The 57,671-nt window shown below is 36.0% G+C and carries 54 protein-coding genes and 1 tRNA gene (2 of these 55 cut by a window edge); 37 read left to right on the top strand and 18 right to left on the bottom strand.

What is annotated here, in order from left to right:
* The 7 genes from CLU97_RS21280 to CLU97_RS21250 form a co-directional block, all read right to left on the bottom strand.
* A protein-coding gene (locus CLU97_RS21280) for an APC family permease (protein ID WP_121489887.1) crosses the window boundary here: on the bottom strand, positions 1-1,318 show its 5' portion. Its footprint begins 374 nt before the window's first position; 1,318 of the gene's 1,692 nt are visible here — the first part of the coding sequence; it begins with the start codon at positions 1,316-1,318; its stop codon lies beyond the left edge, outside the window.
* Positions 1,308-3,686 (bottom strand): hypothetical protein, encoded by a 2,379-nt coding sequence (locus CLU97_RS21275; RefSeq protein ID WP_121489886.1) that lies wholly within the window; start codon positions 3,684-3,686, stop codon positions 1,308-1,310. Before CLU97_RS21275 ends, CLU97_RS21280 begins: the two co-directional genes overlap by 11 nt.
* On the bottom strand, positions 3,677-4,420 hold the full coding sequence (locus tag CLU97_RS21270) for a hypothetical protein (protein ID WP_121489885.1): 744 nt from the start codon (positions 4,418-4,420) through the stop codon (positions 3,677-3,679). Before CLU97_RS21270 ends, CLU97_RS21275 begins: the two co-directional genes overlap by 10 nt.
* Positions 4,393-5,526, bottom strand: a complete 1,134-nt coding sequence (locus CLU97_RS21265) for an AAA family ATPase (protein WP_121489884.1) — start codon at positions 5,524-5,526, stop codon at positions 4,393-4,395. Before CLU97_RS21265 ends, CLU97_RS21270 begins: the two co-directional genes overlap by 28 nt.
* A gap of 12 nt (positions 5,527-5,538) precedes the next feature.
* Positions 5,539-6,120: a DUF4919 domain-containing protein gene (locus CLU97_RS21260; RefSeq protein WP_121489883.1), complete on the bottom strand. Its 582-nt coding sequence runs from the start codon at positions 6,118-6,120 to the stop codon at positions 5,539-5,541.
* The gene (locus tag CLU97_RS21255; protein WP_183084654.1) at positions 6,107-6,763 is read right to left on the bottom strand and encodes a hypothetical protein; all 657 of its coding nucleotides are present in this window, start codon (positions 6,761-6,763) and stop codon (positions 6,107-6,109) included. Before CLU97_RS21255 ends, CLU97_RS21260 begins: the two co-directional genes overlap by 14 nt.
* Positions 6,764-6,998: 235 nt before the next feature.
* A complete protein-coding gene (locus CLU97_RS21250; protein WP_121489882.1) occupies positions 6,999-7,391 on the bottom strand; it encodes a VOC family protein in 393 nt (130 codons plus the stop codon).
* Between the two features lie 262 nt (positions 7,392-7,653).
* Here CLU97_RS21250 and deoD point away from each other — a divergent pair, with 262 nt between their 5' ends.
* Positions 7,654-8,364, top strand: a complete 711-nt coding sequence (deoD, locus tag CLU97_RS21245; RefSeq protein WP_121489881.1) for a purine-nucleoside phosphorylase — start codon at positions 7,654-7,656, stop codon at positions 8,362-8,364.
* Between the two features lie 52 nt (positions 8,365-8,416).
* Here deoD and CLU97_RS21240 read toward each other — a convergent pair whose 3' ends face one another.
* The 3 genes from CLU97_RS21240 to CLU97_RS21230 form a co-directional block, all read right to left on the bottom strand.
* Positions 8,417-9,202 carry a TatD family hydrolase gene (locus tag CLU97_RS21240; RefSeq protein ID WP_121489880.1) on the bottom strand — a complete coding sequence of 262 codons (786 nt, stop codon included), beginning with the start codon at positions 9,200-9,202 and terminating at the stop codon, positions 8,417-8,419.
* Between the two features lie 223 nt (positions 9,203-9,425).
* Positions 9,426-10,076: a hypothetical protein gene (locus tag CLU97_RS21235; protein ID WP_121489879.1), complete on the bottom strand. Its 651-nt coding sequence runs from the start codon at positions 10,074-10,076 to the stop codon at positions 9,426-9,428.
* Positions 10,077-10,079: 3 nt separating this feature from the next.
* Complete coding sequence (locus CLU97_RS21230; protein ID WP_183084653.1) at positions 10,080-10,793, bottom strand: DUF434 domain-containing protein; 714 nt, start codon at positions 10,791-10,793, stop codon at positions 10,080-10,082.
* A 268-nt stretch (positions 10,794-11,061) separates the two neighbouring features.
* On the opposite strand from CLU97_RS21230, the gene CLU97_RS24130 reads away from it, so the two are divergent.
* Positions 11,062-11,901: a DUF4822 domain-containing protein gene (locus tag CLU97_RS24130; protein ID WP_228437892.1), complete on the top strand. Its 840-nt coding sequence runs from the start codon at positions 11,062-11,064 to the stop codon at positions 11,899-11,901.
* A gap of 81 nt (positions 11,902-11,982) precedes the next feature.
* Here the strand turns inward: CLU97_RS24130 and CLU97_RS21220 are convergent, their stop codons facing one another.
* Both CLU97_RS21220 and CLU97_RS21215 read right to left on the bottom strand, forming a co-directional pair.
* Positions 11,983-13,032 carry an MBL fold metallo-hydrolase gene (locus CLU97_RS21220; RefSeq protein ID WP_121489877.1) on the bottom strand — a complete coding sequence of 350 codons (1,050 nt, stop codon included), beginning with the start codon at positions 13,030-13,032 and terminating at the stop codon, positions 11,983-11,985.
* A gap of 142 nt (positions 13,033-13,174) precedes the next feature.
* On the bottom strand, positions 13,175-13,870 hold the full coding sequence (locus CLU97_RS21215; RefSeq protein ID WP_147436535.1) for a hypothetical protein: 696 nt from the start codon (positions 13,868-13,870) through the stop codon (positions 13,175-13,177).
* 667 nt (positions 13,871-14,537) lie between these two features.
* Here CLU97_RS21215 and CLU97_RS21210 point away from each other — a divergent pair.
* The 6 genes from CLU97_RS21210 (at position 14,538) to CLU97_RS21190 (ending at position 21,897) form a co-directional block, all read left to right on the top strand.
* Positions 14,538-15,284 carry a hypothetical protein gene (locus CLU97_RS21210; RefSeq protein WP_121489875.1) on the top strand — a complete coding sequence of 249 codons (747 nt, stop codon included), beginning with the start codon at positions 14,538-14,540 and terminating at the stop codon, positions 15,282-15,284.
* 362 nt (positions 15,285-15,646) lie between these two features.
* On the top strand, positions 15,647-16,273 hold the full coding sequence (locus tag CLU97_RS21205; protein ID WP_121489874.1) for a helix-turn-helix domain-containing protein: 627 nt from the start codon (positions 15,647-15,649) through the stop codon (positions 16,271-16,273).
* Between the two features lie 134 nt (positions 16,274-16,407).
* Positions 16,408-16,581 carry a hypothetical protein gene (locus tag CLU97_RS23845; protein ID WP_183084652.1) on the top strand — a complete coding sequence of 58 codons (174 nt, stop codon included), beginning with the start codon at positions 16,408-16,410 and terminating at the stop codon, positions 16,579-16,581.
* A 56-nt stretch (positions 16,582-16,637) separates the two neighbouring features.
* Positions 16,638-18,863: a CocE/NonD family hydrolase gene (locus CLU97_RS21200; protein ID WP_121489873.1), complete on the top strand. Its 2,226-nt coding sequence runs from the start codon at positions 16,638-16,640 to the stop codon at positions 18,861-18,863.
* Complete coding sequence (locus tag CLU97_RS21195) at positions 18,863-21,040, top strand: lantibiotic dehydratase family protein (protein ID WP_121489872.1); 2,178 nt, start codon at positions 18,863-18,865, stop codon at positions 21,038-21,040. The genes CLU97_RS21200 and CLU97_RS21195 overlap by 1 nt, the downstream gene beginning before the upstream one ends.
* 5 nt (positions 21,041-21,045) lie before the next feature.
* Complete coding sequence (locus tag CLU97_RS21190; protein ID WP_121489871.1) at positions 21,046-21,897, top strand: thiopeptide-type bacteriocin biosynthesis protein; 852 nt, start codon at positions 21,046-21,048, stop codon at positions 21,895-21,897.
* Between the two features lie 62 nt (positions 21,898-21,959).
* On the opposite strand, the gene CLU97_RS21185 is transcribed toward CLU97_RS21190, so the two are convergent.
* Both CLU97_RS21185 and mce read right to left on the bottom strand, forming a co-directional pair.
* A tRNA-Ile gene (locus tag CLU97_RS21185) sits at positions 21,960-22,033 on the bottom strand.
* 62 nt (positions 22,034-22,095) lie between these two features.
* Positions 22,096-22,494: a methylmalonyl-CoA epimerase gene (gene mce, locus CLU97_RS21180; protein ID WP_121489870.1), complete on the bottom strand. Its 399-nt coding sequence runs from the start codon at positions 22,492-22,494 to the stop codon at positions 22,096-22,098.
* A 93-nt stretch (positions 22,495-22,587) separates the two neighbouring features.
* On the opposite strand from mce, the gene rbfA reads away from it, so the two are divergent.
* The 9 genes from rbfA to CLU97_RS21145 all read left to right on the top strand — a co-directional run bounded on the left by rbfA (position 22,588) and on the right by CLU97_RS21145 (position 30,957).
* The gene (gene rbfA / locus CLU97_RS21175; RefSeq protein WP_027373534.1) at positions 22,588-22,947 is read left to right on the top strand and encodes a 30S ribosome-binding factor RbfA; all 360 of its coding nucleotides are present in this window, start codon (positions 22,588-22,590) and stop codon (positions 22,945-22,947) included.
* A gap of 3 nt (positions 22,948-22,950) precedes the next feature.
* A complete protein-coding gene (locus tag CLU97_RS21170) occupies positions 22,951-24,156 on the top strand; it encodes an ABC transporter permease (protein WP_121489869.1) in 1,206 nt (401 codons plus the stop codon).
* Positions 24,157-24,231: 75 nt separating this feature from the next.
* Positions 24,232-26,031, top strand: coding sequence for an endonuclease (locus CLU97_RS21165; protein WP_121489868.1), 1,800 nt, complete (start codon positions 24,232-24,234; stop codon positions 26,029-26,031).
* Between the two features lie 62 nt (positions 26,032-26,093).
* The gene (locus CLU97_RS21160) at positions 26,094-26,831 is read left to right on the top strand and encodes a shikimate dehydrogenase family protein (RefSeq protein ID WP_121489867.1); all 738 of its coding nucleotides are present in this window, start codon (positions 26,094-26,096) and stop codon (positions 26,829-26,831) included.
* A gap of 74 nt (positions 26,832-26,905) precedes the next feature.
* Positions 26,906-28,708 carry a DUF349 domain-containing protein gene (locus tag CLU97_RS21155; RefSeq protein ID WP_121489866.1) on the top strand — a complete coding sequence of 601 codons (1,803 nt, stop codon included), beginning with the start codon at positions 26,906-26,908 and terminating at the stop codon, positions 28,706-28,708.
* Between the two features lie 64 nt (positions 28,709-28,772).
* Positions 28,773-29,798 carry a bifunctional diaminohydroxyphosphoribosylaminopyrimidine deaminase/5-amino-6-(5-phosphoribosylamino)uracil reductase RibD gene (gene ribD, locus CLU97_RS21150; RefSeq protein WP_121489865.1) on the top strand — a complete coding sequence of 342 codons (1,026 nt, stop codon included), beginning with the start codon at positions 28,773-28,775 and terminating at the stop codon, positions 29,796-29,798.
* Positions 29,799-29,860: 62 nt separating this feature from the next.
* On the top strand, positions 29,861-30,025 hold the full coding sequence (locus tag CLU97_RS23840; protein ID WP_183084651.1) for a bacteriocin-like protein: 165 nt from the start codon (positions 29,861-29,863) through the stop codon (positions 30,023-30,025).
* A gap of 27 nt (positions 30,026-30,052) precedes the next feature.
* On the top strand, positions 30,053-30,235 hold the full coding sequence (locus CLU97_RS23500) for a bacteriocin-like protein (RefSeq protein WP_147436534.1): 183 nt from the start codon (positions 30,053-30,055) through the stop codon (positions 30,233-30,235).
* Between the two features lie 116 nt (positions 30,236-30,351).
* Entirely contained in the window at positions 30,352-30,957 is a 606-nt protein-coding gene (locus tag CLU97_RS21145; RefSeq protein WP_121489864.1) for an IMPACT family protein, read from the top strand.
* On the opposite strand, the gene CLU97_RS21140 is transcribed toward CLU97_RS21145, so the two are convergent.
* Positions 30,954-31,664, bottom strand: a complete 711-nt coding sequence (locus CLU97_RS21140) for a zinc metallopeptidase (RefSeq protein ID WP_183084650.1) — start codon at positions 31,662-31,664, stop codon at positions 30,954-30,956. The two genes, CLU97_RS21145 and CLU97_RS21140, sit on opposite strands and share 4 nt — an antisense overlap.
* Positions 31,665-31,769: 105 nt before the next feature.
* Between CLU97_RS21140 and CLU97_RS21135 the strand changes: the two genes are divergently transcribed.
* From CLU97_RS21135 to CLU97_RS21055, 18 genes are all read left to right on the top strand, one after another.
* Positions 31,770-32,900 (top strand): GNAT family N-acetyltransferase, encoded by a 1,131-nt coding sequence (locus CLU97_RS21135; protein ID WP_121489863.1) that lies wholly within the window; start codon positions 31,770-31,772, stop codon positions 32,898-32,900.
* 58 nt (positions 32,901-32,958) lie between these two features.
* Positions 32,959-33,135 carry a hypothetical protein gene (locus tag CLU97_RS23835; RefSeq protein ID WP_183084649.1) on the top strand — a complete coding sequence of 59 codons (177 nt, stop codon included), beginning with the start codon at positions 32,959-32,961 and terminating at the stop codon, positions 33,133-33,135.
* Positions 33,136-33,407: 272 nt separating this feature from the next.
* Positions 33,408-33,779 carry an NADH-quinone oxidoreductase subunit A gene (locus CLU97_RS21130; RefSeq protein WP_002983537.1) on the top strand — a complete coding sequence of 124 codons (372 nt, stop codon included), beginning with the start codon at positions 33,408-33,410 and terminating at the stop codon, positions 33,777-33,779.
* A 93-nt stretch (positions 33,780-33,872) separates the two neighbouring features.
* Positions 33,873-34,433, top strand: a complete 561-nt coding sequence (locus CLU97_RS21125; RefSeq protein ID WP_002983540.1) for an NADH-quinone oxidoreductase subunit B — start codon at positions 33,873-33,875, stop codon at positions 34,431-34,433.
* A 6-nt stretch (positions 34,434-34,439) separates the two neighbouring features.
* Entirely contained in the window at positions 34,440-34,934 is a 495-nt protein-coding gene (locus tag CLU97_RS21120) for an NADH-quinone oxidoreductase subunit C (protein WP_121489862.1), read from the top strand.
* Positions 34,935-34,996: 62 nt separating this feature from the next.
* A complete protein-coding gene (gene nuoD / locus CLU97_RS21115) occupies positions 34,997-36,220 on the top strand; it encodes an NADH dehydrogenase (quinone) subunit D (protein ID WP_047096007.1) in 1,224 nt (407 codons plus the stop codon).
* Between the two features lie 105 nt (positions 36,221-36,325).
* Complete coding sequence (gene nuoE, locus CLU97_RS21110) at positions 36,326-36,835, top strand: complex I 24 kDa subunit family protein (RefSeq protein WP_034693429.1); 510 nt, start codon at positions 36,326-36,328, stop codon at positions 36,833-36,835.
* 76 nt (positions 36,836-36,911) lie between these two features.
* Positions 36,912-38,270: an NADH-quinone oxidoreductase subunit NuoF gene (nuoF, locus tag CLU97_RS21105; RefSeq protein ID WP_121489861.1), complete on the top strand. Its 1,359-nt coding sequence runs from the start codon at positions 36,912-36,914 to the stop codon at positions 38,268-38,270.
* 5 nt (positions 38,271-38,275) lie between these two features.
* The gene (locus CLU97_RS21100; protein ID WP_121489860.1) at positions 38,276-39,151 is read left to right on the top strand and encodes a hypothetical protein; all 876 of its coding nucleotides are present in this window, start codon (positions 38,276-38,278) and stop codon (positions 39,149-39,151) included.
* Between the two features lie 41 nt (positions 39,152-39,192).
* A complete protein-coding gene (locus CLU97_RS21095) occupies positions 39,193-40,191 on the top strand; it encodes a 2Fe-2S iron-sulfur cluster-binding protein (RefSeq protein ID WP_121489859.1) in 999 nt (332 codons plus the stop codon).
* A 92-nt stretch (positions 40,192-40,283) separates the two neighbouring features.
* Positions 40,284-41,348, top strand: a complete 1,065-nt coding sequence (gene nuoH, locus CLU97_RS21090; RefSeq protein ID WP_121489858.1) for an NADH-quinone oxidoreductase subunit NuoH — start codon at positions 40,284-40,286, stop codon at positions 41,346-41,348.
* Between the two features lie 152 nt (positions 41,349-41,500).
* The gene (locus tag CLU97_RS21085; protein ID WP_040996950.1) at positions 41,501-42,058 is read left to right on the top strand and encodes a NuoI/complex I 23 kDa subunit family protein; all 558 of its coding nucleotides are present in this window, start codon (positions 41,501-41,503) and stop codon (positions 42,056-42,058) included.
* Positions 42,058-42,555 (top strand): NADH-quinone oxidoreductase subunit J, encoded by a 498-nt coding sequence (locus CLU97_RS21080; RefSeq protein WP_105703833.1) that lies wholly within the window; start codon positions 42,058-42,060, stop codon positions 42,553-42,555. The genes CLU97_RS21085 and CLU97_RS21080 overlap by 1 nt, the downstream gene beginning before the upstream one ends.
* Before the next feature lie 4 nt (positions 42,556-42,559).
* Positions 42,560-42,889, top strand: coding sequence for an NADH-quinone oxidoreductase subunit NuoK (nuoK, locus tag CLU97_RS21075; RefSeq protein WP_089696983.1), 330 nt, complete (start codon positions 42,560-42,562; stop codon positions 42,887-42,889).
* A gap of 2 nt (positions 42,890-42,891) precedes the next feature.
* Entirely contained in the window at positions 42,892-44,805 is a 1,914-nt protein-coding gene (gene nuoL / locus CLU97_RS21070) for an NADH-quinone oxidoreductase subunit L (RefSeq protein ID WP_121489857.1), read from the top strand.
* Positions 44,806-44,807: 2 nt separating this feature from the next.
* Entirely contained in the window at positions 44,808-46,301 is a 1,494-nt protein-coding gene (locus CLU97_RS21065) for a NuoM family protein (RefSeq protein ID WP_121489856.1), read from the top strand.
* Between the two features lie 16 nt (positions 46,302-46,317).
* Entirely contained in the window at positions 46,318-47,697 is a 1,380-nt protein-coding gene (locus CLU97_RS21060) for an NADH-quinone oxidoreductase subunit N (protein WP_121489855.1), read from the top strand.
* A 241-nt stretch (positions 47,698-47,938) separates the two neighbouring features.
* Positions 47,939-50,251 carry a GAF domain-containing protein gene (locus tag CLU97_RS21055; protein ID WP_121489854.1) on the top strand — a complete coding sequence of 771 codons (2,313 nt, stop codon included), beginning with the start codon at positions 47,939-47,941 and terminating at the stop codon, positions 50,249-50,251.
* Between the two features lie 94 nt (positions 50,252-50,345).
* Here CLU97_RS21055 and CLU97_RS21050 read toward each other — a convergent pair whose 3' ends face one another.
* Positions 50,346-51,521 carry a Pycsar system effector family protein gene (locus CLU97_RS21050; protein ID WP_121489853.1) on the bottom strand — a complete coding sequence of 392 codons (1,176 nt, stop codon included), beginning with the start codon at positions 51,519-51,521 and terminating at the stop codon, positions 50,346-50,348.
* Positions 51,522-51,547: 26 nt separating this feature from the next.
* Here CLU97_RS21050 and CLU97_RS21045 point away from each other — a divergent pair, with 26 nt between their 5' ends.
* Positions 51,548-55,264 (top strand): metallophosphoesterase, encoded by a 3,717-nt coding sequence (locus tag CLU97_RS21045; protein ID WP_121489852.1) that lies wholly within the window; start codon positions 51,548-51,550, stop codon positions 55,262-55,264.
* 331 nt (positions 55,265-55,595) lie between these two features.
* Positions 55,596-56,294 (top strand): hypothetical protein, encoded by a 699-nt coding sequence (locus tag CLU97_RS21040; protein ID WP_147436533.1) that lies wholly within the window; start codon positions 55,596-55,598, stop codon positions 56,292-56,294.
* Positions 56,295-56,391: 97 nt separating this feature from the next.
* Here CLU97_RS21040 and CLU97_RS21035 read toward each other — a convergent pair whose 3' ends face one another.
* Entirely contained in the window at positions 56,392-57,264 is an 873-nt protein-coding gene (locus CLU97_RS21035; RefSeq protein WP_121489850.1) for a hypothetical protein, read from the bottom strand.
* 57 nt (positions 57,265-57,321) lie between these two features.
* A protein-coding gene (gene mazG, locus CLU97_RS21030; protein ID WP_121489849.1) for a nucleoside triphosphate pyrophosphohydrolase crosses the window boundary here: on the bottom strand, positions 57,322-57,671 show its 3' portion. 418 nt of this gene lie beyond the right edge of the window; only the last 350 of its 768 coding nucleotides appear in the window; the start codon falls outside the window, past its right edge; it ends in the stop codon at positions 57,322-57,324.

Below are 57,671 nucleotides of genomic sequence, written 5' to 3'. Positions count from 1 at the left end.
TATCCAGCGTCCCGTAAAGTTTTCCCAAGGAATCTGCCATTAAAGCTTTTCTTTTTTTCAGAAGATATTTTACGACATCTCCATTCACAGGTTTTCCTTGAGTGTATTGTTTCAGAGAATCTGAAATTTTACGCTGTAGCTTTTCGGTTTTTTCTTCTATGTGTTTTGTAATTTTTTTGGTGTAGATCGTTTTGAGAGAGTCTCTGCTTCGTTTTTCTTTATTCACAAGCTTTTCGATATCACTTCCTATTTCGCTTACCTCTCTTCCACCGCTTTTTTTATAATTCTCTTTGTCTTTGTCTGTTTTGGATTCTATGATTCCTGCGTGAATAAGTTCTTTGGATAATCCTTTTCTCTGCTGGTGATACATTGAATCTATTTTCAGATCAATTTCTGAAGTTCCGGACTGGAAAGCAATCATATCCGAAGGTGCCTTTACTTTATTACTTTCAATTTTTCCTGAAGAACCTATTTCTTCCTGCTCAGAATTATTTTTTGAAGGTAATGCAATCCTCAGCACAATAGCTGCAATAATAAGCGCCCAGAATACTCTGCGGAAATTCTTTGTTCCTGCACTTTCTGTTTTACCTGCAGAGCCTCCACCAAACAATCCTTCCAGCCAGGTAAACTGACCAAATCCATCTCCTCTGGAAGTTCCCATAACATCCAAAGAAACGCCTAATTCTACGGCTCGTTCAGGGTATTTTTCAATGTATTTTAAATATTTTTCTATTTCTTTTTTATTCCCGGCCATTACTTTTTTAAGGTCAAAAGGCAGGTTGTTCATCCATTCTTCTTCGGTTTGTTTTGGCTGTAATGCTTCCATTACTTTTTCGTCATCCATTTCCACTGTATAGCTTTCTATTTTTTGTGGAATTGAAACTCCGTTCAGTGGTCTTCTGATATTTTCTTTTATAGTTTCAGGCTGTTGAATTAGTGAAATCCAGTCGATTTCCTCAGACAGTTTTACCAATCCGAATTCTGGATGCATGATCAGAAAACGGGAGTCAAGCTGTGCCCAGTCTTCAGGATTTATTTTAGGATAAAAGATCGTATTTTCAGGAATAAAAAGCCTGTCATCTACACTTTGAAAGTAAGCGTTTCTGCCTGTTTCCTGTGGAGCATGATCATTAAAAATAAGAAAACATCCATACAGCACATTAGGACTATTTGCCGGAATAGCATAAGATCTAACCTGACTTAAATTAATCCCAAGGGTCTCCATTTCCTGAAGCCAAACAACAGGTGAGGAACCTTTGATCAAAAGTCCTTTTTTGGGGTAGTTATTTTTCGGGAAAGGTTTTATTCTAAGCTCCATACTCCAAAATCTGTTCTATAAATGGTTTTAAAAACCGTTCGCACATATCATCCATTGTTCTTACTTTCAACAATGCATGTTCCGGAAGATAATATTCTGATCCGCCAAATTCCGTATAGGTAGCTAACGAGAGAAAACCGCCCAGTGTAGACGGGATAAAAAATTCTTCGATGCTCTTGTTACTGCTTCGGAAGGTCAGCATTCCCCGTGAATCTGTAATGATTTCACTGCCGTCAGGGAATGTAAATTTATTTTTATTCTGTTCTGCAAAAATTCGGATATCATATTTATTTTTGGAAAAATTCAGCGTATTTTCTGAGGCACTGTATAATTCATTTCCAGAAACAACGAGGTTTTCGTACTTGTTGATTCCTATTTTATTGAAATTATTGATCACTTTTAATCCGCTTCCTTTCAGCTTGGCAACTTCGGCCTCGGCTTTTATATTATTTTTTTCAAATTCTTTGTCTTTTCCGGTAATAGGCTCTACAGAGATATTCCCATCAATATTGATTTTGTAGTGGGTTTCACTATCCGGATGATGCAGATAAAAATTCCGCCCGAAATAAATCAGTCTGTAAGATTCCGGAATATGCATTCCTGTAAGATTCTGCTCAGAATATTCTCCGGTATTAAGATTAAGCTTTGAAATTAATTTCTGATCAGGCTGATACTGACACAGAATAAAATGCTGCTGTCTGTTTTTTGTAAGAGCAAATTGTCCTTTCGGTTTTATGGAAATTTTATCAAACAAAACTTCACAACCATGATGGGTTTTATAATAATCGTAGGAATGTCTGTCGTAATAATTATCAGAAAGATAAGTCTTCAGCAATTGTTTTTTTGAACTCAGAATGAAAAATTCTCCTTCATATAAAAACTTAGCGATCTTATTGACAGGTGTTGGAAATAAGATCGGATAGTTTTGTGGGAGATCTGTTTTCTTTCCATTGAAATTATGAGTAGATTGTTTTTGCTGCGGTGGGTTAGCCCACAACTCCTGCAACGGAAGTTTTATTTTCTGAATATGTTTCCTTGCTCCTTTGTGATGTTTATAAAAATTGATTTCTCCATCCGAAGACGTTGTCACCAAAAATTTCAATTGATCTCTGTTCTGATGTACAACCCGCTGAATTTTTTCATCCTCCATATTATCCTGATGGGTAATAAAGAACACTTCAATATCCTTTTCTGAATAGTGTTCATTAAAAAATTTCTCCAGCGCTTCCGAAACTTCAAGAATGGGACTAACCTGATTCAGGTTTTCAACCACCTCTTCCACTTTGTTGAGTGTAATGGGAATAGCTGCCTGTCCTAGTGCAACGACTTTACATTCGGAATGAGCTTTCGGATGTTTGATAACGGCAATTGCCGAGGCATAGGCTAATACTTTTGGAGTTCCCCAGTTTCTAAGGGAAGTATCAATCAGGATAATTCTTTCAAAAATATTTTCTTCAGGCGGAATTTCTCTTTGGATGTAAAGTGCCTCATTATTGGCTACACGATTCATGAAGACGTCATCTTCATTGGCAAATTCGGAAAGTAGCATTCTGTGAAAGTCACCTTTATTGGTCATATCAGAGATTCCTCCGATGGGTTGTTCACCGGGGGAAAGATGACGCATTGGAATTTTCAGTCCGCTCCAGATTCTTTTGATCAGGCTTCCTATGTGAAAAGTCTTTGGCTCTTCAATTAATTCTGTGATGAAGTCTTTATTGTTATCTGCCGTAGTTTCTTCTTCTACCACCTCATCTTCCAGTTCAGGTTCATGAATCAAGCCTTTCATGGCATCAATGATAGATTGCGCAGTAGGAAATTTTTCGTTCAGATTCAGAGCACTCAGATCTTTGTTTAAAGCGGATGAAGCGTCATCATGTTTTTCTGCGCTGACTGCAAGTTCCTGCGGTCTTTTATAGTAGAATCTTAAGAAACCATCAGAAAGACTGGGAGATAATCTGTTGTGTCCGTTTCCAAAAATGGTCTGAAGCAGCACAATTCTGTTCTGTCTTTGTTTGTAAACTTTGGGAAGTGATTTTATTTTTTCAAGGAATTCAATTTGTTTTTCCACACGGAATTCAAAATCTTCTCCACTATAAAATTCAGCTGTACGTCTCAACGGACGGGCAAAATCTGTGTAACCATCCTGCATGGCGTATAAAACCATAAGCAATGCCCCGAAAGGAGGCCATCCCACGGGCTGAAGCTGGTTCAGAATTTCCATTATATAAGGTCTGTAAGCAATTGCTCCCACCTCCGGTACGGAGAGAAGATTGTTATCATGATAACCGCAATCTCCGGGAACATCCTCATCTGTTTTCCATTCCCAAAAGTAATTTTCGTAGGACTGGAAATAGGCCTTTAATTCCATTGTCTTGATTTTTCGGTAAGACGGAATGAGCTGACGGACAATGGACGGAAATCTGTTTCTTTAATTAAAAGACAGTTTCCGTTTTCGTCCCATAACAGTAAGTCTTCCGGCTCTTTATTATATTTCTGCTGCAACAGCGTACTTACATTTTTAAATTCAAAATCCAGACCGGCAGGCAGTAGATGCCTGTCTTTGGTCCAATAGGTCTTTCCGGGAAAGCTTAGAAGCGGAACACCTATAAACAGTGCTTTATCTCCCAGTAAGGTCCATTTTATTTTTTCAAGTTTAAATTTGTGCAATACTACAATAGCTTCCTTAATATCATTTATATTGCTGAGTAAAGCGATTACCGGCTGTTCTTCATTACTTTCTTTTAATTTTATGTGAACCTGTTCGTGAATTCCAAAATAATTCTGGTTGGAAGGTGGAAGGCTCAGCTGCAATGCTTTGTCTATAGGAACCCAGAGCAGTGCTGTTCTCATTTTTTTACTCGGAACTAAAGCTTCTTTTCTAAATAAAAGCCCATCACGAAGTTCATATAAAATAAAATCCGGCAGTTGCTGTATTTCTGAGGCTATTGCCTGTTCTTCGGTAAAACCTTTCAGCCAGATCGTGTCGTCATCTACGGCAATCTGAATATTCTTCCAGTCTCTGATTGAGCCCAGAAAATCTTCATCAGCACGGGGAATTTCCGCCCAGAATTCTTTTAAACGCTTTGAAGAATCTTCTGCCATAAGCTTTCAATTTCTTGCTGGATATACTGCTTCTGATCCGGATTCCTGATCCAGTCACAACGGGTCTGCAGATACCTCAGTTTATCTTTTATTACGTTCTGTTCTTCAAAACTTAATGTTCCTCCATTCCATTTTTCCACAAGAATTTTTACGTCTTTCATAACTTCTTCCGGATTGGGAGTTTTGTTTTGCATCGCCTGCGGATGGGAATCGGGGTGATCATCTTTCTCAATTGTTCTGTTGATAATCCCTTCCAGAATTTCAATCTGTTCTTCTGTATCCCAGATATGTTTCAAAACCCAGAGATCGGAAAGCACAGCTTCTTTTCTTCCGCAGATCAGTGCGCTTGCAGCAATCAGGTTCTGAAGCTTCACCGCTCTACGGTCTGAAATGGCAATTCCTGTATTTCGAAGGCTCATAATGGTATTCAGGTAGACTTCATAAATGGGCCTAAGATCTATTGTTTTACAGAGATTCTGTAATTGTCTGATCTCATCAGCATGAATTTCCGGAATTTCGGTTTCTTCTTCGTTTTCCAGTTTTCTTCCGGCTAAAAGTACCTGTTGTAAGAGTTCCGGGTTAACGTAATCTACATTGATTCTTACCAAAAAACGGTCAAATAAAGCATTCAAAGCTTCATCTTCCGGAAGAACGTTACTTGCACCTACAAACATCAATGCTGGTAAGTGTTTTGTTTCTTTTCCTCTCTTAAAGATTTTTTCGTTGAGTGCTGTTAGGAGTGAATTCAAAATAGCAGAGTTCGCATTAAAGATCTCATCCAGGAAAACCATGGAAGCTTCCGGCATCATTCCTTCTGTATTGGTCAGAAGTTCGCCTTCTTTCAGTTTTCTGATATCAAAAGGTCCGAAAATTTCGTTCGGTTCTGTAAAACGGGTTAATAAATATTCAAAGTTTTTGCCGTCTTTCACTGTTTTTGCCAATGTTCTTACAATCGCAGATTTTGCAGTCCCCGGAGGTCCGTATAAAAAGGCATTTTCTCTTGCCAAAAGGCATATTCCCAACAGATCTACGACATCGTTTTTACCTACAAAAGTATCTTTTACGTAGTTAAGGACTGTATTAAGCTGATTTATATTCTGATTCATTGATTTTAAAAATTAAAATTTCCACCACTTTTTCTTTTGGTTTTTTTCTTCTTCTTTATTCTCTGCCTGTTCATTTCTTTTGCTGAATGAAAAAGCCAGTCTCTGATAAGGATCTTTGATATCGAAATACAAGTGTGTTCCGTCATCAAGGGTTAGTACATCCATAATCTTATCTTCATCCCTGACCAGCTTTTGCGAAACATCCTGTTTATCGAGATGATGTCTCACTAAGTCTCTTTCGTCAGAAATTCTTGTAATAATATAGGGAGAATCTTTGGTTCCGTCCCCTGTCTTTTCAAGACATTCAAAAATAATCTGTGCTATGGTCATTTCAATATTCCTTCCTTTTTCATCACCCAATTCTTTGTAAGCAAAATATTTATAGATATGTGCTCTGGGACTAAGCAGGATATTGACATTGTTATATCGTATAACTTCTTCAAATTTTCCTTCATTAAGTAAATCCTGTATACTTTCAAGATCTTCAGAATAAGGATCATATTCCGGATTACTGATCACCAGTTCACGGCATTTCAGGAATGTTTCTTTTGTAGGATCGGTTAAAAATTCAAATACTTTCTCATACATTTTCATTGTTTTCTTCGGTTATAGTTTTTAGTTCTTTCCAGAATGCATCTTTGTGCATTCCAAATTCGGCAGTTAGCAGTTTATTAATCAACGGAATTTCTGCCAGTTTATAATCTTTTTTTTCAACAATTCTTTCCAGATAGAGTTTCCGGTACGTATTGTCTTTCAACTCTTCCTTCCAGTTCACATTCTTCAGATCAAGATCATATCCAATTCCGGAATAGTGAAATTGCACCAGAATATTTTCCAGCATTGAAATTAACGGATCTTCAGGATCTACTGCATTTAAAGCAATCATTATCTGTGGTAAAAATCTCAGTGACAAATCTACAGACAAGATAGAAGAAATATCCCGAGTTCCTTTGAATCCGGGAATAAGGTTTTCAATATTTTTTTCAGTATTTACTCTGATCAGATAAAGCTGTGCGCTATAATAGAGAACTTTTGCAGCCCAAACAGCTGCATTTTTGTTGCAGGGTAATTGGTCTGACAAAAACTCAAGTCGTTCTTTTTCGAATTCTGTTTCAAAATAATCTCCTGCTTCCGCCTCTTCCTGAGGGGAAATTTGCTGTAAGCTTGAAAAAAGAGTAATGCATTCTTCCTTACGAAGCAAAAAGATCGTGTCTAAAAACGGTGACTTGGTTTCCATGATCTAACAAAAATAAAATTATTTCGTTGAGAATAAAATTTTTGTGGAGAAGATTCATGTTAAATATGGAATTATAGGCTTAGAAAATGAATATAATATGTATTAAAGATGTATTTTAGTCTGAATGTATTTTTTGATATATAAACCTCATAGGTTTCAAAAACCTATAAGGTTTGAAATTACATAATCATTACTATGCAAAGATTGCTTCGTCGCCGAAGCATCTCGCAATGACTCACTGCGAGACGATTTCAATGATATTGTTTTCGGGATCAAGGATTACGCTTTCATAATATCCGTCTCCAGTGGTACGCGGTTCTCCGGCCACTTTATATCCATCTTTCCTCAGTATTTCTGTAAGCTCATCTACTTTTTGTTTATTTTCTACAGAAAATGCAAGATGAATAATCCCGTACTGCTGGGATTCGTAAGAGTTTTCACTTTCTTTGATATCCGGTCTGGTCATGATCTCAAGCCGGCAGCCATTCTCAAAACTTAAAAAATAGGATTGAAAGTTTTTAACAGGATTATGGTATTTTTCATTGGAAACCGCTCCGAAGTATTTCTGATAAAATTCTTTGGATTTTTCAAGATCTTTCACCCAAATGGCAATATGTTCAATTTTCATTTTTAAAATTTTAAATATTTACTTCTACAAAAGTAGCCGGGCTGCTTTCACAATACCTGCTCCACATTATTCTTTTGTTGTTCTGTATTTACCAACTTATTTTTTTGATTCATACAAAATACTTTATCTAAAATTTCATTTAAAACATTTATTAATAATATTTTATACATTCTATTGATGAGAGATCGCTTCATTGTTTCTATTATCGCAATAACCGGAACAAACTAAAAGTTATTATCTTTGCTCCATTCAAAAAAACATTATGAGTATTCACATCAGTGCAAAAAAAGGAGAAATTGCTAAAGTAGTATTGCAGCCGGGGGATCCGCTTCGTGCACAGTATATTGCTGAAAATTATTTAGAAAATGCTAAACTGGTAAGCAAAACCAGAGGGATTTTTTATTATACAGGTCTTTATAAAGGAAAGGAAATCACTGTAGGAGCAAGTGGAATGGGTTTCCCAAGTATCGGAATCTATTCTTTTGAGTTGTTTACGGAATATGAAGTGGATACAATCATCAGAATCGGGACTTGTGGTGCTTACAATACGGATCTTAAACTTTTTGATATTTTAAATATTGATAAAGCAGCGAGTGAAAGTACTTATGCTAAATATGCATGGGGAATTGAAGACGAAATCCTTTCTCACCAGGGGAATATCTTTACTACCATTAATGAAACGGCTAAAGATTTATCTTTACATGCTAAGGCCATCAACATTCACAGCAGTGATATTTTCTACAGAAAAGATCCCAATACTCCGGAAATTGCTACAAAATACAACTGTCCAGCAGTGGAAATGGAAGCTTTTGGTTTATTTGCCAATGCTCAGCATTTAGGAAAAAATGCAGCAACTATTCTTACGGTAACGGATATTATCCCTACACACGAAAAAATCTCTGCTGATGAAAGAGAAACAGCTTTGAATCCAATGATGGAACTGGCTTTGGAATCGGCAATAAAGAGTTTGTAAGAAACATATTCATTATAAAAAAAGAGCTTTACTTTATCAGTAGAGCTCTTTTTTATAGTCTGAAAAAATTTCTGGCCGTTTCTGTAGTTTCGTCTGCCACTTCAGAGATGCTGATCTTCTTCAGATGCGCAATGGTTTGTGCTACATAAGGTAAAAAGGATGGTTCATTTCGCCTGTTCTGCGTTCTGGGCATATTTTTCGGAAGCATAAAAGGGGCGTCAGTTTCAATCATCATTCTGTCGAGAGGTACGTATTTTATAACGTCTTCGAGATGTTTAAATCTTTTTTCATCACTGATGGATCCTGTAAATCCTAAATAAAATCCTTTATCCAGATAAATTTTTGCTTCGTTCAATGTTCCAGTAAAACAATGTACTACGGCTTCAGGTAACTTTGAAAGAAAGTCATCTGTGATTTCATTAAACCTTTTAAATGCTGATCTTTCATGAAGAAAAAGGGGTTTATTCACTTCTATGGCAAGCTCCAGCTGTGCCTGATAACATTTTTCCTGAATAGGTCTTGGAGAAAAATCACGGTCAAAGTCAAGGCCGCACTCTCCTACTGAGATTACGTGATCCTGTTTCAATAGCTTCCTGAGTTCGCTGATGCTTTGTTTATTAAAAGATTTGGCATCATGGGGATGAATTCCAGCTGTTGAAAATAAAATTTCTGGATATTCTTCTGCAATTTCCGCTGATTCTTTGCTTCCTCTGATGCTGGTTCCTGTGAGAATCATATGTTCAACACCATGATCTAAGGCTCGGTTGATAATTTCTTCGTGTTCATTATAGAACTGTTTATTGGTCAGATTAATGCCAATATCAATGTAAGTGTTCATTTGTTTTTTACTTTTTAGTATATGTTATTTCTAAATATAAAATGGAAGCTGATAATATTCTGTTCTGATTGATTTATAGCTTCTATTTATCGCTGCAAAAGTAGAAGTTTGGTACGTAATGTTTTTACGTAGGAGAAAAAAGCTGAAAAGACAAATGGGTGAAATTGCGAAAGTTTTTATTTTCCCACGGATTTCACAAATGAGGCAGATGTTTGTGGATTACTTATTCATTGATGAATTTTTCCAGAAAACCAATCAGTTTTGTTCCTCCGTGGCTCCAACGGATTCCATGGCCTTCTTTTTCGCGCACTTCAAACACCAGTTCGTGTTTGTAATGGAAGAAAACATTCCACCAGGTCTTATTTTCAAGGATATTGTTGATTTTTGCCATTACTTTTTCCTGTTTCTGTTGGTTATTTCCTTTTATTTGTCCCCAGAAATCATCATCCATTCTTCCGATATGCTTTTCCCAGGCTCTCTGGGCAATGGTTATTTCATTATTAAATGGCTCTTGGCAGGCGTTAATCAACACACTTTTTAAAGGCGGAATGGCACTTTCATCACGTATGCTTGCTGAAGTCAATCTTTGTCCCAGAATATTCAGCCAGTGTTCAAACGGAATTGCTTCCAGAAGCTTTGCTTTTACCTCATCGGAATTGTTACTTTCAAGAATTGTAATAAATTGTTCAAAGCTTTCCTGTCTGTTGATCTTTATTTCTTCATTAAAATAAGGAAAATCCCAGTCTAAAGTTTCCTCCTTAAACCTATGAATGTTTTTGTCCAGATTTGCCAGATGTTCCTGTACGAGAATGGCTTTGTATTGATTTTTCCATGCTTCGGAAAACAGAGGAATATAGGGTTCAAACAAATTCATATTTTACATCATTTTGATCAGATTAACAGGAATATTTTCTTCTTTGATCAAATATCCGATCAAATTAAACCATTCTTTACAATGATCCAGAATCCAGGCATCAGAGGAAATGACAAGCTCTGAACTTTCTACCAGAAATTTATCCGGATTGTACTGCAGATCACCTTCCCAATTGAGCTGGTTCTGCTCGGCAAATTCCAGAATCATCTGTTTAATTCTTCCACTATTGGAAACGGGCTTATCAAAAATCCAAACAAGCTTCTGAATCTGATTTTTCTGATAAAAAGAAGCGACTAATTCTACTGCTCTTTGTGTTTGATTAACTCTTTTATAAGTTCCGTGAACGCCAGAAAGATCACGAATGCAGCTATCCAACCCTTCAAAAATATAAGCTTCAGAAAGCAGACTTTCCAAAAGGATTAAAACATTAAAACCGTCCAGATAAACTGTCTTTCCTTGCAAAGCTGAGGTTTCTACTTGTTTCAGCTGCCTGTTTTGAAGCTGTGCGGCAGATGCAGATGCTCCCCGAAATGCCTGTATCTGACGGGTTTTCAACCGGTACCTGTTCCCCACAAGATCAGAAGCCGCTTTTTCCGGGTACTCTCTGCTCAGGAGATAATACATATCTTCTACAGCCTGTTTCAGCTTACCGGTCTGTTTCTCTGAGCCGAACAGGGTATCATCGCCTGTATTTTTTCCGCGGTTTCTGTTATTCATACTCAAAAATAGAATTTTTGGTGAGTTTTTATGGCAGAAAATTGATTTTATTGGTGAAAGTCAGTAACCATAACCACCCCGTCAAAAAATTTTTTGCCATCCCTCTAGAGGATGGGAATTGGGTACCTTTGAGAGTGAATTCTGCCAGAAACATCATTTTTATCATTCTAATTTAGGATCTGTTATGTTTTTTACAACAAAAGAGATATTTTGTACAAGGTATTGATTTCTATTAAGGATAAGTTTGCAGGAACTTAAAAATACTTTTATGAATACCCTGAAAAAATTATGTTATCTGTCTGCGGCTGTACTATTATCAGCATCGTTCGTTTCATGTTCAAGTGATGATAATGAAATAATTATTGAGCAGCAGACTCCCTCGCAGGTATTGTCTTCTACTCCATGGGAAACTACCGGAGCTAAAGATAAGAATGGAAATAATGTAGCTCTTACAGATGCCAGCGTTGCCGGATATGTGGGTTTTGCTTATTTCAAAGCAGATGGTAAGTTTGCTATTTACAACCTTACGGATGTGCTGAGGTCTATGGGAACATGGTCTGTAGATGCACAGGGAAAGACCAGAACCATTGCTGCACTGAATCCAGATGGAACCACTATTTTCACCCGCGATGTTGAAATTCTTGTTTTGAACAGAAATGAATTCACATACAGGATCCGTCCTAACTCCAGTGATCCTTCCGTGTATTATGATATCATCCATATGAGAACTTCTCATGCTGAACCAACGAACGGGCAGCTTGCTCTTGCTTCTACTCCATGGGAAACAACGGGTGCGAAGGATAAAAGCGGAAATAATGTTGCCCTTACTGATGCCAGTGTAGCCGGATTTGTGGGATATTCTTACTTCAAAGCTAACGGAACTTTTAAAATTTTCGGTTTAAATGATGTATTGAGGTCTGAAGGAACGTGGTCTATTTCTCTGGATGGTAAAAAGAGAACATTGACGACACCTACTTTCACCCGTGTTGTGGATATTCTGGTTCTGAATGAAACTACATTTACTTACAGAATTACGCCTGATGCAACTAACCCTGCGGTATATTACGATATTATTCATACTAAGGTTAGCCATAAGGAACCTTTGTAGTGATTATTTTTTTGATAAGAAGGAAGAAACCTGCTCAGTTGATGGGCAGGTTTTTTATATTTTAAAATTAAAAGGAATCTATTACTTATATTCCTCCCACCATTTTTTCCAGCTTACTGTTCCCAGCTGATCCAGATTTAATTTTTCTCCCATCATAGGAAGACTTATAGAAATATTGTTTTCTTCTGCGTGTTTTGAGGCCAGTTCCAAAGGTTCGTACCAGGTATGCTGCGCCAGCTTGAATTTGGAATTGTGTACCGGAATAAAGTTTTTAGCTTTCAGTTCTTTTATTTCTGTCATCAGCTGATCCGGCAGGGTATGAATATAGGGCCATTTTTCATTGTACTGCCCTGTTTCCATCACCGCTAAATCAAAGGTTCCGAATTTTTCTCCAATTTCTGTAAAATGATTTCCGTAACCGCTATCACCGCCTAAAAACAGATTTTTCGTAGGTGTTTTTAATACAAATGAAGTCCAGAGTGAGATGTTACGGTTCAGTAATCTTCCTGAAAAGTGTCTTGCCGGAGTGAGCGTAATTCTGAAACCTTCAGCAATGTCTATACTTTCCCACCAGTTTTTTTCAATGATTTTGTCAAGCTCCCAGCCCCAGTATTCAAAGTGCTGTCCGGTTCCCAAACCACAAATAACTTTTCCCACTTTATCTTTTAATTCCTGAACGGTTTTATAATCCAGATGATCCCAATGGTCGTGTGAAATAATCAGAAAGTCTATCTCCGGCATATGTTCCGGCTTATAATAATCTGCTCCCTGAAAAGCTTTTATAGAACCAGGCATTGGAGATGCATTTCCACTGAAAACCGGATCTATCAGGAATTTCTTTCCATCTAGCTGTATGAAATAGGAACTGTGCCCAAACCACACCAAAACGTTTTCTTCCGGCTGAAGATTTTTAAGATCCGTCACCACAAACGGGAGAGCGGTTTTTGGTGATGTATTTTCTATTTTACATAAGCTTTGAAGGAGTAATTTGGTCATACTTTCGCCTTCTAATAAAGCCGGGGTTTCTAATATATTCTGAAATCTTCCGTTGAGATAATTGGGAAGGGTATTGAAGTATTCTTTTCTTTTTTCATCAGGGAACTGCCCCAATTGTTTTTTTAAACTTTTCATTCATTTAATTTTAAATCCAGCCTTAATAACTGGCTGTCCAATCTTAATTTAAAATAAATATAAGCATAAGATTTTGAGAAGGGAAATATAAAATTAAAAGGATATGAAATTTTAATCCTACATTAATTAATGATAAATGTTTTTAAAAAAGCCATTTAGCCAAGCCAAGCATGAGCGCTCCTATTACTAAGCCACATAGTATTATTATCGCAAAAGTTTGTGCCAACGATGTCCAAAATTTTTTATGATCGAATGTAAAATCAATAGGATTAATATAGTAAACCTCATACACTAATGGATTGATACGCAAATCTGTTCTGAAGTGCACAATTCCCTGGATGTATCTTCTCCGTAAGGCTTTCAAATTTCCAATATAGGAAGTGTAACCTGCGTCTCTTCCATTAAAATCGATTTCTTTTATGGAGCCGTTTTCATAAACCTGTAGTACATACATTTTGTTTCTTGGGCTGATGCTTACATCATATTCATCTGAAAAAATAAATTTTTCCAGGTCAATATAAAGAGTTTCATCAATGGTTCCATCTACTCTTTCGTAATGAATTCCCTGATCATCTACCACAATTTTCCGGACTACTCTTTTTCTGATTTTCTTCTGATAAAGAAAAAAGCGATATAACCCAAAAGCAAGAGCAGGATAATATAGTATGGCTGCTACAATAAATAGTGCAAGTTTATTACTAAACACAATAGGCAGTCCTAATACGATCAGAAATGCTGTTAATAATAAAAGTATCCCAAAAACCCTGGTGAGCCATGTCATGAACCACCACGTTTTAGAAACTAATGGTAAAAAATCTTTTCTTATATCCTCTCGCATCTGTTCAAGATACGAAAAAGTTAAGAATACAGAAAAGGAAACCTTTTGTGGTTTCCTTTTTATTCAACAAGTTCCATACAAGAAGCTTATTTCCATCAAATGTGTTGTTACTTTTATGAAAAGCTTCAACAGTTAGGTTCTTTGTTGAACAACATGCAAAATAGCATGTACAATTAACATTCATTATTCCTCAAGCTTTTGGATTTCGTGGTTATTAGTTTTTATCCTGATGCCTGATGAAAAGCTTTCATAAAAATATTATGAAAACCTCAGTTGTCCGTAGTTTTTAGTCCTATCAGGAATATATCCTGATAATTCTTTTAACTTTTTGTGTTTCACGGTTATTAGTTTTTATCCTCAATGGGCTGAATAGTTTTTCGTAAAATTGTACACTCTTTTACTTTGTTGTTTCCAAATATTTTGGATATGTTTAGTGATATGGAGGTCTTTAATTTATTTGCTTCGAATATTTCTGATGCAAACATCCCAATTCTGGAGAAAGTTTACAAGAATAGTAATCCAAGATTGATCAATTCCGATATATCTGATTACTAGGATTTATAAATTCACGATTCAGAACAAGAATTATAAATTTGATTTACAACAATTTATATACTTATCTCAAAAATCCGGTGATATTTCATAAATTTGCAAGCTATTTAGAATCATGAAGAAAATTCATTTAATTGTATTCACCGTTTTTCCGTTTTTCATCTTTTCTCAGAGTATAAAAGGGTTACATATTCCAGATTCGTTAAAGAATAAAAACTATAAATATATTATTGATGCCTACAATAAGGTATTCCAAATTAATAACGATAAAGCTGAGCTTTTCGCCAATTATATTTTAATAAAAGGAAAGCAGGAGAATAATAAAGAGATTCTCTTTGAAGGATACTATGACATTGCCCGTGTAAAGAATCTAAAAAATGAAAACGGACATCCCTTTGCAGACTCCCTCATTGCTGCTTCAAAGAATATTAATAACAACGACTACCCAGCCAAATCTCATATAATAAAAGGAATTTTATTCAATAATGAAGGGAGATACAGAGATGCTTTGGATGAATACACTGTTGCTATTAACCTCAATAAGGATGAAAATAAAGAGCAGTTTTATTATATAAAGAAACTTATTGCCATACTAAAAACAGCTACTGAAGAATATGAAGAAGCCCTTCCTCTCTTTTTACAATATTATAAGTATGAACAAAGTAAAGAAAAAGCCGGCAACGCAGATGCTAAAAATTATATTGCTTCTATTTTTTCTTTAGCCAATATTTATACGAAATGTAAGGATTATAAAAAAAGTGTTGAATTTGCAGATCTGGGACTAGCAGAATGTAAAAAGTATAATAATTATTCTAATTACAGCTACCTGCAGATGATAAAAGGAATCAGCCTTTTTATTTAAAAGATTATTCCTCTTCTTACAAAATTCTTCACGAAATTGAAATAGGCTTACTAAATAATAAAGATTACACGAACCTCGGGGTTTTATATTACTATCTTGGAAAAATAAAACATGCAACCCACAGTGAGAATGAAGCGATAGAATTCTTTAAAAAAGCAGATTCAATATCTTTTACTTTCAACAGCTTCGAGCCTGTAAAAAGAGATGGATATGAAATTCTGATAGACTATTACAAAAAGAAAGGAGATCTAAAAAATCAACTAAAATATATTGACAATCTGATATACAGCGACAGTGTAATTACCATAAACCGCAAAAACCTTTCAAAAGAAATCCTGAAAAAGTATGATACGCCCTTACTCATGAAAGAGAAAGTAAGTGTAATTGAAAAGCTGAACAACCAGAATACCTGGCTGATAGCTTCTTTGCTATTTATTTCCATACTTTTCATATTCATTATCAGGAAAAACAGAAAGAAAATAAAAGAATACGAAAAACAGGCGAAAGTATTATCAGAGAAACCTTTGGTTGCTCCTGTATATCATCAGGAAGAAATAAGTACTGAAATCATTGCTCCTGCTATCCCTGAGGAAAATACTCCTGAAAGAAAGGAAAAAGCTCCGAAAAATGATCTTTCTTCTAATCCAAAGTTTAAAATCCTGATTGAAAAAATAAGCCAATTTGAAAAAACGAATAGTTTCCTCAATAAAAATATTACGTTAGACTCGCTTTCAAAAGATTTTGATACCAACAGAGATTATTTGTCTAAGCTTGTAAATGAATTAAAGGGTAAAAACTTTTCACAATATCTGAATGAACTTAGGATCAATTATATTGTTGAAGAATTAAAATCTAACGAAAAAATAAGAAAACATACCATTGCTGCTATCGCTGATGATATAGGCTACAATAACGCAGAATCTTTTACAAATGCTTTCAAAAAAATTACAGGAACCCTTCCTTCTTATTATATAAAAGCACTCAACTAAAAAAAACACAAAACTTTTAAAATCAACACATTAAAATAGAATTTTATCGAAATTTATCAATTTCGGCATATATAAATTCCTTATTTGCAGAAATAAAATTTTCTTTGTATAATAATTTAAAAATTAGCTAAGCAGTGAAAAAAATTAAAAAAACTGAAAAAAAATTATCCCTGAATAAAGTTCAGATGTCGAAGATAAAAGGAGGTCTTAGCTCTGGAGGCGGTGTTCAGATGATCCAGAATGGAGGCAACGATACTGTGGTAGACAGAACAATAGATGACACTCTGGATATGACAATAAAAAACTAATAATCATTTCAACATTTTATCAGTAATTTTGAAAAAATTACTGATTTTTTATTTTTATGAAGTATCTATTAGCCCTATCTTTTTTTCTTGCATTCAATATTATTTTTTGTCAGAAAATAAATATTAAGCATTTTAATGAATACAATATCGAAAAGCTGCAGCCTTTAATCTCTTATTTAAATTCTGAAGTACAAAAGAATTATAAAGAAAAAGACAAGGCCGTAAAGTATGATAATCTTTTCAGGGTAAGTATGGCCGGACAAAACTATGATCTTGCTTTAAGCCAGTTAGATTCAGTACGTAGTGTTTATAAAAAGAGCAACCCTATTAGTGCTTATGCAATGGGAACGCAATATGAAATCTACATAAAAACAAAGAAAAATAAAAATTCTCAAAGAGATTTTCAGGGAACATATAAGGAAGAATTCCTGAAAAAATATGAAAGTCTGCCTGTAAAAGCACAGATCATACTTCCCCGCTATTTCAGTGGTGATCTTGAGAAAACAAAAAAAGAAATTCTGGCTTCTCTTAAAAATGATTTTGAAAACAAAGACAGTGTAGACCTGAAAAAAGCTTTACTGCTGTGCAGAAATTATAATTCATATATCACAGGACCTACATTTGATATTGCAAAAGGATATTTAAAAGAACTCGATTCCAAGAACTTTGAGGTAAAAGACAGCTTATTAATCAATAATGAAATAAGTATAAGAGTTGTTTTAAACAAAAAAATAACCCATCCGGAATCTACCATCCTGGTCAATTCCATCTATCCAGATTCAGATGATGCCAATGATCAAAAAGTACAGGCCAGTTATGGTTACCATTCTGTGTACATCTATCCCAGAGGAAAATATACGAGCAACGCTGCCATAGAACCTTTTGAACACGAGCAGGAAGATATTAATAAGGTTATCGACTGGGTTATAAAACAACCCTGGAGCAATGGTAAAGTAGGAATGATTGGGGGCAGCTATCTGGGATTCAGCCAATGGGCAACCGCTAAGAATATTCACCCGGCCTTAAAAACTATTATTCCGCAGGCTTCTGTAGGAATTGGTGTAGTAGATTTCCCGATGAATAATAACATCTTTGCATCTTATTCTCTTCGCTGGATTAACTATGTTACTAATAATAAAATGCTTGATCCGGGCTTTAAAGATGAGGAACATTGGAATTCTGTTTTTAAAAAATGGTATGAAGGAGGTGAAGCATTTAACAAATTAGATTCTATTGCCGGAAAAAAAAGTATAATATTTCAGCGTTGGTTAAAACATCCATCATTTGACAGCTATTGGCAGAAAATGATTCCTTACAAAAATGAATATGCTAACATCAATATCCCGGTTTTAACCATTACAGGGTATTATGATTCTGATCAGTTGGGAGCTTTATATTATTTCAGAAATCATTATAAATACAACAAAAATGCTAATCATTATTTGATTATCGGGCCATATGATCATTCAGGAGCTCAGGGTTATATTAAAAATAATCTAAAGGGATATACTATTGATGCTGCGGCCAATATGGATATCGGAAATATTACAATGGAATGGTTTGATTATATTCTGAAAGGTAAATCAAAACCTTCCATCCTTAAGGATAAAATCAATTATCAGGTAATGGGAGCCAATGAATGGAAGAGTACCTCTAATATTGATGATTTTGATAAAAATACATTAAAATTCTATATCAGAACTCGCAATCAGCTTTCTTTAGAAAAAGACAGCAATAAAAGCTTCACACCGCTTACGGTAGATTTAAAAGACCGGTCCAATGCAGATGAACTTCTTAAGCAAAAAGATAACGTACTGGATAGTAAAATTGACAACTCAAATACCATTATATTTTCATCAGAGCCATTTGAGAAGCCAATTGAATTTTCCGGAAATTTCGTAGGTAATCTAAAATTATCTGTCAATAAAAAAGATGTTGATTTATACATGAAACTGTATGAAAAAACCAGTGAAGGCAAATATTTCCTATTATCCACATATTACGGAAGAGCAAGCTATGCTAAAAGTTCAGAAAAAAGAGATCTTCTGCGTGAGAACAAAAAAACGACTGTAACGATTACCAATAATGAATTTGTAAGCAAAAAAATGGAAAAAGGAAGTCAATTGGTTTTGGTGTTAGGTGTTATAAAAAATCCGCTTATGCAGATAAATTATGGTACCGGAAAAGATGTAAGTGAAGAAACTATTAAAGATGCTGCAACTCCTTTGGAAATAAAATTTTACAATAACAGTTTTATAGAAATCCCTATTTCCTTCAAATAATGCCACGTTTTCCTTTTCAGTTTTTTGACCGTTTTGTTTTCAGATCACCACTTTTTTCTTATAAAGAATTTCAAAATAATTGGTCTGATAAAAATACCATTGATAAAAATTCAGAAAAATATTTTAGTAATCCTATTTTTAGAGAAGCCATTTATTTAGCTTCTCTTTCTTTGTATCAGGAGATTGAAAAATCTACATACCAAAATTTAAACGAGAGAACAAAAAGCTCATTCCTAAAATACTATAACCGCACAAGCACACGCTGCACCCCATTTGGTTTATTTTCAGGCGTAGGTACAGGAAAATTTGAAAAAGAAACTCTGTTTCCGGTATCTTCAGAAATTAAAAAAGCGAGAGACACGAAGCTGGACATGCATTTTTTAGTAGCTTTATCAGAACAGCTTCTTTCAATTCCGTACATTAAAAATAATATCTCATTTTTCCCTAACAATAGTATTCACAAAGTTGGCAGTAAAATCCGTTTCGTAGAATATGAAAATAAAGGAGGAAAAAGAGATTATATCATTTCTTCCGCACCATTTTCTGAAGAATTAGAATTGATATTACAGTTTTCTGAAACAGGTAAAACAATTGACCAGCTTGCCACTGCTCTTGTTAATGAAGAAATATCTTTTGAAGAAGCAAGGGAATTTATTGATGAGCTTATCGAAAATCAGGTTCTCATCAGTGAACTTAATCCGACCGTTTCCGGAGATGATTTCCTGGAACTGATCATTTCCATTCTCAACAGAATTGGTTCCCATCAGGAAAAAGAGGTTTTAGAAGCCATTAAAAATAAGATCAGTGAACTTGATTTACATTTTGGAAATACGGAAGATGCCTATTCTGAAATTGAAGAACTCATCAAAAAACTGAATGTACACTATGAAAAAAAATATCTCTTTCAGACAGATCTTTATTTTGAAGATGAAATACATTTATCCTATCCATGGAAAAAAGAACTGAAGAAAGGGATCTCTTTCCTGAATAAAATTGCAATTCCGAACAAAGAAACGGCTTTAGAAAAATTTAAAAAAGCTTTTCACGAAAGATTTGAGAACGAAGAAGTTTCTTTATCTTATGCGTTAGATCCGGAAATCGGAATCGGCTATTTGCAGGATATTCCGGCAAAAGGGGTGCATCCCTATATTGAAGATTTAATCTTACCCTATTCTGATCAAAAAAAAGAAATTCAGGTTAAACTCAATCCGATACAAATTATCCTCAACAAGAAATTACAAAAAGCATCTTGGAATAAAGATCATATCATCCATTTATCTGATGATGATTTTAATGGTTTTGAGGAACAGTGGAACCAACTGCCAGATACCCTCTCCGTAATGGCTGAAATTGTATCAGCAAATCAAGAAGAAAAATTATTTATAAAATCTGTTGGTGGAAATGCCGGAAAGTTATTAGGCAGATTTTGTTCAGAAAAAGCATCTGTAAAAAATTTGGCAAAAACCATTGCTGAAAAAGAACAGGAACTTAATCCGGATAAGATTTTAGCAGAAATTTTACACTTACCAGAATCCAGAATTGGAAATGTGATCAGAAGGCCTTCATTAAGGGAATACGAAATTCCTTATCTGGCCAGCTCCGCATTAGAAAAAGACAATCAGATTTTTGTAGAGGATTTGTACCTGTCTATAAAAAATAACCAATTATTTCTAAGGTCAAAGAAGCACAATAAAGAAGTGGTTCCCCACCTTACGAATGCCCATAATTATTCTAATAACTCTTTGCCTGTTTATCATTTTTTATCAGATTATAATCATCAGAATCTAAGGGCTTATTTATCTTTCAACTGGGGTGGCTTATCTCAAATCTATGACTTCCTGCCAAGAGTTGAATATCAAAATATAATTCTGTCTAAAGCACAATGGAAAATTGGTTCCGAACAGATTCAATATTTCGATTCCATTCTTCAATCGGGCAAAAAAGATCTTCTATTTCAAAAAATTGAAGAGTGGAGAAAATTAAAACAAATCCCCAAATGGGTGCAATGGATAAAAGGAGATAACACACTGGCTGTAAATCTGGAAAACTATGATTTACTTCAAATGTTTTTATCATCCGTAAAAAATGAAAAACAAATTCTTATTGAGGAATTCTTGTGTAATGATCAGTCTGATCATATTCATCAATTCGTTTTTTCCCTTTATAAAGATCTATAAATAAAATGGTAACCAGAAAATTTCATCCGGGAAGCGAATGGCTTTATTTCAAAGTTTATACCGGGATCAAAACCTCAGATAGTGTTTTACAGGAAGTGATAGAACCATTAGTGGAACAATTACAACATCAAAATATCATTGAAAAATGGTTTTTCATAAGATATAATGATCCCAAACCTCATTTAAGAGTAAGATTAAACCTTAAAAATATAACTGACTATAGTGCTATTTTAGGATTGATCAATGTCTTATTTAAGGAATACATGGAATCAGGAGAAGTGTCTGCTATTAACATAGAAACTTACTCAAGAGAACTTGAGCGTTATGGGGAGAATACGATAGAATATGCAGAAGACCTGTTTTTCAAAAGCAGTGAATTAATTTTAAATTTCCTGGAGTACAGTGATGAAGAGAAAATCATGGTTTCTCTATTTTATATTGATCATATTTTATCAGCATTCAAGCTATTGTTGGAAGAGAAAACAGAGTTTATAAAGAGTTATGAGAGTTCTTTTAAAACGGAATTCAATGCAGATAAAAACTTAAATACTCAGCTAAAGAAAAAGTATAATGAGTTTTATCCCCAATACTTTGAATTTATTACTTCTGACGAATATGAAGAGATCAGAGATTTAATAAAAAATAATATTGCTGAAATTATAGTAAAGCCCGAAGAAATTTTAAAACTGGAAAAGAGTAATTTGTTAAAAATAAAGCTAAAAGATTTCTTCAAAAGTATTTTCCATATGCATATCAACAGGTTGTTTATTTCCCATCAAAGACTATTTGAAATGGTGGTTTATGATCATTTATTGCGGTTTTATAAAGCCAATAGCGGCTATACTCTGAAAAAATAAATTTGAAGTTTTTCTCGAACAAAAAAAAGACACTCACATCCTTGTAAGTGTCTGATTTTATGTGGTCCCACCTGGGCTCGAACCAGGGACCACCTGATTATGAGTCAGGTGCTCTAACCAACTGAGCTATAGGACCTCAAAACTTGGTTAAATTTTGTGTTTGCAAAAATAGTAAAATTTCTTTCACTACAAAATTTTTTATCGCTTTTCTTGGCAAAGTTCTACCAGCACGCCGTTTGTGGACTTTGGATGAAGGAACACAACTAATTTGTTATCAGCACCTTCTTTCGGTTCTTCGGATATAAATTGAAAACCTTCTTTTTTTAATCTTTCTACTTCCTCAAGGATATTTTCTACCCCAAATGCCAGATGATGGATGCCTTCGCTCTTTTTATCAATAAATTTTGAGATCGGGCTTTCAGGATTACTGGCTTCCAACAGCTCAATTTTACTTTCACCAGTCTCATAAAAAGAAGTTACAACGCCTTCTCTTTCTACGGTTTCTTTTTTATAGGATTCTTTTCCTAATAGTTTGGTAAAAAGTTCATCAGAAACCCCTAAAGACTTTACAGCAATACCAATATGTTCTAGCTTCATAAATACTAATAAATATAATTAAATCGTAAATTTGATACTACAGTTGAATTTCAAAGTATCAATTCAAACAAAAGTACTAAATTTGCAGAAATTATGGAAAGTAACAGACAAAGAAAAGTAGCACAGATCATTCAGGAAGACTTCGCAGAGCTTTTCCGCAAACAGGCTTCAGAAAGCAAACAGAGCATATTGGTATCTGTTTCAGATGTAAAAGTAACTGCTGACTTAGGAATTGCTAAGATTTATTTAAGCATTTTCCCGCAGGAATTCCGTACCGCTGTGATGAAGGAGATTGAAGAAAACAAACCTCAATACAGAAACTTCATTGGCCAGAAAATGGCAAAACAGGTACGTATTATTCCACAACTTAACTTTTACCTGGATACGGCTCTTGATGATGTTGAAAAACTGGAAAGAGAATTAAGAGGTGAAGGTGACAATCCTGTTTTATAGATCTTGAAGAATATTGCATTTTACATAGCATCCAGATACCTTTTGGCTAAAAAAGGCAGTACTGCTGTTACGTTCATTACGTGGCTGGCGGTAGGTGCCATGACGGTTGCTGTGGCTGCAATGTTCGTGATTATTTCTGTCTTTTCCGGGCTTGAAGACCTGAATAAAGACCTTATTTCTAATCTTCACGCAGACCTTACTTTAAAAAGTGCTTCCGGAAAAACCATTAAAAATCTGGACAACGTTAATAAAGTTCTGAGCAGCAACAAAGAAATCAGCAGTTTCTCCCGTGTCATTGAAGAAAAAGTGTACATCAGCTTTAATGGGAAAGGTGATATTGCTTATTTGAGAGGTGTTGATTCTGCTTACGTTAAAGTAAACCCAATCAATAAGGAAGTTTTTTACGGAACCTATCCAAGTTTCAAATATTCTAACGAAGTATTGATGGAAAATAGTCTGGATAACAGACTTTCTATTCCTGTGGATTCTTCCAATCATTATGCAACGGTATTTATGCCGAAACCAGGAACAGGGATCATCAATAAAGAAGAAGATATTTATAATAAAAAAGATATTCTGGTAACGGGCGTTTTCCCAGGAAAAGATCAGCTGGACAGTTATATCATCTCTCCTATTGAACTTGCCGAGGAACTACTCAGCCTGCCAAAGAAATCAGCTTATCAGATTGTTATCAAATTAAAAAATCCGGAGAATGCAGACGCTGTAAAACAAAGTCTGATCTCATCTCTCGGAAAAAATATTGAGATCAAAACCAAGGAAGAAGAAAATGCTGCTTTCTGGAAGATGATCAATACAGAAAAATTATTCATTTATCTTATTTTTGCACTGGTCATTTTCATTACCACCTTTAATCTTGCCGGAGCCATCATCATTCTTCAGCTTGATAAAAAGGAGCAGGCAAAATCTCTGATATCACTCGGCTTTCCTTTAAGCCATTTAAGAATGACGTATTTTTACACCGGAATCCTTATTGTTGTTTCCGGAGTCATTACCGGATTAATTCTTGGAACGGTACTTTGCTACTTCCAGCTTTACACAGAATTTTTCAGAGCGAATGAAACACTGCCGTTCCCGGTAAAAATTGTAGGTAAAAATTATTTTATTGTAGCCCTTACCGCGTCCTTATTCGGATTCACTATTTCATGGTTCTTTTCTAAAATCAGTAAAGAATATATCACTAAAAGCTAATATTATAAGTTTATATATTAAATTAATATACTTCGCTTTCATTTTTTTGTACCTTTACGCCCCAATTTTAAAGAAATGAAACGAATTTTATCTTTTTTTCTATTAAGCTTTGTATTCATAAACGGCTTGGCACAGATTCCAGCCGGATATTATAATGCAGCAGCAGGCCTGAATGGCGCACCTCTTAAAACCGCTCTTAAGCAAATCATTACCACAGGACATGCCACCAATATCACTTATAATGATGTATGGAGTGCGTATCAAACTACTGACCGTGATTATGATTATGATAATGACGGTACAATTCTGGATATCTATTCAGAAACACCTGTAGGACCGGATCAATATAATTTCATTTATGGACCTACAGATCAGTGCGGATCTAGTGGTTACTCTAGTGAAGGCGACTGCTACAACAGGGAACACGTTGTCCCTCAAAGTTTATTCAATGAGGGATTACCTATGAGATCAGATGTTCACTTTATCAGAGCTACTGACGGAAAGGTAAACAATGAAAGAGGCAATTTACCTTATGGAAAAGTAGGTACCTATAATTATATTTCTCAAAACGGTTCCAAAAGAGGAAACTCTGTATCTCCAGGATATTCAGGAGTAGTATTTGAACCTATTGATGAGTTTAAAGGAGATATAGCAAGAATGATTTTCTATTTTGTAACAAGATACGAAAGTCAGCTTTCCGGCTTCTCTACAGGTAATATGCTTGCTCAAAACACATATCCAAGTCTTCAGGATTGGGAATTGAATCAGCTTTTACTATGGAATACACAAGACCCGGTATCTGCTTCGGAAATCAGAAGAAATAATGCTACTTATGCATTTCAGGGAAACAGAAATCCATATATAGATCATCCTGAATATGTCAATATGGTTTGGGGAACACCTGTAGTGGATACACAAGCTCCAACAGTTCCTACGAATTTAATTGCCAACAATCCAACCTCCAATTCAATTGCAGTAAGCTGGACAGCTTCAACGGATAACGTGGGAGTAACTTCATATGAAGTGTATGCTAATGGAGCTCTTAAAGCTACTGTTTCGGGAACTACAACTTCTACAGTTGTATCAGGATTATCTCCATTGACTCAATATACATTCTATGTTATTGCTAAAGATGCTGCCGGAAATTCTTCAGCACAAAGCAATAACGCTGTGGAAACTACACTTGACGGACCTGCAGGTGGCGGAAGCTGTGGAACTGAAGACTTCAGTACAATGCAGGACGGTACGTCACAAGCATCTCAATATGCAACAAGAACCTGGACCAACAATAATATAACATGGACTGCTACATTGGCAAGAACTGACGAAACCATCAATGGTAAATCAGTTTGTATTCGAAAAGGTACTTTAACAAGTTCAGTTATTTCAGGAGGAGTGCAGACATTAACACTAACAACTCAAAGAAAGTACGGCGGAAATAACGATAATCTAAATGTTTTAGTAAATGACGTTCTGGTAGGAACTGTTCCTTACAGTACTACGGTAGCAACCACTACAATCACTGTAGGAGTAAGTGGAAATGCAGTTATTAAAATTGTAAATCCAAACGATGACAGAGTTGCCATGGATGATCTTAGCTGGACATGTGCTACCTCGTTAGCAACAGTGGAAGCTAAAAAAGACAAATCAGAATTCATCATCTATCCTAACCCGGTAAGAAACAATGAATTATTTATAAAAGGAGAAAACCTTAGCAAGGTTTTAAAAGCTGACATCTATGATCTTTCCGGAAAACTGATTGAGACCATTGAAAATCCTTTCAGACATTCTAATAAGATCAACCTTAAGAACCTTGTAAAAGGAACTTACATCCTGAAAACAGATAATTTCTCTACTAAATTTATCGTAAATTAATTATTAAAAAATATTTCAAATCAAAGGCCGGATTTATCCGGTCTTTTTTTTATTTTTGATGTATGGATTCCAATAAAAAATTAGGATTGATAGGACGAAATATTTCTTATTCTTTTTCTAAAAAATTCTTCGAAACTAAGTTTCAAAAGCTTATGCTGAAAAACTTCTCTTATGATATTTTTGATCTGAAAGAAATCAGTGAAGTGGAAAACCTTTTTTCTTCTCCGGAACTTTTAGGATTTAATGTAACCATTCCTTACAAAGAAAAAATAATTGATTTTCTTGATGAACTAAGCGATGAAGCCGAAAAAATAGGTGCTGTAAACTGTGTTCTTATTCAGGACGGAAAAAAAACAGGCTATAATACTGATGCTTTCGGATTTGAAAAAACTTTGCTTTTACACAAAACTCCTGCACAGAATAAAGCGTTAATATTGGGAAATGGCGGTGCTGCAAAAGCGGTTAAATATGCTTTGGATAAACACAACATTCCTTCCGTAACGGTTTCAAGAAGTACAGAAATCAATTTCGAAAATCTGGATAAAGAAACGGTTTCCGAACATAAAATCATCATTCAATGTACACCGGTAGGCACTTTCCCGAATGTGAAAGACTGTCTGGATTTCCCTTTTGACGGGCTTTCTTCTGAACATCTGGTTATTGATCTGATTTACAATCCCAATTACACCCAATTCATCCTTAATGCCTCTGAAAAAGGAGCAAAAACAGTGAATGGATATTATATGCTTGAACAGCAAGCAGAAAAAGCTTGGGAAATTTGGAATTTTCAAAAAAAATAACATAAATTAGTACTTTAATTGGCCTTAAAGCTATATTTAAAGGATATTAACGCCACTCACATAAAAGATTTGCTATGACTACAGAAAACAATCTTTCTGAAAACGAAGAAAAGAAAATTCCTAACGAAGTATCTCAGGACCCATCAGAAAACACCGTTTCTCATGATGCAAACCAACATGAAGAAGATGCTGAGCACCTGGAAGAACATGAAGAGGAAGAAATTTCCCTTACGGATGCGTTGAAGGAAATGGAAAAAATCATCAACACTCCCAATGCCGGCGAAAACTTCAAAAGATTCAACCAGCTGAAAGAGAAAGCAAGTCATTACATCCATGATGAAGTGGAGGATAAAAAGCATGAATATGTAGAAGCCGGAAATCCTGCCGAAAACTTCAGCTACGAACATCCTTCTCAGGCTAAATATTCAGCATTGGTCAATATTTTCAGAGAAAAGCATGATCATTTCCAGAAAGGACAGGAAGAAGAGCAGAAGAAAAATCTTGAGCACCGTCAAAGCATCATCGAAAGACTTAAAAATCTATATACAAGCTCCGAACCGGGCATCAATCTTTTTAAATCTATTCGTGAGATTAAAGAAGAATGGTCAAAAGCCGGACAGGTAGCCAAATCTGAATTCAAGATTCTTAACAATAACTATTTCCACCACCTGAATCAGTTTTATCAGATGCTGGATCTTAATAAAGAATTTCTGGAGCAGGAATACAGCCACAATCTTGAAAAAAGAGAGCACATCATTGCCCGCGCTAAAGAACTGGAAAATGAACCGGTAATTCAGAAGGCGTTAAATGAACTTCAATATCTTCATAAGCTTTGGAAGGAAGAAGCTGAACCTGTGGCAGAAGAATTCCGTGAAAAAACATGGGAGGAATTCAAAGAGATTTCAAACAAAATTCATGAAAGAAAATCTGAACTTTCTGCATCCATTGAAAAAGAACAGGGTGTAAACCTTGAAAAGAAAAATGAGATCATTGCTGAAATCAAGAAACTTTCTGAGCCATCAGAAACTCCTAATCATAACTATTGGCAAAACGCCATCAAAAGAGTTGAAGATCTGCGTTCTGAATTCTTAAAAACTGGAAGTGTACCAAGAAAACTATCCAACCAAAACTGGAATGATTTCAAAACTACACTTAGAGGTTTCAATACAACGAAAAACAATTATTACAAATCGTTGAAAGGATCTCAGCAGGCCAATCTTGAAGAAAAATTAAAACTGATCCAGACTGCACAGGACAATATGAATAACGAAGAATGGGATATTGCCGTTCCTCTATTCAAAAAGCTACAGGAAGACTGGAAAAAAATAGGACATGTTCCGAAGAGCATGACCAATAAAATCTGGGATGAATTCCGTGATGCTTGTAACGCGTTCTTCAATAACTATAGAGAGAAAAGCAATACTTCTACCGACAACTGGAAGGAAAACTATAAGAACAAAAAAGCACTTCTTGATGAACTGAAAGAAGTTTCCAATGAAGAAGGCAGCATCGAAAAAATTGAACAGATTAAAACTTCATGGAATAATATTGGTAAAGTTCCTAGAGATAAAATTTCAATCAACTCTGAGTTCAACAAGACATTAAGAGAAAAATTGAAAATAAACAAAATCAATGAACTTGAATTGAAAGAAGAAGGTCTGTCTGAAAACCAACTTACCGACAAAGCAAGAAAGATCAAAAACCAAATCTCTGATCTTGAAGCAGAAATTGTAAAATTGGAAAACAACTTATCTTTCTTCAACAAACCATCAAGAGAAAACCCTCTGTTAAGAGACACTTACAATACGATTGATGAGAAAAAGGCTCATCTGGAAACATTGAAACAAAATCTCCACACCATCATCAGTGGAGACTAATACATAACAAAATAAATAAAGGCGGAGCAAAGCAATTTGTCTTCGCTTTTTCTTTTTATACACTATGAATAACGACGAACTTTATATCAAAAGATGTATTGAGCTGGCTCAGAAGGCCCTTGGTAATACCTACCCCAACCCTCTTGTAGGAAGTGTGATTGTACACAACGGTGAAATTATTGGTGAAGGATACCATCATAAAGCAGGAGAAAACCATGCAGAGATCAATGCCATCAATTCCGTTAAAAATAAAGACCTCATTCCGGAATCAACAATTTATGTGTCTCTGGAACCATGTGCTCACTATGGAAAAACACCGCCATGTGCTTTAAAGATTAAAGAACTTGGATTTAAAAAAGTAGTTATTGGCGCAATGGATTCCCACGATAAAGTGAATGGCAAAGGAAAGAAAATCATTCAGGATGCAGGAATTGAAGCCATTTCAGGAGTTCTTGAAAAAGAATGTATTGAACTGAATAAAAGATTTTTCACCTATCATGAAATGAGAAGACCTTATATCATTTTAAAATGGGCAGAATCCGCTGACGGTTTTCTGGATAAAGACTTCAAGCCAACCGCTGTTTCTAATACATTAGTGAATCAATTTGTTCATCAGTTGAGAGCTGACGAGCATGCCATTTTAGTAGGAACCCAAACCGCTTTAAATGACAACCCAAGCCTTACGGTAAGAAATACGGAAGGCGTAAATCCTGTAAGAATTCTGATTGATTTTGATTTAAAAGTTCCTTCTAACTTTAATATTTATAATACTGAAGCAAAAACCTTGGTTTTAAACTCCGTGAAAGAAGGCACCGAAGGACATATTCAATTCATTAAAATCGATAAAAATAACTTCCTGCCGGAGTTGATGGAAACTTTGTATAAGGAGCAGATACAGTCTGTCATTATTGAAGGCGGCCGTTTTACCCTTCAGCAGTTTATCAATGCTGAACTATGGGATGAGGCGATTGTCATCAGGAATGAAAATATGAAACTTGAAAACGGTACAAAAGCCCCGGAATTTAATCATACAGCTTCGAAAACAGACATATTCAGAGATAACACCATTTCATTTTTTAAATTTAAATAAATACATTTTATCACCAATAAATGAAATAATTTCATTATATTAGTTTTCACAAAATTAATACTATGAAAAATCTAAGGAAAGTTTCTAAAAAGGAGCTGAAAACAATTCATGGAGGCATTGCTCCTGAATGCTGTTCTTACTATCCACCTTCATTACAAAACTGCTGTGCAACCCCTTCTAGTATGAGCTGTCCACCACCTTGGGCAGATGGAACATTCCCGTGCTAATATTACTAATCCAAAAAAGATATTATTATGAGAAATTTGAAAAAAGTATCCAGAGTCAATATGAAAACCATTAAAGGCGGTGTTTTTGTAACCTGTACGCTGCCTAATGGAGAGCCTACAAGATGTAGAGATAGATGTCCTCAGGATTTCTGCGGTCCAACAAGCTACATGTGTCTGATTCCGATGGATCTGTGTGGAGATGGAATGTAAAAGTCTCTTTTTCTAAAAAAATAGATAAGCCGTCAAATTTTGACGGCTTAATTTATGATCATGGTGCAGAATCCTAAAGCATTTAATATTTTTGCATAAACAAAGCAGGAACTTCAATGACGTTTGAATACAAAACCATAGAAAAACCCATAGAAAATACTCTTTTAAAGGAAAAAGGAAGCAAGTTCATCGGATTTGCTTTCCCGGTGACCAATGAAAAAGAATTAAAGAGTGCATTAGAGAAAATAAGGGAAGAACACCCTAAAGCTACACACCATTGTTATGCCTTCAGAATGGGTTTAAATGGAGAAAACTATCGCGCCAACGATGATGGGGAACCTTCAGGAAGTGCAGGATTGCCTATTTACAATCAACTGCTGGCTAATGAAATTACAAATATTCTGGTTATTGTTGTCCGTTATTATGGTGGAACTAAACTTGGAGTTTCAGGATTAGTAAAAGCCTATAAGGAGTCTGCAAAAATTACATTGGAAGAAGCTAATATTATCACCAGAGAACTGGAAACTGAAGTGGAGATTCAGTTTAACTTCAATCAGCAGAATACCATCTTCACCCTGCTTTCAAAATTTGATGCTAAGGTTTTGAATTTCGATGCGAATGAAAACTGCATTCTGACAGCCTCTTTGAAACTGGCGCAAAAAGAAAGCATCTCAGAAAAGCTTTCCGAGATGCAATATGTTTCATTTGAATTTAATGATTAATCTCTTCTTCCACCAAGAAGCAAAGATGCCCAGTAGAGAAGTTGTGCCAGCGAACCTAAAGCTGCAACAACGTACGTTCTTGCTGCCCACTTCAAACTGTCCTGTACTCCAACAAACTCTTCTGCCGTCACAGTTCCGGTATCTTTAAGCCATTTCATAGCTCTGTTACTTGCATCATATTCTACAGGAAGCGTTACAAAAGCAAAAAGCGTAGTCATTGCGAACATAGCTACCCCAATGGCAAGAACCGTAGTATTTCCATTCGGATTCTCAATTGTTCTTGATGCCGCCATTACCGCAATACCCGCAATAAGGACAAACTGCATCAGATTAGAACTTATATTAACAATAGGAACCAGTTTTGAACGTAAATTCAACATAGAATATCCTACCGCATGTTGTACAGCGTGCCCACATTCGTGAGCTGCAACTGCCGCCGCCGCCGCATTTCTCTGCATATAAACTCCTTCAGAAAGATTAACTGTTTTATCTGCCGGATTATAGTGGTCCGTCAACTGCCCGGGAACTGATATTACCTGAACGTCATTAATCCCGTTATCTCTCAACATTTTTTCTGCTACTTCTTTCCCCGAAAGGCCATTTCTGAGGTGTACATTGGAATAATATTCAAATTTAGATTTCAACCTGGAAGAAACCCACCAGCTCACCAGCATCGAAATACCAATAATGATATAATAACCTATCATTTTTTATAAATTTTGTGTTTACTTTTTACTCATAATGATGTAAAAACTGTGCCAAAGTATAAGATAATATTATTTATATTTGTCTTCTAATTCCCCTCAAAAAACATGTCTACAATTTCTATTATTGAAGTAAAAACAGCAGATCAGCTTAAGCAATTCGTAAAATTCCCGATGGATTTGTACAAAAACAATCCGTACTACGTCCCATCCTTTATAAAAGACGAAATGAAAATCTGGGATCCCAAAGAAAATCCGGCTTTACAGTATTCGGAATCCAGACAGTTTCTGGCAACAAAAGATGGTAAAGTAGCCGGCAGAATTGCGGTAATCATTAATCATAAAGAAGAGAAAGAGTTAGGAATTAAAAAGGTACGTTTTGGATGGATCGACTTTATTGATGATGCTGAAGTTTCAAAAGCACTCATTCAAAAAGCCGTTGATTATGCCAAAGAAAAAAATATTAACAAAATTGAAGGGCCAATGGGCTTTACCAATCTTGATAAAGCAGGTATGCTGACAATGGGATTTGACAAACTGGCAACGATGATTGGAATCTACAACCATGCCTATTATCCACAACACCTTGAAAACCTTGGTTTAACCAAAGAGAAAGAATGGGTAGAATATGAAATGAACTTTCCAAAAGTACTTCCTGAAAAAGTTGAAAAATTCAGTGGCTTAATTGCGCAGAAATACAAACTTAAAGTTCTTAAATTCAAGTCAAAAGAAGAAATCCTTCCTTATGTAGAGCCGATGTTTAAACTTTTGGATGAAACTTATAAACATCTTTCTACATATACTCCCATTTCAGAAGAACAGATCAAAACATACAGAGAAAAATATTTTCCTTTCATCAATAAAAATTATGTAATCTGTGTGGTAGATGAAAATGAGCAGCTGGTTTCATTTGCCATTACAATGCCTTCCTATTCTAAGGCTCTGCAGAAATCAAAAGGGAAATTATTCCCGTTTGGATGGTGGCATTTTTTACAGGCCGGAAAAAAGAATGACCGTGCCAATTTCTATCTTATCGGAATCCATCCGGAATACCAGAGGCGTGGTGTAACCGCTATTATTTTTAAAGAAATTTTTGTAAGATTTACCAGTATGGGAATTGATTTCGCAGAAACAAATCCTGAACTGGAAGAAAACAAAAGCGTTCAGGTTCTTTGGCAGGACTACAACCCAGTGAATCATAAGAGAAGAAGAACCTATTCTATAGAAGTGAACAAGTAATATTGCTTTTGTACCATAAAAGTAATTCTAAAACTTTAAACGCTAAACTTTGAACTTTATGAAACCCCAGCTTATCATTTTCGCCATTTTAATTGCCGGATTTATCAGTTACAATCTCTTTTTCCAATCACACGATGACAGAACAAATACGGTGATCAATATTGCTTTTGCCAGTATTCTTTTTGGATATATTTCATTCATGGCCTATACCCTTTTAAAAAAAATGAAGAAATAATCAGGAGAATCTTCGTTTACCCGTCTTCTGACAGCCAAAAATCTAGCTTCATTAAAGAAAATATAAACCCCTGAATGAAGTTCATTGAGCATTTTCACCCCAGCTCACTACAAAAAATGGGGATAAATACGTTAAAAAAATAATGGCAAAAAGCTAATTTTTATTGATTCTAAATTACCGATTTAGCTCATTTTCATCCCACTTTTAAGCTGATTAATTTCATGCTTTCTTGTTTATTCGCTAAATTTGCAAATTGAGATAATAATGCAAAAATGAATTTACCTGAAAGTTATATTCCAATCCTTATCCAGGCTGGTGTAGCAGTAGGATTTGTAGCTGTTTCTTTGCTTGGGGCACATTTCTTGGGTCCACAGCAGAAAAAAGGAAACTCTGTAAAAAACCAAAGCTGGGAATGTGGAGTTCCTGTAGAAGGAAATGCCAGAACGCCGTTTTCTATCAAGTACTTCCTGACTGCGGTATTGTTTGTCCTATTCGATATTGAAATCGTATTCTTTTATCCTTACGCTGTAAACTTCAGAGAATTTGGTATGGAAGGATTCCTTGCTGTGCTTACATTCGTAGCGATCTTCTTCATGGCGTTTTTCTATGTCTGGAAACGCGGTGCGCTGGATTGGGATAAATAAATTTTAACATTAAAAGATTGAACAGTTTAATCGTTAAAATGACCAATGATTGAATTTTAAATGCTTTAGTCTTTACATATTTAACAAAAGAAAATGTCAGATAAAAAACCAGTAATAAGAACAGATGCACCTGCTCCCGAAGGATATGAAGGAGAGGGGTTTTTCGCAACAAAACTGAGCAGTGTAATCGGGATGGCAAGAAAGTTTTCACTTTGGCCGTTACCTTTTGCTACCTCTTGTTGTGGTATTGAGTTTATGGCTACCCTGAACCCTACTTATGATGCTTCAAGATTTGGTATGGAAAGAAACTCTTTCTCTCCAAGACAGGCAGATATGCTGATGGTTTGCGGAACTATATCAAAGAAATTGGGACCTGTCCTGAAAGAGGTGTACACTCAGATGGCTGAGCCGAAATGGGTGGTAGCAGTAGGAGCTTGTGCTTCCAGCGGTGGTATTTTTGATACATATTCTGTACTTCAGGGAATTGATAAAATTATTCCGGTAGACGTATATGTTCCAGGATGCCCTCCAAGACCTGAACAGATTATTGAAGGAGTAATGCAGGTACAGGCTCTTGCAGAAAGCGAAAGCATCAGAAGAAGAGACATGCCTGAATATCAGAAGTTACTAGATTCTTACAACATAAGCAACTAAACGGAAATGACAAACGAATTTGTATTAGAAGCCATCACAAGAGAATTTCCGGAATCTGTCATTTCAAGCTCAGAACCTTATGGAATGCTAACGATTGAAGTGAAGAAAGATGATATTAAGAAAATCATTCACTATCTGAAAGATTCATCATTGGAATTTAATTTCCTTACAGATATCTGTGGTATTCATTATCCTGAATTCCCTGAAAAGGAAATTGGTGTTGTCTACCATTTACATAATATGATGGCCAATTTCAGATTACGTCTGAAAATCTTTATGTCCAGAGAAAACATTGAAGTTGATTCTCTTGTGGATCTGTATGCAGGAGCTAACTGGATGGAAAGAGAAACGTATGATTTCTATGGGATTAAATTTAAAGGACACCCGGATCTGAGACCTATTTTGAATATGGAAGACCTGGGATACCACCCAATGTTGAAGGAATATCGACTAGAAGACGGTACAAGAACCGACAAGAACGATAGTATGTTCGGAAGATAAAAAAGCGAATGGCCAATGGCAGCTAGCCAATAGCCAGAAGCAAATAGCTAAAAGCAATCATTATGAAAGATAACTCATTATCTAATATACTAAACCAGTACGAAAGTAAGGAACAGATTGACGGACAATTATATACCCTGAATCTGGGACCTACCCACCCTGCTACTCACGGGATTTTCCAGAATATCTTAACGATGGACGGAGAAAGAATCCTTCATGCAGAGCAAACTGTAGGATATATCCACAGAGCATTTGAGAAAATTTCTGAAAGAAGAAACTATTCTCAAATCACTACCCTTACAGACCGTATGAACTACTGTTCTGCACCTATCAATAACTTAGGTTGGCACATGACAGTAGAAAAGCTGATTGGCGTAAAAGTTCCAAAACGTGTAGACTACATGCGTGTGATCTTGATGGAACTTGCAAGAATCGGTGACCACCTGATCTGTAACGGGGTAACCGGAATGGACTCAGGAGCTATTACAGGTCTTACCTATATGTTCATCGAAAGAGAACGTATTTATGATATGTATGAGCAGATCTGCGGAGCCAGAATGACCACCAATATGGGAAGAATCGGAGGATTTGAAAGAGATTTCACACCTAAGTTTCATGAGTTATTAAAAGACTTCTTAAAAACTTTCCCACCAAGATTCAAAGAATTCTGTACCCTGTTAGAAAGAAACAGAATTTTCATGGACAGAACCATCGGAACAGGAGCTATTTCTGCCGAAAGAGCTTTAAGCTACGGTTTCACAGGTCCCAACTTACGTGCAGCAGGTGTAGATTACGATGTAAGAGTTGCACAGCCTTATTCTTCATACGAAGATTTCGATTTCATTATTCCTGTAGGAACTTCAGGAGATACTTACGACCGTTTCATGGTTCGTCAGCAGGAAATCTGGGAATCTATTAAAATTATCAAACAAGCATACGAAAATCTTCCGGAAGGACCATTCCATGCGGATGTTCCTGATTTCTATCTTCCTGAAAAGGCAGATGTTTATCAGAAAATGGAAGCATTGATCTACCATTTCAAAATTGTAATGGGAGAAACTGATGTACCGAAAGGAGAAGTTTACCATGCTGTAGAAGGTGGAAACGGAGAATTAGGTTTCTATCTTGTGAGTGACGGAGGAAGAAGCCCTTACAGACTTCACTTCAGAAGACCATGCTTCATCTACTATCAGGCATACCCTGAAATGATTACAGGTTCTGTAATTTCAGATGCCATTGTAACGATGTGTAGTATGAATATCATTGCGGGAGAATTAGACGCATAAAATATAAGATGTCAGACATCAGATTTAAGATGCCTGACGCTTAGCTTTACATATAAATTTAAAATCTGATGTCTGAAATCTGGCATCTGAAATCTTAGATAAAAAATGAGCGAAACAATAGCTTTTAAACCGGAAAGTTTAGCACAGGTACACAAAATTATCGCGAGATATCCTGAAGGAAGACAGAAATCTGCTCTTCTTCCTGTACTTCACCTGGCACAGAAAGAATTCGGAGGATGGTTAGATGTTCCTGTGATGGATTATGTTGCCGGACTATTAAGTATCCAGCCGATCGAAGTATATGAAGTGGCTACTTTCTATACCATGTTCAATATGAAGCCGGTAGGTAAATATGTATTGGAAGTTTGCAGAACAGGACCTTGTATGGTTTGTGGAAGCGAAAAAATTCTGGATCATATCAGAACCAAACTGAACATTAAAGACGGGGAAACTACTGAAGACGGTATGTTCACTTTAAAGCCAGCTGAATGTCTTGGAGCATGCGGATACGCACCAATGCTGCAGCTTGGAAAATTCTTTCATGAAAATTTAACGATAGAAAAAGTAGATGAAATCCTTGATCTTTGCAGACAGGGACAAGTTGCTTTAGACTAAATAAATTTTAACAAATTAAAATAGCATAAGTTAGAAGCCAAAAGCCAATAGCTGACCGCTAAAAGCATAATATACAATGAGTAAAAAACTTTTACTTAAAGACGCACATATAGAAGGTATTCGCTACTTTGAAACATACCGTAAGCAGGGAGGTTACACAGCAGCTGAAAAAGCCTTGAAGATGACTCCTGACGAAATTCTTGAAGAAGTAAAAGCTTCAGGACTGAGAGGTCGTGGTGGAGCTGGATTCCCAACAGGAATGAAATGGAGCTTTCTGGCAAAACCGGAAGGCGTTCCAAGACACCTTGTTGTGAATGCGGATGAATCTGAGCCTGGAACATTCAAGGACAGATATCTGATGGAGTTCCTTCCTCATTTATTGATCGAGGGAATGCTAATTTCTTCTTACTGTTTAGGTTCCAATACTTCTTATATCTACATCCGTGGAGAATATTCATGGATTCCGGATATCCTTGAGGAAGCTATTGAAGAAGCTAAAGCAGCAGGATTTTTAGGTAAAAATATTTTAGGAACTGGTTTCGATCTTGAAATCTATGTACAGAGAGGTGGTGGAGCATATATCTGTGGTGAAGAAACTGCATTGCTGGAATCCCTTGAAGGAAAAAGAGGTAACCCAAGGTTAAAACCGCCATTCCCGGCTGTAAAAGGTCTATGGGAAAGACCAACGGTAGTAAATAACGTTGAATCTATCGCGGCAATCGTTCCAATCATTGATATTACAGGTGCTGAATATGCTAAAATAGGAGTTGGAAGATCTACAGGAACGAAATTAATTTCAGCTTGTGGAAACATCAACAAACCTGGGGTATACGAAATTGATATGACGATCACTGTAGAAGAATTCATCTATTCTGATGAATATTGTGGCGGTATTAAAGACGGTAAAAGATTAAAGGCTTGTATTCCTGGAGGAAGTTCTGTTCCGATTGTTCCTGCAAATTTATTGCTGAGAACCGTGAACGGAGAGCCAAGATATATGAACTATGAATCATTGGCAGATGGTGGTTTTGCTACCGGAACTATGATGGGTTCAGGAGGTTTTATCGTTTTGGATGAAGACCAGTGTATTGTAGATCACACCATGACTTTGGCAAGATTCTACAACCACGAAAGCTGTGGACAATGTACTCCTTGCCGTGAAGGAACAGGATGGATGTACAAGATTTTAAAGAAAATCGAGAAAGGAGAAGGAAAAATGGAAGATATCGATCTACTTTGGGATATCCAGAGAAAAATCGAAGGAAACACGATTTGTCCATTGGGTGATGCAGCAGCCTGGCCGGTTGCAGCAGCAATCCGTCACTTCAGAGATGAATTCGAATGGCACATCAAAAACCCGGAATTGTCTCAGACACAAAATTATGGATTGGCACATTATGCAGATCCTATCCCTGCTGTAGAAAAGAATGCATAGGTAACATGAAAAAATTATTGGTTGTCGGCTTAATGATGTCGAGTTTTGTTTTCGGACAAAATAAAGAAAAAGATACTTTAATAGATAGAAGTTCAGATAAAGGAGCATTGGTTTCCAGAAAGAAGCCTGAACCTTTAAGCAAAAAAGGTCAGATGTTCGTTTTCTTCGGATGGAACAGAGCGGCGTTCAGTAATTCCGATATCCGTTTCACAGGAAATGGCTATGATTTTCAGCTGAATAATGTATCTGCTCAGGACAGACCTACCAAGTTTGGTATTGTTTATATCAACCCGGGCTGGTTTACTGTAGTTCAGTACAACTTTAGAGCAGGTTATTTTATTAAAGATAATTTAGCTTTAGTTTTGGGAATAGACCATATGAAGTATGTGATGAATCAGAACCAGACTGTTAATTTCAAAGGTAACATTTCAGATCCTGAATATGCAGCAATGGTACAAAACGGACAGGTAAACCTGGCAGATGAGAAGTTCCTAACTTTTGAACATACAGACGGACTTAACTATGAAAACTTAGGTCTTGAAAAATATCAGAATCTTATCAATAAGAAAAATGTTGATTTGGTTTGGTCTTACGGAGCCGGTCTTGGATTTATGTTTCCGAAAAGTAATGTAAAGCTTTTTGGAAATGAAAGAAGTGACCGTTTCCACGTAGCAGGTATGGGAACCGATCTAAGAACCAGTCTTAACCTTGTTCTTTGGGATCACGTAATGGTAAGATTAGAAGGAAAAGCAGGTTATATCAATATGTGGGATATTAAAACTACATTGAATAACAAACCGGACAAAGCCCAGCAGGATTTCGTTTTCGGACAGGTCCTTGCAGGAATCGGATATACATTTAATACTAAGAAATATAAATAACAAAGCCTATTGCTTAATGCATAAAGCTTAAAGCATACAATATGAGCGAAGAAGTTAAAAAATTCAAAATAACTATAGACGGACAGACTACCGAAGTGATGCCTGGGACTTCCATTCTGGAAGCCGCAAGACAAATTGGTGGAAAATCTGTACCTCCTGCTATGTGCTACTACAGCAAATTAGAAACCAGTGGAGGTAGATGTAGAACTTGTCTGGTAGAAGTTTCTAAAGGATCTGAAGCAGATCCGCGCCCTATGCCAAAATTAGTAGCAAGCTGCAGAACTAATGTAATGGATGGGATGGAAGTAAAAAACCTTACTTCCGAGAAAGCCCAGGAAGGAAGAAAAGCGGTTACCGAATTCTTATTGGTCAATCACCCGCTGGACTGCCCTATCTGTGACCAGGCCGGAGAATGTCATCTTCAGGATTTAGGCTATGAACATGGTGTGGAAAATACAAGAACAGAATTCGAAAGAAATACTTACGAAGCTGATGATCTTGGACCGAACATCAAATTAAATATGAACCGTTGTATTCTTTGCGCAAGATGCGTACTGACGGCTAACCAGCTTACAGAAACAAGAGAACACGGTATTCTTTTCAGAGGAGATCACGCTGAAATTTCAACCTATTTAAATAAAGCTTTAGACAATGACTTCATCGGAAACGTTATTGACGTTTGTCCTGTAGGAGCTTTAACAGACAGAACAGCACGTTTTGCAAGCAGAGTATGGTTTACAAAACCAATGAACGCTTCTTGCAAATGTGACAAGTGTTCAGGAAAAGCTTTAGTATGGATGAAAGGTGACGAAATTCTAAGAGTTACAGCAAGAAAAGACCAGTGGGGTGAAGTAGAAGAATTCATCTGCGATACATGCCGTTTCGAAAGAAAATCATTATCAGACTGGAATATCGAAGGTCCTAGACATATCGACAGACATTCTGTAATTTCATTGAACCACTACGAAAAACCAAAGGATGAGCTAAGAGTTTTAGACAATCCGATGGCTAAAGAAATCAGTGAAAAAGACGAAAAATAATTTTAATAAGATTTCAGATTTCAGATATTAGATGACAGACTTTCTTCATTCTAATTTCTAAATTCTAATATCTAACATCTATAAAAATAAAAATGGATTTACTTACATTTAAACTTATACTTGTACTAGCGCTTTTCTTGCTATCATTGACGATTGCAGCCTACTCTACATGGGCAGAAAGAAAAGTTGCCTCTATCATGCAGGATAGAATTGGTCCCAACAGAGCAGGACCTTTCGGATTACTGCAGCCTCTTGCTGACGGTGGAAAGTTTTTCTTTAAAGAAGACTTCACCCCTGCTAATGCTGAAAGATTTCTTTTCGTATTAGGACCAGCTTTGGTAATGTTTATTTCATTGATTACAGGAGCTGTAATTCCTTGGGGTAAAAGTTTAAATATTGCAGGTACTTCTTTTGATCTTCAGGTTGCCAACATTGATGTGGGTGTACTTTTCATCATCGGTATGGCTTCCATCGGGGTTTACGGAATTATGATCGGAGGTTGGGCTTCGAACAACAAATATTCATTATTAGGTGCTATCCGTGCTTCTTCTCAGATGATTTCTTATGAATTGGCAATGGGACTAGCACTTCTTTCTATCATTATGATGTCTGGAAGTTTAGATTTAAAAGAAATCACTGAAAGTCAGACTACCGGAAAATTATGGGGAGTTATTCCTTGGGTTTCAGGATTGAACTGGAATATTTTCTACCAGCCGATTGCATTCCTTGTTTTCTTTGTAGCAGCTTTAGCAGAAACCAACAGACACCCGTTCGATTTACCAGAGTGTGAATCTGAATTGGTAACAGGATATTCTACAGAATACTCTTCCATGAAATTAGGGTTGTATATGTTCGGAGAATATGTGAACATGTTTATTTCCAATGCATTTATGGTAGTTCTTTTCTTCGGAGGGTACAACTATCCTGGTATTGAATGGGTAACTCAGAACTGGGGTGAAAATGCTGCCGGGATCTTAAGTATCGTAGCGTTCCTTACAAAAACAGTAATCGGAATTCTGATCTTCATGTGGATCAGATGGACACTTCCAAGATTCAGATATGACCAGTTAATGCACTTAGGATGGAAAACATTAATCCCAATGGCATTGGTAAACCTATTAATTACAGGAGCTGTAATTTTAGCATTTGCAAACTAAGAAAATTTGAAAATGAGCTGATTTGAAAATTTGATAATGAAATCAAAGTTTTATCTTTAGCGTATCATATTCAATCATCAATATTAAATAATTAAGATAGCAGACAAGATTAGTCTAAAATCTGGTGTCTAACATCTAATATCTATAATTAAATGAAACTTACAAACAGATCAAAAGTTGTTTCCAATAAAGAAATGACCCTTGCTGAAAAAATCTACCTTCCTGCCATCTTTACAGGGATGGGGATTACATTTAAGCATGCTGTAAGAACCGTGATAAAAGGTGCTCCCGCAGTATATTCCTATCCGGAAGTACAGAAACCAAGAACAACCATCTGGAGAGGCCAGCACGTTTTGAAGAGAGACGAAGAAGGCAGAGAAAGATGTACAGCTTGCGGACTTTGTGCGGTAGCTTGTCCTGCAGAAGCCATTACGATGACTGCTGCTGAAAGAACTAAAGAGGAAAAAGGTCTTTACAGAGAAGAAAAGTACGCTTCAGTATATGAAATCAATATGCTGAGATGTATTTTCTGCGGTATGTGTGAAGAAGCTTGTCCTAAATCTGCCATCTATCTTACAGACAGATTGGTAGATGTGGAAACCAACAGAGGTTCTTTCATTTACGGAAAAGATAAACTAGTTGAAAAAATAAATGAAAGGATTGATATCACGACAAGACAATCCGAGAAACAAAAAAATGCGGTAAAATAATGGATCAGTTTTTATTTTTCTTGGTGGCGTTTTTAGCAGTTGCAAGTGCTGTTTACTTTGTATTTGCAAGAAATCCTCTTTATGCTATTTTGTCATTAATTGTTACGATGTTTTCAATTGCCGGAATGTACATTCTTCTCAATGCACAATTCCTAGCAATCATCCAGATTATAGTGTACGCAGGTGCTATCATGGTGCTTTTCCTTTACATCTTAATGATGCTTAACCTTAATAAAGGAGACGAAAGTAAGAAGAACAATACTTTAAAATTTGTTGGAGTTTTTACAGCAGGTATTCTTTTAGTAGGTGTGCTAGGTGTTTTCAGAGGTATAAAAGACAACCACATTGTTGTTGAAAATGTAGACAGAGGAGTGGGGCTTACAAAAAATCTGGGTAGACTTTTGTTTAATGAATATGTTTTACCGTTTGAGCTTGCTTCCATCCTAATTCTGGCAGGTATTGTAGGCGCGGTATTAATCGGTAAAAAAGATTTATAAAATTATGGGAGAAGTAAATACATTTATACAAAGCGTCCCTTTGGAATACTTCATCATTCTTTCCTCAGTATTGTTCTGCTTGGGAGTAATGGGAGTATTGCTTAGAAAAAATGCTATTGTGATTCTGGGCTGTGTAGAGCTTATGCTGAATTCTGTAAACCTTTTATTGGCAGCTTTTTCAGCGTATAAAGGCAACGGCGACGGACAACTTTTAGTTTTCTTCATTATGGTGGTAGCAGCTGCGGAAGTAGCGGTAGGCCTAGCAATTATTGCTATGCTATATAGAAATACCCGTTCTGTAGATGTGAGTATATTTAATAAATTAAGAGGATAAGAATGGAGAATCTAGTATATGCAATAGTACTTTTACCACTTTTAGGGTTTCTTATTAACGGGCTATTTGGGAAAAACCTTCCAAAAATATTGGTAGGATCTTTGGCTACAGCAATGGTTTTTGGATCTTTCTGTATTGCGGTAAGTATTTTCATGAATTTCAATTCTGAAAGCCAGCCTGTTATCGTAAAAGCTTTTGAATGGTTTAGAGTAAATGGTGTTCAAATCAATTTTGGATTCCAGATTGATCAGCTTTCATTAATGATGGTAATGATCATTACGGGTATCGGTTCACTGATCCACTTATACTCTATCGGATATATGAGTCATGATAAAGGATTCTACAAGTTTTTTACTTACCTGAACCTTTTCATCTTCTCCATGTTACTTTTAGTAATGGGAAGCAACTACCTTATCCTGTTCATTGGATGGGAAGGTGTAGGTCTTTGTTCTTACCTTTTGATCGGATTCTGGTATACCAACGAAGAATACGGTAAAGCGGCAAGAAAAGCTTTCATCATGAACAGAATTGGTGACCTTGCGTTATTGATCGGTATTTTCATGATTGCTTCTCAGACCAATGCTGTAGATTATCTTTCTGTAGCAGAAAACGCTTCAAAATTTGAATTAGACGGAACAGTGATTATCTTTATCACGGCGAGTTTATTCATCGGTGCTACCGGTAAATCGGCTCAGGTTCCATTATATACATGGTTACCGGATGCGATGGCGGGACCAACTCCTGTATCAGCGTTGATCCACGCGGCAACGATGGTAACTGCAGGGATCTATTTGGTAGTAAGATCTAACTTCTTATTTACTTTGGCACCTACAGTGCAGGGAGGAATTTTATTCATCGGATTCTTAACGGCTGCTTTGGCTGGTTTCTATGCACTTCGTCAGAACGATATCAAAAAAGTATTGGCATACTCTACCGTTTCACAACTTGGATTTATGTTCATCGCTTTAGGTCTTGGGGCATATACAACGGCTATGTTCCATGTAATGACACACGCATTCTTTAAGGCGTTGTTATTCTTAGGTGCAGGTTCTGTAATCCACGCTATGAGCAACGAACAGGATATGCGTTTCATGGGAGGTCTTAAAAAATATATTCCTCTTACCCACGCTACATTCCTGATCGGAACATTAGCCATCTCAGGTTTCCCTTTATTATCAGGGATGATCTCTAAAGACGAAATTTTAGTAGCAGCTTTCGCTAAAAACCCTGTTTACTGGGTAATCTTATTTGTTTTAGCGGCAATGACTGCAACCTATATGTTCAGACTTTACTATTTGACATTCCACGGAGAATTCAGAGGTACTGAAGAACAAAAACACCACTTACACGAAAGCCCTTCTAATATGACATTACCATTGATCGTATTGGCTATTCTTTCTGTAATCGGAGGTTTTATCAACCTGCCACACTTCATCGGTCACGGGCACTATGCTAAACTGATGGAATGGTTAAAGCCTGTTCTTACGGAACAAAGCTTCAGCCAGATGGAAGCTACTCTTTCAGGAGTACCTTTCAATACTGAAATGATCTTATTAGCAGCTACAGTGCTTATGTTCTTCACTGTTTGGTTCATCGTTAGAAATACTTATGTAAGTAAGAAGAAGATGGCTGTGGCAGAGGAAAACTATACCGGATGGGAAAAGCTTTCTGCTAAGAAATTATACGTTGACGAACTTTACAACGCATTGATTGTAAAAACTGTTGAAGGATTAGGACGCGGAGGAAAAATGTTTGATAAGGGTATCTTAGACCGTTTTGTAAACTTTGTAGGTGATGGTGCTGAAGACAGCGGAAAAGCTATGAAGCGTGTACAGAACGGAAATGTAGAGACATATATCCTTATCATGTCTTTAGCTGTGGGAATTATATTAATTGTTAACTTTTTATTACAATAATAATGTCTTGTTTATTATTAACATTATTACTATTACCTCTAGTAGGTTCGGGATTAGTTTTTGCATGGAAGAATAGTTCCAGCAAATATTTGGCGCTTGGAATTGCATTGGTACAGATGCTACTTACCTTCTATATGCTTTCGGATTTCAATTTTGGACCGACAGTAGACAGTAAGCTTCAGTACGAAATCACTTATCCTTGGTCTCAATTCATTAAAAGCTCTCTTCATTTCGGTGTTGACGGGATGAGCATGCTTCTTTTAGTGTTGACCAATATTCTGGCTCCAATCATCATTTTATCATCTTTCAACGAAAATGTAAACTACAGAAATACATTCTACGGATTAATTCTGTTGATGCAGTTTGGTCTTGTAGGAGTATTCACTTCTTTAGACGGATTGTTATTCTACATTTTCTGGGAAGTAACTTTGATTCCAATTTGGTTCATTGCCGGACTTTGGGGACAAGAGAATAAAAGGTTCGAATTCACTACGAAATTCTTCGTATATACATTCGTGGGATCATTATTTATGTTGGCTGGATTGATCTATGTGTACAACCACTCTGCATCATTCGCTTTAACAGATTTATATAATGCCCAACTGAACGAAGTACAGCAGACTGTGGTATTCTGGTTTATTTTCTTTGCTTTTGCAGTGAAATTACCGGTATTTCCTTTCCATACATGGCAGCCTGATACCTATACCTACTCTCCTACTCAGGGATCCATGTTATTATCAGGGATCATGCTGAAGATGGCAGTATATGGCGTAATGCGTTATTTACTTCCAATTACACCGCTTCCGATTGCAGGAATTTCCGGGCAGATTGTGATTATTCTTGCTATTGTAGGAATTGTTCACGGAGCTCTTATTGCTATTATCCAGACGGATATGAAGAGAATTATTGCGTATTCATCTTTCTCTCACGTAGGATTGATGGTAGCAGGGATCTTCGCTTCTGCAGTAGTTACTTTAAGAGGAACTTTCAATGTAGAAGGAGCTGAAGGAGCTTTAGTACAGACTTTTGCACACGGTATCAACGTAGTAGGTTTATTCTACTGTTGTGATATTCTATATAAGAGATTTAAATCAAGAGACATCAGACAAATGGGTGGTTTAGCTAAAGTAGCGCCTAAGTTTGCGGTGTTGTTTCTGATCATTATATTAGGTTCAATGGGAGTTCCATTGACCAATGGATTCATCGGAGAATTTATTCTGTTGAAATCTGTTTATGATTTTAACGGAACAGCAGCAGTAATTGCTGGTCTTACGGTAATTCTTTGTGCGGTGTATTTATTGAGATTTTACGGAAAAGCAATGTTTGGAGAAGGAGATGAAGCCGTTTTAAGTACAGCAAAAGATTTATCTGGTGTAGAGTTTTCTGTATTGGCAAGTTTAGCGGTTTTTGTGATTTTACTAGGTATTTTCCCACAACCGGTAATCGACATGGTGAGTAGTTCGGTGAAGTTTATCTACCAATCAATGGTAAGTTAATTTGATATTTTAAGAAATGAGTGTTTTAATTATTGTTTTCCTAACGGCAGTTATTGCGTTATTTTCAGGAGTTTTTGAACAAGGAAAATTCGCAAGATACATTGGGATTTTGGGATTAATCATTGCATTGTATGTAAGTTTTATGCCGGAATGTTCGTTCTTCGACCATTACAAGCATATGTACGAGTACAGTGGCAATACCGCATTATTCACTAAAATATCAATCGTAACAACTTTATTATTATTCTTTCTGGGAGGTTTTGCATTCAGCAATCACAGAAGCCACCAATCAGAATTATATGCATTGATGCTATTTGCATTATGTGGAGGGATCATCCTTTTCGGATATCAGAACCTGGTGACGATGTTCTTGGGAGTTGAAATCCTTTCTATTCCATTATATGTAATGGCTGGAGCTAACAAAACTGATCTTAGATCTAACGAAGCTTCTATTAAATATTTCCTTATGGGTGCATTTGCAACAGGTTTCTTACTGTTCGGAATTGCGTTTATCTACGGAAGTGCAGGAAGTTTTGATCTTTATAAGATTCATGATTTCGGAGTAGCCAATTCAGGGAATGTAATGTTCATCTTAGGAGTATTACTGATTCTTTGTGCATTGGCATTCAAAGTAGCTTTAGCACCCTTCCACATGTGGAGTCCTGATGTATATGCAGGTTCTCCTTCATTAATCACAGCTTTTATGGCGAGTGTGGTAAAGATCTCAGGATTCTTTGCCCTATTCAGATTGATGACGCTTGGTTTCACTGGAGTGACTCATGAGTGGATTAATGTTTTAGGAGTATTCTTAATCATTACATTACTTTTGGCAAACGTTATGGGTCTTGCTCAGACGAATGCAAAAAGAATGTTGGCCTACTCCTCTGTATCCCACGCAGGATATATCGGATTGGTATTCTTTGGAATGACAAGCCTTTCTACTTATAACCTGGCGTTCTATTTATTTGCTTATTCTTTATCCACAGTAGGAGTTTTCATGTGTCTGATCTGGGTAGAGAAATTAAAAAGAGAAACTTCTTTCGGAGCTTTCAAAGGATTGGCAAAAACAGAACCTTTATTAGCAACAGCAGCTACAATTTCTATGCTTTCTATGGCTGGAGTTCCGTTAACCGCTGGTTTCATGGGGAAATTTGCTTTATTCTCCCAGGCTATGAACGGTGCAGCTTTCCTAGTATTGGTAGCGGTGTTGGGTTCTGCCCTGTCTATCGCTTACTATTTAAGACTGATCATTGCCATGTTCTTCTTTAAAGAATCAACATTCAAATCATCAGAAAAAGTAACACTTACTTACAACATCATTGGTGTAGTTGTTATTGTTTTAATTGTTATCCTTGGAGTTTTCCCGGATATGTTTGCAAGAATGTTCGGATTGTAAAATCTGAATTTAAAATAACAAAAGCACAACTTTTCAGTTGTGCTTTTTTATTCTATATCTTTTTTAATTGATAGAATTTATTAATCAGTAATCTGGATATCTGTCTTCATAAAAAACAGAAACGAATTATAAAATACATTGCAGAATTTCCCGAAGCACCAGCAAATTATATATAATAAAATAAAATTCCGGACGATCAATATTCTGCTTTTTTCATAACTTTACTTTAAATTTCCAGCTCTTGGCTAATCTGTATAAAAAAGACTCTCCTTTTCAAGTTTATATTTCATTCAAAAAATATTTGGATGTTCTGGAGCATATCCGGTATAATGACCGACTGGAATACAGAGTCAACTATGCGGAATCATTAATAGAAAGCACAAGAAATTTCAAAGAGCTTAGAGACGGCTTTCAGGACACCGCTTTTCTGGAAAAGCATGAAGACCTCATCAGAATGCTTCTGGCAGATCTTTTTCCGACAGGGCTTACCAGAAATGAAATAAAAGCAGCCAGTATCCCCCTTTCCAATATCACGTTCAATTATACGGAAAGATTTAAGGACATTCTTAAAGATGCCGGAAAAGACTTCGAAATAGAACTCCGGAATATTTCAGATAATGAATTCTATGTTTTCTGCTGCTGCCTGATTCTTCAGAGCTACTTCAAAAAAGATATTAAAAGTACGATCCCGTTTTACTATGATATTCCCAACAAACAGGGAATCATGAAGCATTATAAGATTACCGTCAATTCAGATTTTACGGAAATTACTCCTACAGAAGATGCCAGGATTCCGTCTGATGATGTGTTGGATATGCTTCTGGAAAACCTGGATGATTTTAAACTGTGGAAAAAATATTTCCCATCACAATCCTGGATTCTGAAAGGATTTACCATCATTTCCCTGGTAGACTGCACTTCTGAAGTGGCGCTTTCCGATCTGAAATCAAGTATGATTGAGATTGATCCCGAAGATTTGAATCCTAATGAAAATCTGACGGAAATTTTCAAATCTTATTTTGATGTTTCGGAACTGAGCTTCGGACTGATGACTTTTAATAAAAAAGAACAGAAACTGGATAAGCTTCCTATTTATGAAAGTCTTCTTACCAATCATATCCTGGATTTCTGGATCAATGCTTTTGACGAAGATACCCGTAAGAGCACTTTCAATAATTTAAATCATAATTCAAAACCTGTGGTTGTTTCCAATGTGAACAATCTGGATGAAAATGTAAAGCAGCTTCCTTCCTTTAGTATTTTAAAGGATAATAATGTCAACAGTTTTATGGTAATCCCAATCATGAAAGATGGTGAACTTCTTGCCATCATGGAATTTACCTCTCCTATTGCGGGCAGCTTTAATGGTTTAAAACTTAAGAAACTGGAGTTCTTTACCGATATGGTTCTTTTCTCCCTGAACAGGTTCTATTTTGAAAAAAATTACCAGATAGAAGCCATTATTCAGCGTGAATATACCACCATTCACGACAGTGTAGTGTGGAAATTCAGAAACGAAGCAGAAAAATACTTCACAGCATCTCTTGGCAAAAAAATATATACATTAAAGCAGATTGCTTTTAAAAACCTGACTCCGCTGTTTGGGGTTTCAGATATCCGTTCTTCTTCTGAAAAGCGTTATAATCTGATGCTGCAGGATCTTAATCAGCAGATCGAATGGCTGAATGAGATTTTTGTACTAACGAATTCCGATTCTGAAAAATTTCTGCTGGCACTGGATGTTTTTGAAAATGAACTGAACAATGAGATCAAAGCTGATACGGAACAGCGTTTTCAAAGATTATTAAGAGAAGAAATTCATCCTTTTTTACAGGGAAAACTGGAAATAAGAACTTCAAAAGAAATAAAGGCAAAAATTAAAGACTATTTTTCACATGTCTTTACGCCTACTGACCTGTTTTATCATCATAGAAAAAACCTGGATGACTCTATCACCTTGGTCAACCGGAAACTGGCCGACATGCTCGATGAAAGCCAGATAAAAGCACAGGAAATTTTCCCGCACTATTATGAAAGATTCAAGTCTGATGGTGTGGAGCATAACCTGTATATAGGCCCAAGCATCGCTCCGGAGCTTCATTACACTTCAAAAGTTGTCCACAAACTGAGATACTGGCAGCTGAAAACCATCTGTAAAATGGAACTGGAATTTCAGTCGTTCAAAAAATATCTTCCGGTACAGCTGGATATTGCTTCACTGATTTTCGTATATAATGAAAAAATAGACATCCGTTTCAGAATGGATGAAAAACGCTTTGATGTAGACGGAGCTTATAATTCCTATTACGAGATCATCAAAAAACGTCTGGATAAAGCACATATCAAAGATTCTTCAGAACGTATCACGGCACCCGGAAAAATTACCATCGTTTATTTCGGGATGGAAAACCAAAAAGAATATCTGGATTACATTTCCAAACTTCAGAAAAAAGGAATCCTGCAGCATGATATAGAATTCTTAAAAGTAGAAGATCTTCAGGGAATTACAGGACTGCTGGCGCTGAGAGTTTCTTTTACGCTTCCGCAGGAATAAGTTAAAACTAAAAAACACGCATTCAGCTTCTTCATTTTATTATGAAAAGCCTTCAGCCATCCGATAAAACAATGGCTTAACAGATGCTTTTTAATTAAAGACTAAGAAATGCAGCACCGAAAGACAGCACGGAAATAATAATCCCTGCCATAAAAATCTTATAGGTAATGGACAAAAGCTTGTATTTTCTGTCAAGAACTTTTCCCAGATAATACAGATCTTTCACCATAGAATCATAGATGTAATCTCTGTCTTTGATCAGATCTTTCATCGCATTGTGATAGTCGTCAAATAACATCTGCTGAAAGTTTCCGAAGAAAAGAAGATTCACTTTTCTGTTGGCAATATCCTGAGAGGTAAATGTGGTTTTTGTTACATTCGGTTTTGTGGATAAAATAGCAAATATGATCGTCAGTACACTTGAAAGCAATAAGATAAAACTCGGAAGAATCAAATGAGAATTCTTAGGAGCATCCAGCTTCGGAACCAAAACGGAAAGACAAACTGAAATAATGATCGCATTTACTGACAACAAAATATTGGCTTTACTGTCAGCAATATCACTTAGTCTTGTATGGTTATTCAGTGTTACTCTGAATAAAGTATCTACACTTCTGTCTGATTTTTCTTTATCCTTTTTACCTTCAGTGCTCTCCTTCTTGTTTTCTTTTTTCTCCTCTTCCTTTTCCAGCTTCTTTTCGATCTTTTTAATGTTTTTCTTTTTCAGGGGTTCCCAGTTTTCTTTGGCATAGTCTGTGTAAAAAGTATGCTTATTTTTCAGCATATCCAGATTTCCGGCATTCCATTCTTCATTAGAAAAACATCTTACGTTGGTTAATTCCCATTCTTTTCTCAAAGCATCGGAAATATCGCTGTAATCATGTCCTGCAAAATGACTGAAATCGGCATCTTTTACAATTTTCTCCAGTAAATTCTGAGGTTCGTACTGTATTTTGGTTGCAAGGATCAGTTTTTCAACATCTGCAATATAGTTTTCAGGATAATTTTCCTGGTGCAAAAAAGCTTTCATCACCTCTACACTCCTCTCCTCATGGTTCAGGGCACATTCTATATACCCCGTATCATGAAACCATAATGCAACGAGTACTTTCTCCTGATCCTCTTCAGAAACAGGAGTATTTTTCATGATTTCCTCTGCCTTATTCACGGTGTAGGCAGTATGGATAAAATTATGATAAAAATATACTGAAGATAACTTATCTTTGAATAAGATTTCAACATAATTTTTAGCTTTTTGTAAAATGCTCATCCCTGAAATTTTGTTAATGTAAATTTATGAATTTATCCTTTAAAACTCATCTAAAAAATACTTCTATTGTTCTTCGAACGGTAATGTCTGCAGGAGTGCTTTATTCCTGTGCTACCTATAACGTACAAAAGGGCAAAAACTTATTTGAAGTAAAAGATTCCGAAATAAAATCTGATAATGATTTTAAGCTCTTTCTGATAGGAGATGCAGGAAACTCGGATGAACCGCAGGCACAAAAAACACTGAATTTACTGAAAAGTAAACTGGATTCTGCCGACAATAACTCTATGCTGATCTTTCTTGGTGACAATATTTACCCGAACGGTATGCCCAAAGAAACAGATAAGGACTATGCTTCGGCTAAAGAAAAACTGGAAAATCAGCTTGCTATAACAAAGAATTTCAAAGGTAAAACATTGGTTATTCCCGGAAATCACGACTGGTACAACGGACTGGAAGGATTAAATACCCAGGAAGGACTGGTAAAAAAATACCTTGACGATAAAAAGGCATTTCTGCCTAAAAACGGATGTCCTATTGATGATATCAACATTTCTAAAGATATTAAATTGATTGCTATTGATACGGAATGGGTAATTGCCAATTGGGATAATTATCCGGGAATCAACAAAAACTGTAATATCAAAACCCGTGAAGATTTTTTCACAGAGTTTAAAGATCTTATCATTAAAAATCAGGGCAAAAGAATTATCGTTGCCTTACACCACCCTATTATCAGCAGCGGAACCCATGCAGGCTTTAATTCTGCAAAATCACATCTTTACCCTTTCAAAAGTAAAGTTCCGGTTCCTGTAGTAGCAAGTGTAGTGAATGTCTTAAGAAGTTCTTCCGGAGCCAGTCCTGAAGATATCAATAACCAGCATTATGCAGATCTGGCTAACAGATTGAAAAGTATTGTTCAGGATAAAGAAAATATTATTTTCGTTTCCGGACATGATCATAACCTGCAGTATCACGAAGATGGAAATCTAAGACAGATCATCAGCGGCGCAGGTTCCAAAACAGATCCTTCTACTATTGTGGAAAAAACTGATTTTTCTTACGGTGGAAGCGGTTTTGCAGTTTTAAATTTCAGAAAAGATGAAAGTACAGATGTTGAATATTTTTCTACGAAAGATGCACAGCTTCAAAAACTGACTCATATTTCAGTGATTTCAAAACCGGATGTTTTCATCAATAATTTTCCGAATTCATTTCCTGCAACATTCTCTTCAACCATCTATCCGGTACAGCTTACCGAAAAGAGAAAATTTTACAGATGGCTTTGGGGAGACCACTACAGAAGATATTACGGAATTCCCATTGAAGCTCCTACTGCCAATCTTTCAGAGCTAAATGGCGGATATATTCCGTTCAGAGAAGGCGGAGGAAACCAATCTAACAGTTTAAGATTGAAATCTACGGACGGACAGGAATTTGTGATGCGTGGTGTGAAAAAGAGTGCCATTCGTTTTCTTAATAATATGGCTTTCCAAAAAAGTACATTAGGAGAAGAACTTGCGGATACTTTCCCTGAAAAATTTCTATTGGATTTTTATACCACCAATCATCCGTTTACTCCGTTTACCATCGGAAATATGTCAGAAAAACTGAATATTTTCCACAGCAATCCAAAACTATATTATATTCCTAAGCAGAAGGCTTTGGGAAGATATAACGAAAATTATGGGGATGAAATGTATATGATTGAAGAACGTTTTTCTTCAGATCCAAAAACACTTGCATACCTTGATCATGCAAAAGATATTGTTTCCACGGATGATGTATTAAAAAACCTGAGTAAAAGCAATAAATATTCTGTTGACAGAGAATCCTATATCAGAGCAAGATTGTTTGATATGCTTATTGGCGACTGGGACAGACATTCAGATCAATGGAAATGGGCAGAATATGAAGTTGACGATAAAGTAGTCTACAAACCCATTCCTAAAGACAGGGATCAGGCATTTAGTAAATATGATGGCGCAGCATTTAAAATTATTATGAATGTTCCGGCCATTCGTCATATGAAAACTTTTACAGAAGACATCAGCAGTGTGAAGTGGCTTGCTATGGAACCTTATCCGATGGATCTTGTCTTCTTAAAAAGTGCAGACCAAAGTGAATGGGAAACACAGGCAAAATATATTCAGGAACACCTTACAGATGCAGATATTGATGATGCCTTCCACAATCTTTCGAAAGAAGTACAGGACGACACCATTGCTGAAATCCAGAGAAAACTGAAAGCAAGGAAAACAAAACTTGTGAGCTACGCAAGCCAGTATTATGATGTCCTTCAGAAAAAAGTACCTTTGGCAGGAACGGTAAACCCCGATAAATTTGTCATCACGAAAAACGGACATTCCGTACTGGTACAGCAATATAAACTGGGCAAGGATAAAGATAAGAATGAGCTTGTTTTTGAAAAAACATATCATGATTCAAAAACGAAAGAACTTTGGATCTACGGATTGGAAGACGACGATACCTATGTAGTAACCGGAAGCGGAAATCCTAAAATGACCATCAGATTAATTGGTGGTTATAACCATGATACCTACAACGTTGCAGATGGAAGAAAGGTGAAGATTTATGATTTTAAATCTCAGAAAAATACCTACAATTCCGGAAATGCAACCAAAAATATTACGGATGATTATGACATCAACAGCTATAATTACAAACATCCGAAATACAATTCCGTTGCAGGGTATCCCAATCTGGACTATAACCCGGATGATGGTGTTATAGTAGGAGTTCTGGCCAATTATACGGTGAATAATTTCATCCGTGATCCTTTCACTCAAAAACACAGCTTGAAAGCTAATTTTTATACAGCTACAGCAGGATTCAGTCTTACCTATAAAGGGATATTTAAAAAAGCTATCTCAGGCTGGGATTTCAATATTGATGCGTTTTATACCACTCCAAGGTTCTCTCAAAACTTCTTTGGCCTTTCCAACGAAAGTGACTACGACAAAGAAAATACGGAAAGAGAATACAACAGAGCCAGAATTTCCAAGTTCAATTTTGCACCTTCTATTTATAAGAAAAGCTGGATGAACCTCAGCCATCAGTTTCAGTTAACTTTTGAAGATAATAAAGTACAGCGAAAAGCTGACCGTTTTATCAATCAGTCTCCGGATGTAAGACCGGGTGTATTTAACAGCCAGCAGTTTGTGGGAGCCAATTATACATTTGGTTATAAAAATGCCGATAACGCTGCCTTCCCTACTCTTGGACTTGAATTTATGCTTAATGCAGACTGGAAAGCAACGCTTTCTGACTTCAATAAAAACTTCTTAACCGTAAAAGGGAAATTAGCCGTAGATCACAGAATTGATAAAAAAGGGAAATTTGTATTTGCCAATTCCAGCAACGTGATGTGGATTAACAATAATAATTTTGAATTCTATCAGGCAGCAGCTATTGGAGGTAATAATGGGATGAGAGCTTTCAGAAATGAAAGATTTGCCGGAAGATCCTATTTTACCAACAATTCAGAAATCCGATGGGATTTCGGAAGGGTAAGAAATAATATTGCTCCCGCGAACATGGGAATCCTGATTGGGTATGATATTGGCCGTGTATGGAATGACAATGAAAACTCCAGAAAATGGCATCAGTCTGCCGGTGCCGGTGTATGGCTGAGCATTGTAGAAATGATGTCTGCAAGGCTGAATTATTTCTATGGATCTGATGGAGGAAGAGTTTCTGCAGGTGTAGGAATGAAGTTTTAAAAGGTATTTCTATAAAAATTAACTTAAATTTTTGCAATCAAAAATAAAACAGCAAAAAAACTGATTTTCAACAACTTAATCAATTAAAAAGTAAAAAATTCAAAATATTATTAATTTTAATTGAATTTAATAATTCTAATTTTCAGATAGTATTTCTCATCAATAAAACAAATATGGCTTTTAATTAAAAGCCATATTTTCAGCTACATAGATCAAAACCACACATAGTTTTATATGTTTATTGATTCTTTAAAAAACTGACAATTTAAAAACATTTTATATTTGTCTCAACTAAAAAATCAACAATTGAATGAAAAAAAAGCTATTATACATGGCGTTATTTATAATGTCCATACCTCTAGGTGCACAAATAGGGATTAAAACACCAACACCTCAAAAAACTTTACATGTAAACGGTTCACTTCAGGTAGTAAAAGACCTGAATGTAGGCGGAGATGACAGAACAAAAGGAAACTCCGGAAACAAAGGTGAAGTACTGATGTCAAATGGCGAGGGAAATGCTCCCGTTTGGAAGACTATTGAATCTGAAAACTTTTTAAAGGTTGTTTATGTAGGAAATAAAACGAATATAAGCCCTGCCAGCGGAAGCTATACCGGAACCCATTCTACTCCTGTTAATACTCATGAAAGTTATTCACAGACTTATGTTTTCAATGTGAGCAATAAGATTGATACGGCTTACTTAACGTATAACTCAACAACCGGACTTTTTACCGTAGTAAAACCAGGATTTTATAATATTGTTCCTTATGCCACTTATGATCTGAATCTGAATCCGTCAGGACAGACTGCAGGAACTGCTAATTCTTATATCCAGAAAGTTTCTCCTACACAGACAACATTAGCCGGTATTTCAACAGGGCACGGAGAACGTACTACAGGACTAAATCACAACCTGTCGTCAATTAATTTTTTCAATACGGGTGAAACCTTCAGAATACGCTGCAGGTATACACAGGATTTCAGGTTGTCAAGTGGTAATATTCATATATCTTACCTTACTCCGTAACCGATACAAATGTCAATCACTTTAATACTTTCATATATTCAAGAACCCCACAGATGTATGCTGTGGGGTTTTAATTTTATTGAAATGAATATATTCTTTAAAGAGAAAATGTATACACATTTCCACCTTCATCCTTAGCTTTTTCATCTGCAATCATGAGTGTTTTATCATCAAGAAAAACAACAGCTTCTTTCTGAGAATTATGATGTAAAGGAATTTTCTGAATTTTTGCAGTGCTGAAATTGTCAGTAGTAAATCCGGTAAGAACATGTACATTTTTGTGCGTCAGCAATACAATTTTATCTTTTGTACTGTTGATGGTTGCGGAAGTAATTGCCGCATCATTATAACCTCCTTCAAGCTTTAATGTTCCTATCAATTTTGCTTCAAAATTGCCTTCTTTATTAGGCACCTGGAATACCAGGAAAGTTCCGTCAAAACCTTTGCTTCTGTTTTTTGTGAATAAATAAAAGTTTCCGTTCATTTCTACAAAAGCCTCACAATCATACAAAAGGTTTGATTTTTTTGGTGGAAATTCTGTTTGTCCCTGATAATGGAATTTTGTAGTCTGAACTACTTTCGTTACAGTTTGTTTATTATCTTTCAGATCTGTTTTTAAGATGGCCAAATCCTGTCTGTCATTATCATTATTCCCAAAATCTCCGATATAAATGTTTCCCTGGGTATCCGAGATGATATCTTCCCAATCGGTATTTTCGACATTTTCTACAGGAACCTTTGCTACCAGTTCTCCTTTATTATTTACGCCGTATATTGCATTTTTATTCCCTCTGTCTTCTATCAGCCAAATGGTATTTTTATCCTTAGATAAAGTAATTCCGGAAACTTCCTTCAGCTTTTTCGGTAGGGTAAACTGAACTTTCAGTTCATCTCCTTTAGCAGGAGAATTCTGAGCTTTTGGATTACAGCTCAATAAAAACAAAGCAGGTAGAATAAGAAAGCGCAACATATTTATTTTTTATTTTTTTAACGGAATATAAGAAGCATTAATTGTTCCAATCAGGAATTATGAAAGCTTTTTTGCCTTTTCCCAGAGAACGTCCATCTCCTCCAGAGACATATCTGCCAATTTCAGATCCTGATCTTCTGCAAGTCCTTCCATCTTTTGAAACCTTGAAATAAACTTCAGGTTAGTTCTTTCCAAAGCAGAATCCGGATTGATTCCTGAAATTCTGGCATAATTGATCAATGAGAAAAATACATCACCCAATTCCTGTTCTTTTTTATCCAAATCAGTTTCAGCATGGAACTCCTGAATCTCTTCATCTACTTTTTTCCATGCATCTTCGGCATCATGAAATTCAAAACCAATCCCTTTTACCTTATCCTGAATTCTGTAAGCTTTCACTAAACTCG

Origin of the sequence: Chryseobacterium sp. 7 (assembly GCF_003663845.1) — a bacterium.
In the GTDB taxonomy this organism is placed as follows: Bacteria; Bacteroidota; Bacteroidia; order Flavobacteriales; family Weeksellaceae; genus Chryseobacterium.
Note: the sequence above shows the minus strand (reverse complement) of the source record. Positions and strands in the feature narration are given on the sequence as shown.

Coding starts and splice junctions, on each gene's coding strand:
- CLU97_RS21080 (WP_105703833.1), top strand. CDS start 42,058: ATGGATCAGTTTTTATTTTTCTTGGTGGCGTTTTTAGCAGTTGCAAGT.
- CLU97_RS21205 (WP_121489874.1), top strand. CDS start 15,647: ATGAAAGAGAAAGTAAGTGTAATTGAAAAGCTGAACAACCAGAATACC.
- CLU97_RS21260 (WP_121489883.1), bottom strand. CDS start 6,120: ATGAAAATGTATGAGAAAGTATTTGAATTTTTAACCGATCCTACAAAA.
- CLU97_RS21095 (WP_121489859.1), top strand. CDS start 39,193: ATGAGCGAAGAAGTTAAAAAATTCAAAATAACTATAGACGGACAGACT.
- CLU97_RS21200 (WP_121489873.1), top strand. CDS start 16,638: ATGAAGTATCTATTAGCCCTATCTTTTTTTCTTGCATTCAATATTATT.
- ribD (WP_121489865.1), top strand. CDS start 28,773: ATGAATAACGACGAACTTTATATCAAAAGATGTATTGAGCTGGCTCAG.
- CLU97_RS21035 (WP_121489850.1), bottom strand. CDS start 57,264: ATGTTGCGCTTTCTTATTCTACCTGCTTTGTTTTTATTGAGCTGTAAT.
- CLU97_RS21155 (WP_121489866.1), top strand. CDS start 26,906: ATGACTACAGAAAACAATCTTTCTGAAAACGAAGAAAAGAAAATTCCT.
- nuoK (WP_089696983.1), top strand. CDS start 42,560: ATGGGAGAAGTAAATACATTTATACAAAGCGTCCCTTTGGAATACTTC.
- CLU97_RS21270 (WP_121489885.1), bottom strand. CDS start 4,420: ATGGCAGAAGATTCTTCAAAGCGTTTAAAAGAATTCTGGGCGGAAATT.
- CLU97_RS21235 (WP_121489879.1), bottom strand. CDS start 10,076: ATGAATTTGTTTGAACCCTATATTCCTCTGTTTTCCGAAGCATGGAAA.
- nuoH (WP_121489858.1), top strand. CDS start 40,284: ATGGATTTACTTACATTTAAACTTATACTTGTACTAGCGCTTTTCTTG.
- CLU97_RS23835 (WP_183084649.1), top strand. CDS start 32,959: ATGAAACCCCAGCTTATCATTTTCGCCATTTTAATTGCCGGATTTATC.
- deoD (WP_121489881.1), top strand. CDS start 7,654: ATGAGTATTCACATCAGTGCAAAAAAAGGAGAAATTGCTAAAGTAGTA.
- CLU97_RS21100 (WP_121489860.1), top strand. CDS start 38,276: ATGAAAAAATTATTGGTTGTCGGCTTAATGATGTCGAGTTTTGTTTTC.
- CLU97_RS21045 (WP_121489852.1), top strand. CDS start 51,548: ATGAATTTATCCTTTAAAACTCATCTAAAAAATACTTCTATTGTTCTT.
- CLU97_RS21065 (WP_121489856.1), top strand. CDS start 44,808: ATGTCTTGTTTATTATTAACATTATTACTATTACCTCTAGTAGGTTCG.
- mce (WP_121489870.1), bottom strand. CDS start 22,494: ATGAAGCTAGAACATATTGGTATTGCTGTAAAGTCTTTAGGGGTTTCT.
- CLU97_RS24130 (WP_228437892.1), top strand. CDS start 11,062: ATGAATACCCTGAAAAAATTATGTTATCTGTCTGCGGCTGTACTATTA.
- CLU97_RS21120 (WP_121489862.1), top strand. CDS start 34,440: ATGACAAACGAATTTGTATTAGAAGCCATCACAAGAGAATTTCCGGAA.
- CLU97_RS21085 (WP_040996950.1), top strand. CDS start 41,501: ATGAAACTTACAAACAGATCAAAAGTTGTTTCCAATAAAGAAATGACC.
- CLU97_RS21190 (WP_121489871.1), top strand. CDS start 21,046: ATGGTAACCAGAAAATTTCATCCGGGAAGCGAATGGCTTTATTTCAAA.
- CLU97_RS21265 (WP_121489884.1), bottom strand. CDS start 5,526: ATGAATCAGAATATAAATCAGCTTAATACAGTCCTTAACTACGTAAAA.
- nuoD (WP_047096007.1), top strand. CDS start 34,997: ATGAAAGATAACTCATTATCTAATATACTAAACCAGTACGAAAGTAAG.
- CLU97_RS21215 (WP_147436535.1), bottom strand. CDS start 13,870: ATGCGAGAGGATATAAGAAAAGATTTTTTACCATTAGTTTCTAAAACG.
- CLU97_RS21230 (WP_183084653.1), bottom strand. CDS start 10,793: ATGAATAACAGAAACCGCGGAAAAAATACAGGCGATGATACCCTGTTC.
- CLU97_RS21165 (WP_121489868.1), top strand. CDS start 24,232: ATGAAACGAATTTTATCTTTTTTTCTATTAAGCTTTGTATTCATAAAC.
- CLU97_RS21040 (WP_147436533.1), top strand. CDS start 55,596: ATGGCGTTATTTATAATGTCCATACCTCTAGGTGCACAAATAGGGATT.
- CLU97_RS21135 (WP_121489863.1), top strand. CDS start 31,770: ATGTCTACAATTTCTATTATTGAAGTAAAAACAGCAGATCAGCTTAAG.
- CLU97_RS21160 (WP_121489867.1), top strand. CDS start 26,094: ATGGATTCCAATAAAAAATTAGGATTGATAGGACGAAATATTTCTTAT.
- nuoE (WP_034693429.1), top strand. CDS start 36,326: ATGAGCGAAACAATAGCTTTTAAACCGGAAAGTTTAGCACAGGTACAC.
- CLU97_RS21250 (WP_121489882.1), bottom strand. CDS start 7,391: ATGAAAATTGAACATATTGCCATTTGGGTGAAAGATCTTGAAAAATCC.
- CLU97_RS21130 (WP_002983537.1), top strand. CDS start 33,408: ATGAATTTACCTGAAAGTTATATTCCAATCCTTATCCAGGCTGGTGTA.
- CLU97_RS21220 (WP_121489877.1), bottom strand. CDS start 13,032: ATGAAAAGTTTAAAAAAACAATTGGGGCAGTTCCCTGATGAAAAAAGA.
- CLU97_RS21125 (WP_002983540.1), top strand. CDS start 33,873: ATGTCAGATAAAAAACCAGTAATAAGAACAGATGCACCTGCTCCCGAA.
- nuoF (WP_121489861.1), top strand. CDS start 36,912: ATGAGTAAAAAACTTTTACTTAAAGACGCACATATAGAAGGTATTCGC.
- CLU97_RS21145 (WP_121489864.1), top strand. CDS start 30,352: ATGACGTTTGAATACAAAACCATAGAAAAACCCATAGAAAATACTCTT.
- CLU97_RS21195 (WP_121489872.1), top strand. CDS start 18,863: ATGCCACGTTTTCCTTTTCAGTTTTTTGACCGTTTTGTTTTCAGATCA.
- rbfA (WP_027373534.1), top strand. CDS start 22,588: ATGGAAAGTAACAGACAAAGAAAAGTAGCACAGATCATTCAGGAAGAC.
- CLU97_RS21255 (WP_183084654.1), bottom strand. CDS start 6,763: ATGGAAACCAAGTCACCGTTTTTAGACACGATCTTTTTGCTTCGTAAG.
- CLU97_RS23840 (WP_183084651.1), top strand. CDS start 29,861: ATGAAAAATCTAAGGAAAGTTTCTAAAAAGGAGCTGAAAACAATTCAT.
- CLU97_RS23500 (WP_147436534.1), top strand. CDS start 30,053: ATGAGAAATTTGAAAAAAGTATCCAGAGTCAATATGAAAACCATTAAA.
- CLU97_RS21050 (WP_121489853.1), bottom strand. CDS start 51,521: ATGAGCATTTTACAAAAAGCTAAAAATTATGTTGAAATCTTATTCAAA.
- CLU97_RS21140 (WP_183084650.1), bottom strand. CDS start 31,664: ATGATAGGTTATTATATCATTATTGGTATTTCGATGCTGGTGAGCTGG.
- CLU97_RS21060 (WP_121489855.1), top strand. CDS start 46,318: ATGAGTGTTTTAATTATTGTTTTCCTAACGGCAGTTATTGCGTTATTT.
- nuoL (WP_121489857.1), top strand. CDS start 42,892: ATGGAGAATCTAGTATATGCAATAGTACTTTTACCACTTTTAGGGTTT.
- CLU97_RS21275 (WP_121489886.1), bottom strand. CDS start 3,686: ATGGAATTAAAGGCCTATTTCCAGTCCTACGAAAATTACTTTTGGGAA.
- CLU97_RS21210 (WP_121489875.1), top strand. CDS start 14,538: ATGAAGAAAATTCATTTAATTGTATTCACCGTTTTTCCGTTTTTCATC.
- CLU97_RS21240 (WP_121489880.1), bottom strand. CDS start 9,202: ATGAACACTTACATTGATATTGGCATTAATCTGACCAATAAACAGTTC.